The 57671-nt window shown below is 59.2% G+C and carries 51 protein-coding genes (1 of these 51 running past the window's edge); 17 read left to right on the top strand and 34 right to left on the bottom strand.

From position 1 onward, the window contains the following. The 6 genes from ABVS03_RS07430 to ABVS03_RS07405 all read right to left on the bottom strand — a co-directional run. Positions 1–644 carry the 5' portion of an exo-alpha-sialidase gene (locus ABVS03_RS07430; protein WP_368018616.1) on the bottom strand. It extends 520 nt beyond the left edge of the window, so 644 of the gene's 1164 nt are visible here — the first part of the coding sequence; the start codon lies at positions 642–644; the stop codon falls past the left edge of the window. 13 nt (positions 645–657) lie between these two features. Then, positions 658–1980, bottom strand: a complete 1323-nt coding sequence (locus tag ABVS03_RS07425; RefSeq protein ID WP_368018615.1) for an SLC13 family permease — start codon at positions 1978–1980, stop codon at positions 658–660. Between the two features lie 131 nt (positions 1981–2111). Continuing rightward, a complete protein-coding gene (gene pdxA / locus ABVS03_RS07420; RefSeq protein WP_368018614.1) occupies positions 2112–3179 on the bottom strand; it encodes a 4-hydroxythreonine-4-phosphate dehydrogenase PdxA in 1068 nt (355 codons plus the stop codon). Continuing rightward, a complete protein-coding gene (gene dapA / locus ABVS03_RS07415) occupies positions 3179–4075 on the bottom strand; it encodes a 4-hydroxy-tetrahydrodipicolinate synthase (protein ID WP_368018613.1) in 897 nt (298 codons plus the stop codon). Before dapA ends, pdxA begins: the two co-directional genes overlap by 1 nt. Before the next feature lie 26 nt (positions 4076–4101). Continuing rightward, positions 4102–5256 carry an iron-containing alcohol dehydrogenase gene (locus tag ABVS03_RS07410; RefSeq protein WP_368018612.1) on the bottom strand — a complete coding sequence of 385 codons (1155 nt, stop codon included), beginning with the start codon at positions 5254–5256 and terminating at the stop codon, positions 4102–4104. After that, positions 5253–6497 carry a four-carbon acid sugar kinase family protein gene (locus tag ABVS03_RS07405; RefSeq protein WP_368018611.1) on the bottom strand — a complete coding sequence of 415 codons (1245 nt, stop codon included), beginning with the start codon at positions 6495–6497 and terminating at the stop codon, positions 5253–5255. Before ABVS03_RS07405 ends, ABVS03_RS07410 begins: the two co-directional genes overlap by 4 nt. A 123-nt stretch (positions 6498–6620) precedes the next feature. Between ABVS03_RS07405 and ABVS03_RS07400 the strand changes: the two genes are divergently transcribed. Beyond that, positions 6621–8396 (top strand): PrpR N-terminal domain-containing protein, encoded by a 1776-nt coding sequence (locus tag ABVS03_RS07400; RefSeq protein WP_368018610.1) that lies wholly within the window; start codon positions 6621–6623, stop codon positions 8394–8396. A 72-nt stretch (positions 8397–8468) separates the two neighbouring features. Here the strand turns inward: ABVS03_RS07400 and ABVS03_RS07395 are convergent, their stop codons facing one another. Next, the gene (locus ABVS03_RS07395; protein WP_368018609.1) at positions 8469–8984 is read right to left on the bottom strand and encodes a hypothetical protein; all 516 of its coding nucleotides are present in this window, start codon (positions 8982–8984) and stop codon (positions 8469–8471) included. Positions 8985–8993: 9 nt separating this feature from the next. Further along, positions 8994–9191: a hypothetical protein gene (locus ABVS03_RS07390; RefSeq protein ID WP_368018608.1), complete on the bottom strand. Its 198-nt coding sequence runs from the start codon at positions 9189–9191 to the stop codon at positions 8994–8996. Between the two features lie 336 nt (positions 9192–9527). Between ABVS03_RS07390 and ABVS03_RS07385 the strand changes: the two genes are divergently transcribed. Both ABVS03_RS07385 and pyk read left to right on the top strand, forming a co-directional pair. After that, positions 9528–10547, top strand: a complete 1020-nt coding sequence (locus ABVS03_RS07385; RefSeq protein WP_330972215.1) for a 2-hydroxyacid dehydrogenase — start codon at positions 9528–9530, stop codon at positions 10545–10547. 350 nt (positions 10548–10897) lie between these two features. Beyond that, positions 10898–12337: a pyruvate kinase gene (gene pyk, locus ABVS03_RS07380; protein WP_330972214.1), complete on the top strand. Its 1440-nt coding sequence runs from the start codon at positions 10898–10900 to the stop codon at positions 12335–12337. A 134-nt stretch (positions 12338–12471) separates the two neighbouring features. On the opposite strand, the gene nagA is transcribed toward pyk, so the two are convergent. The 5 genes from nagA to ABVS03_RS07355 form a co-directional block, all read right to left on the bottom strand. Then, a complete protein-coding gene (gene nagA / locus ABVS03_RS07375; protein WP_368018607.1) occupies positions 12472–13635 on the bottom strand; it encodes an N-acetylglucosamine-6-phosphate deacetylase in 1164 nt (387 codons plus the stop codon). Positions 13636–13645: 10 nt separating this feature from the next. Then, a complete protein-coding gene (locus tag ABVS03_RS07370; RefSeq protein ID WP_330972212.1) occupies positions 13646–14461 on the bottom strand; it encodes a glucosamine-6-phosphate isomerase in 816 nt (271 codons plus the stop codon). Between the two features lie 98 nt (positions 14462–14559). Then, positions 14560–15642 (bottom strand): ABC transporter substrate-binding protein, encoded by a 1083-nt coding sequence (locus tag ABVS03_RS07365; RefSeq protein ID WP_368018606.1) that lies wholly within the window; start codon positions 15640–15642, stop codon positions 14560–14562. A gap of 77 nt (positions 15643–15719) precedes the next feature. Continuing rightward, positions 15720–16559, bottom strand: a complete 840-nt coding sequence (locus tag ABVS03_RS07360; protein WP_330972210.1) for an ABC transporter ATP-binding protein — start codon at positions 16557–16559, stop codon at positions 15720–15722. 45 nt (positions 16560–16604) lie between these two features. Further along, complete coding sequence (locus ABVS03_RS07355) at positions 16605–17384, bottom strand: ABC transporter permease (protein ID WP_330972209.1); 780 nt, start codon at positions 17382–17384, stop codon at positions 16605–16607. A gap of 306 nt (positions 17385–17690) precedes the next feature. On the opposite strand from ABVS03_RS07355, the gene ABVS03_RS07350 reads away from it, so the two are divergent. The 9 genes from ABVS03_RS07350 to ABVS03_RS07310 all read left to right on the top strand — a co-directional run bounded on the left by ABVS03_RS07350 (position 17691) and on the right by ABVS03_RS07310 (position 28779). Then, the gene (locus ABVS03_RS07350; RefSeq protein ID WP_368018605.1) at positions 17691–18746 is read left to right on the top strand and encodes a LacI family DNA-binding transcriptional regulator; all 1056 of its coding nucleotides are present in this window, start codon (positions 17691–17693) and stop codon (positions 18744–18746) included. A 251-nt stretch (positions 18747–18997) separates the two neighbouring features. Further along, positions 18998–20068, top strand: a complete 1071-nt coding sequence (locus tag ABVS03_RS07345) for a LacI family DNA-binding transcriptional regulator (protein WP_368018604.1) — start codon at positions 18998–19000, stop codon at positions 20066–20068. Positions 20069–20111: 43 nt separating this feature from the next. Next, entirely contained in the window at positions 20112–21269 is a 1158-nt protein-coding gene (locus ABVS03_RS07340; RefSeq protein WP_368018603.1) for a class II fructose-bisphosphate aldolase, read from the top strand. Between the two features lies 1 nt (position 21270). After that, a complete protein-coding gene (locus ABVS03_RS07335; protein WP_368018602.1) occupies positions 21271–22440 on the top strand; it encodes a diphosphate--fructose-6-phosphate 1-phosphotransferase in 1170 nt (389 codons plus the stop codon). Between the two features lie 9 nt (positions 22441–22449). Continuing rightward, the gene (locus ABVS03_RS07330) at positions 22450–23289 is read left to right on the top strand and encodes a triose-phosphate isomerase (protein ID WP_368018601.1); all 840 of its coding nucleotides are present in this window, start codon (positions 22450–22452) and stop codon (positions 23287–23289) included. Positions 23290–23320: 31 nt separating this feature from the next. Then, positions 23321–24817: a lactate racemase domain-containing protein gene (locus ABVS03_RS07325; RefSeq protein ID WP_330972203.1), complete on the top strand. Its 1497-nt coding sequence runs from the start codon at positions 23321–23323 to the stop codon at positions 24815–24817. 10 nt (positions 24818–24827) lie between these two features. Next, a complete protein-coding gene (locus ABVS03_RS07320; RefSeq protein ID WP_368018600.1) occupies positions 24828–26102 on the top strand; it encodes a hypothetical protein in 1275 nt (424 codons plus the stop codon). A 21-nt stretch (positions 26103–26123) separates the two neighbouring features. Beyond that, on the top strand, positions 26124–26912 hold the full coding sequence (locus tag ABVS03_RS07315; protein WP_330972237.1) for a TSUP family transporter: 789 nt from the start codon (positions 26124–26126) through the stop codon (positions 26910–26912). A 208-nt stretch (positions 26913–27120) separates the two neighbouring features. Next, complete coding sequence (locus tag ABVS03_RS07310) at positions 27121–28779, top strand: alpha-amylase family glycosyl hydrolase (RefSeq protein ID WP_368018599.1); 1659 nt, start codon at positions 27121–27123, stop codon at positions 28777–28779. A gap of 60 nt (positions 28780–28839) precedes the next feature. On the opposite strand, the gene ABVS03_RS07305 is transcribed toward ABVS03_RS07310, so the two are convergent. The 13 genes from ABVS03_RS07305 to ABVS03_RS07245 all read right to left on the bottom strand — a co-directional run bounded on the left by ABVS03_RS07305 (position 28840) and on the right by ABVS03_RS07245 (position 43703). Beyond that, entirely contained in the window at positions 28840–29595 is a 756-nt protein-coding gene (locus tag ABVS03_RS07305; protein WP_368018598.1) for a GntR family transcriptional regulator, read from the bottom strand. Between the two features lies 1 nt (position 29596). After that, positions 29597–30268, bottom strand: coding sequence for a hypothetical protein (locus ABVS03_RS07300; RefSeq protein ID WP_330972199.1), 672 nt, complete (start codon positions 30266–30268; stop codon positions 29597–29599). Between the two features lie 58 nt (positions 30269–30326). After that, a complete protein-coding gene (gene pheT, locus ABVS03_RS07295; protein WP_368018597.1) occupies positions 30327–32786 on the bottom strand; it encodes a phenylalanine--tRNA ligase subunit beta in 2460 nt (819 codons plus the stop codon). Positions 32787–32834: 48 nt separating this feature from the next. Further along, positions 32835–33902, bottom strand: coding sequence for a phenylalanine--tRNA ligase subunit alpha (gene pheS / locus ABVS03_RS07290; protein ID WP_330972197.1), 1068 nt, complete (start codon positions 33900–33902; stop codon positions 32835–32837). A gap of 433 nt (positions 33903–34335) precedes the next feature. Beyond that, positions 34336–35184 (bottom strand): HAD hydrolase family protein, encoded by an 849-nt coding sequence (locus ABVS03_RS07285; RefSeq protein WP_368018596.1) that lies wholly within the window; start codon positions 35182–35184, stop codon positions 34336–34338. 24 nt (positions 35185–35208) lie between these two features. After that, positions 35209–35997: an HAD family hydrolase gene (locus ABVS03_RS07280; protein WP_368018595.1), complete on the bottom strand. Its 789-nt coding sequence runs from the start codon at positions 35995–35997 to the stop codon at positions 35209–35211. 117 nt (positions 35998–36114) lie between these two features. Continuing rightward, the gene (locus ABVS03_RS07275) at positions 36115–37107 is read right to left on the bottom strand and encodes an MBL fold metallo-hydrolase (protein ID WP_368018594.1); all 993 of its coding nucleotides are present in this window, start codon (positions 37105–37107) and stop codon (positions 36115–36117) included. Then, positions 37104–37985 carry a Nif3-like dinuclear metal center hexameric protein gene (locus ABVS03_RS07270; protein WP_368018593.1) on the bottom strand — a complete coding sequence of 294 codons (882 nt, stop codon included), beginning with the start codon at positions 37983–37985 and terminating at the stop codon, positions 37104–37106. The genes ABVS03_RS07275 and ABVS03_RS07270 overlap by 4 nt, the downstream gene beginning before the upstream one ends. Before the next feature lie 12 nt (positions 37986–37997). Beyond that, positions 37998–38399, bottom strand: a complete 402-nt coding sequence (locus ABVS03_RS07265; RefSeq protein WP_368018592.1) for a PTS sugar transporter subunit IIA — start codon at positions 38397–38399, stop codon at positions 37998–38000. A gap of 151 nt (positions 38400–38550) precedes the next feature. Continuing rightward, entirely contained in the window at positions 38551–39444 is an 894-nt protein-coding gene (locus ABVS03_RS07260) for a PTS system mannose/fructose/sorbose family transporter subunit IID (protein ID WP_368018591.1), read from the bottom strand. After that, positions 39437–40222, bottom strand: coding sequence for a PTS mannose/fructose/sorbose/N-acetylgalactosamine transporter subunit IIC (locus ABVS03_RS07255; RefSeq protein WP_368018590.1), 786 nt, complete (start codon positions 40220–40222; stop codon positions 39437–39439). The genes ABVS03_RS07260 and ABVS03_RS07255 overlap by 8 nt, the downstream gene beginning before the upstream one ends. 15 nt (positions 40223–40237) lie before the next feature. Beyond that, a complete protein-coding gene (locus tag ABVS03_RS07250) occupies positions 40238–40726 on the bottom strand; it encodes a PTS system mannose/fructose/N-acetylgalactosamine-transporter subunit IIB (RefSeq protein ID WP_368018589.1) in 489 nt (162 codons plus the stop codon). A 229-nt stretch (positions 40727–40955) separates the two neighbouring features. Then, positions 40956–43703: a PRD domain-containing protein gene (locus ABVS03_RS07245; RefSeq protein WP_368018588.1), complete on the bottom strand. Its 2748-nt coding sequence runs from the start codon at positions 43701–43703 to the stop codon at positions 40956–40958. Positions 43704–44018: 315 nt separating this feature from the next. Between ABVS03_RS07245 and ABVS03_RS07240 the strand changes: the two genes are divergently transcribed. Beyond that, a complete protein-coding gene (locus tag ABVS03_RS07240; RefSeq protein WP_368018587.1) occupies positions 44019–45224 on the top strand; it encodes an arginine deiminase family protein in 1206 nt (401 codons plus the stop codon). Between the two features lie 74 nt (positions 45225–45298). Here ABVS03_RS07240 and ABVS03_RS07235 read toward each other — a convergent pair whose 3' ends face one another. Next, positions 45299–46243 (bottom strand): ROK family protein, encoded by a 945-nt coding sequence (locus ABVS03_RS07235; RefSeq protein ID WP_330972191.1) that lies wholly within the window; start codon positions 46241–46243, stop codon positions 45299–45301. A 242-nt stretch (positions 46244–46485) separates the two neighbouring features. Here ABVS03_RS07235 and ABVS03_RS07230 point away from each other — a divergent pair, with 242 nt between their 5' ends. Together ABVS03_RS07230 and dtd are read left to right on the top strand one after the other, a co-directional pair. Further along, entirely contained in the window at positions 46486–48114 is a 1629-nt protein-coding gene (locus tag ABVS03_RS07230) for a carboxypeptidase M32 (RefSeq protein ID WP_330972190.1), read from the top strand. Position 48115: 1 nt separating this feature from the next. Continuing rightward, positions 48116–48568 carry a D-aminoacyl-tRNA deacylase gene (dtd, locus tag ABVS03_RS07225; protein ID WP_330972189.1) on the top strand — a complete coding sequence of 151 codons (453 nt, stop codon included), beginning with the start codon at positions 48116–48118 and terminating at the stop codon, positions 48566–48568. 62 nt (positions 48569–48630) lie between these two features. Here the strand turns inward: dtd and ABVS03_RS07220 are convergent, their stop codons facing one another. Next, positions 48631–49365, bottom strand: coding sequence for a LytTR family DNA-binding domain-containing protein (locus tag ABVS03_RS07220; RefSeq protein ID WP_330972188.1), 735 nt, complete (start codon positions 49363–49365; stop codon positions 48631–48633). Between the two features lie 217 nt (positions 49366–49582). Then, positions 49583–50338 (bottom strand): LytTR family DNA-binding domain-containing protein, encoded by a 756-nt coding sequence (locus ABVS03_RS07215; protein ID WP_368018586.1) that lies wholly within the window; start codon positions 50336–50338, stop codon positions 49583–49585. A gap of 457 nt (positions 50339–50795) precedes the next feature. Here ABVS03_RS07215 and ABVS03_RS07210 point away from each other — a divergent pair, with 457 nt between their 5' ends. Both ABVS03_RS07210 and ABVS03_RS07205 read left to right on the top strand, forming a co-directional pair. Continuing rightward, positions 50796–51170 (top strand): hypothetical protein, encoded by a 375-nt coding sequence (locus ABVS03_RS07210; protein ID WP_368018585.1) that lies wholly within the window; start codon positions 50796–50798, stop codon positions 51168–51170. Positions 51171–51251: 81 nt separating this feature from the next. Next, positions 51252–51743 (top strand): hypothetical protein, encoded by a 492-nt coding sequence (locus ABVS03_RS07205; RefSeq protein ID WP_368018584.1) that lies wholly within the window; start codon positions 51252–51254, stop codon positions 51741–51743. A 131-nt stretch (positions 51744–51874) separates the two neighbouring features. Here the strand turns inward: ABVS03_RS07205 and ABVS03_RS07200 are convergent, their stop codons facing one another. The 5 genes from ABVS03_RS07200 to ABVS03_RS07180 all read right to left on the bottom strand — a co-directional run bounded on the left by ABVS03_RS07200 (position 51875) and on the right by ABVS03_RS07180 (position 56846). Continuing rightward, positions 51875–52582: an ABC transporter ATP-binding protein gene (locus ABVS03_RS07200; protein ID WP_368018583.1), complete on the bottom strand. Its 708-nt coding sequence runs from the start codon at positions 52580–52582 to the stop codon at positions 51875–51877. Further along, on the bottom strand, positions 52579–53472 hold the full coding sequence (locus ABVS03_RS07195) for an ABC transporter ATP-binding protein (protein WP_330972183.1): 894 nt from the start codon (positions 53470–53472) through the stop codon (positions 52579–52581). Before ABVS03_RS07195 ends, ABVS03_RS07200 begins: the two co-directional genes overlap by 4 nt. After that, positions 53462–54577: a branched-chain amino acid ABC transporter permease gene (locus ABVS03_RS07190; RefSeq protein ID WP_330972182.1), complete on the bottom strand. Its 1116-nt coding sequence runs from the start codon at positions 54575–54577 to the stop codon at positions 53462–53464. The genes ABVS03_RS07195 and ABVS03_RS07190 overlap by 11 nt, the downstream gene beginning before the upstream one ends. Positions 54578–54586: 9 nt before the next feature. Beyond that, positions 54587–55462 (bottom strand): branched-chain amino acid ABC transporter permease, encoded by an 876-nt coding sequence (locus tag ABVS03_RS07185; RefSeq protein ID WP_330972181.1) that lies wholly within the window; start codon positions 55460–55462, stop codon positions 54587–54589. Positions 55463–55661: 199 nt separating this feature from the next. Then, on the bottom strand, positions 55662–56846 hold the full coding sequence (locus ABVS03_RS07180; RefSeq protein ID WP_330972180.1) for an ABC transporter substrate-binding protein: 1185 nt from the start codon (positions 56844–56846) through the stop codon (positions 55662–55664). Between the last annotated feature and the right edge of the window lie 825 nt (positions 56847–57671).

Here is a 57671-nt window from a genome sequence, read left to right as displayed (position 1 = left end):
TCCACGACCGTCGGATGGACACGTCCAGCAGACTCAGGAACCATGACCTGGCGCCAGCTGGCACCCTCGTCGTCAGAGATCTGGAAGGCAGAGGGGTCTCCTGCAAGCGCCTCTGCGGAATCTGTGCAGAGCCAGTTGCCATAGATCCAGCGGCCATTCGAGAGCACCTGGATGGCCTGGCGTGCAAACGTCCCCTCCTCCGGGAACATGACCTCGGGCTCTCCCCAGGTCCTGCCATCGTCTGTGGAGATCTGGCGCTTCACGACAGCCGTGTACTGCATGTTGTCCTTGCCGGGCTGGCGTCCGAGCTGGGAGGTATACATGCACCAGATAGCGCCATCCGGAGCCAGGAAAAGCGATGGATTCTGGTCCGAGCGGTCATCATCGTGCGAGATGCAGACCGGCTCGGACCACCGATCGCTTCCTTTCTCCAGACGCGACACGACAATGTTTATGTCGGTATCGCCCTCATAGGTGCCTGCGAACCAGCAGCAGAGAATCGTGCCGGCAGGCGTCTCGACAAGGCCGGGACCATGGGCTGTCTTCCAGGGACCTGGATTCACGAAAGCCTCTTCGAAGCCCATTTCGGAGTCGTACCAGATTGCCCCGTCGGGCGTGAGCCTCTGGAGAGTCCTGATTGCCATCTTGCATCACCTTTCACAACAGGCCCGCCCAGGAGGGCGGGCCAAAAACCGCTATGCCGGGAAGACTACCAGAGCGCCGATGGTCAGGAAAATCAGGCGGATGAAGTACTGTGGGATCGTGTACTTCCAGAATTCTGCCATCGTGTACTTGCCCATCGAGAATGCCATGGCTGGCAGGCCGTCGATCGGCATGTAGTGTCCAGCCCAGCCCGAGAGGGTGACAGCGACAGCGGCTGCCATCGGCGAGATGCCGAGGCCCTGGCAGACGGCAATGGCAAGCGGCGCAAAGATCATGACAGTGCCGACCTGCGATCCCGTGAAGCAGGCGAACGTGGAGCAGAGCGAAGATGAAGACGACGACAAAGGCAGGCACGCCGGTGCCGAGAGCGGAAGCGACCGTGTTGCCGACAAGCGTCGAGAGTCCGGAATCAGCAAGGCAGTTGGCGACAGGAATGACGCCTGCGGTCATGAGGATGATCGGAGAGAACAGGTTGTCGCGGCACTCATTGAAGTCGATGACCTTGATAAGGACCATGATAAAGGCGCAGATGCCCGGAATCATATAGGCGAGCTGGCCGATGGAGTCGACCATCATCATGGAAATGATGGAGACGATGAAGGAAATGACGACAACGTTCTCTTTCCACTTCGGCATGCGGGAACCTTCGGATGCATCAGCAAGGGCAGCCGCATTTTCGACCGTCGGCTCCGCGACCGGGTGGGACGGGAGCACCTTGTAGCCGATGAGGGCCCAGAGAAGGAAGCCAGCAGACAGGAACAGCGAGACGATCGCGAACTGGAACATCGTGAGGTTGGAGGAGTCGAGGCCGGAAGCAGAAAGGACAGAGATCGCGACGCCGTACTGAAGAGCGACATTGATCGGGATGAGCGGGTGGTTCGAGGCGATGCCCAGCGGGAGCATGAGCTTCGATCCCGGAAGCTTCTCGTTATAAGGCAGCGTGACAACAAGCGAGAAGATGAGGACATAGAAGGCCGTAGATCCCATGCCGACGATGGAAGCGCCGAGCATGACGACAAGGAGAAGCAGGACATAGCTCTTGTAGCCGCCCTTGACGACGAGCTTTGTCATCTCGTCCTTCACTTTGAGGATGATCGACGTCTTCTGTATTGCTGCCAGAATCACCATGAAGAAGGCAAGCATCCAGACGGTCGGGTTGGTGAATCCGGCGAACGCATACTTCACGTCGCCGAGGCCGAACAGCACGATGAGAATGCACGCCGCAATCGGTGGAAGACCGAACGGCAGCACGTCGCACATGATCATGACGATCATGGCAACCAGAACGATGAGCGAAAGAATCATCGATGTGGTCATTCTGCTCTCTCCTTTCAGGACCATGCCAGACCAGTATCCAGCAGGCCTACATAGACGTTCCCTTGCGGCTGGGCCTCCTGCCCAGCCGCACATTGCCAAGTTATGAACTTGTCATTCGCTGAAACGGTCCGTCAGTTCCTGCGGACCTTTGCTCTTCCCTTTGCCATACGCAGGGCATAGTCGATGGCATTGACGAGCGAGAGCTCGTTCGAAGTGCCCTTCCCTGCAAGCGCAAAGCCAGTTCCGTGATCAACAGAGGTGCGGATGATCGGAAGGCCGAGCGTCACATTCACGCCCTCGACAGCCTTCCACTGCTGCCTCTCGCGGTCATACACGAAGCCAAGCACCTTCGTGGGAATGTGTCCCTGGTCGTGATACATGCAGACGGTCATGTCATACCAGCCGCCATGCATCTCGGAGAAGACGGAATCAGGCGGGCGGGGGCCGATAGCGTCGATGCCTTCTGCCTTTGCCGCCTCGATGGCAGGCCCGATTTCGGTCTGCTCTTCGGTGCCGAAAAGGCCATGCTCGCCGCAGTGCGGATTGAGGCCGGCAACAGCGATGCGCGGATGCTCGATGCCCAGGTCAAGGCATGCCTGATTGCCGAGCTCGATGACCTCGAGCACACGGTCCTTCTTGACCCGGTCACATGCCTCCCTGAGAGAGCAGTGCGTCGACACATGCGCGACCCTGAAATCATGGAAGGCAAGCATCATCGCATAGCGCTTCGTATGGGTGTAGGTCGCATAGATCTCTGTGTGGCCATCGAAGTGCATGCCCTGAGGAGCAAGTGCGAGGTTCATGGCCTCCTTGTTGAGAGCATTCGTGACCGTCGCGTCGACCTCGCCTGCCATGGCAAGCTCGATGACCTTCTTGACGGACTGGAAGGCAGCATTGCCGCCTTCGACAGACACCTCGCCAATCTTGAAGGCAGAGACATCCTTCACGAGATCCATGTGATAGACATCGATCGTGCCAGGCTTGAAGTAGGCCTCAGACACAGAGCTTACCGGGTGCACCTCGATCTCGGGGTGATTCACGAAGCCCTTTGCCTGCTCGATCATCTTGGCATCGCCTACGACAATCGGACGGCAGCGCTCATACAGCGCAGGATCGCTCAGTGCCTTGACCGTGATCTCGGGGCCATTGCCGGCGGGATCTCCCATCGTGATACCGACAATGGGAAGCTGGGCCTCCATCAGCACATCCCCTTTGCCTTGTCATCAGCCAGCGTCTGCTTGAGCGCCTCGATGCCCTCTTCGGGAAGATAGTTGAAGGGAGCGCGGCACTTGCCGACAGGATAGCCGAGCAGATTCACAGCCGTCTTCACGACCGTGTTGGGGTTGCCGTACTTGAAGCAGGCACGCAGCGGAGCGACGGCGTCCTGGCACTTCTGGGCAGCCTCGAGGTCGCCCTTCTTGAAGTTCTCGTAGATGCCGACCATGTTCTTCGGATAGACATTGGCGCAGCCTGCGATGGCACCCTTGGCGCCGGCCTGGAGAGCCTTGAGGATCAGGGAGTCATTGCCCGAAAGGACGGCGAAGTCCATGTCCTTCGTGAGCTCGATGTAGGCAGAGAGGTTCGTCCAGTCGCCCGAAGAGTCCTTGGCACCGACGATGTTGTCGATCTTTGCAAGCTCTGCCACCGTCTCGGGAGCAAGGGCATTGCCGGTACGGGCCGGGATGTTATAGAGAACGATCGGCGCCTCAGGCACAGCCGCAGCGACGGTCTCGTAGTGGACGATGAGTTCATGCTGGCTGGCCTTTGCAAAGGACGGCGTGATGACGGAAAGGACGTCAGTGCCACAGTCCATAGCCATCTTGCACTGCTCGATCGTCTCCTTCGTGGAGATGCAGCCAGTGCCGGCATAGACAGGAACGCGTCCTGCAACCTGGTCGATAACGGTCTGGAGCACGAGCTTCTTCTCGTCGAAGTTCAGAATGTAGCCTTCGCCGTTCGTGCCGAACGGGAAGATGCCGTGGATGCCCGCCTCGATCTGGCGGTCAACCTGACGACGGAGCTCATCAGTATTGATGGTTTCATCCTCGTTCATAGGGGTAACGATGGGGACGACGATGCCTTTCAGTTCAACCATTGCTCTTCCTTCCTCCTGGAATTCCCTTACATGATCTGACGGTAGATTGCCTTTGCATCTTCGAGCGTGACTTCGCGCTTGTTGTTCGAGAGCAGGCGCTGCTGCTGGATGCCGGCCTCGGCCAGCCAGTCGATCGGAGCATCGTGGACGCCGAGCGCATCGAGCGTCTTCGGAATATCGAGATGCTCGACGATCTCGTCCATGCGCTTGATCACGGCTGCCGACTTCTCTTCCTCGGTCTTGGCATCGCCCTTGATAGCATGGTCATAGGCGGCAGCGAGCCTGTCGCGGATAGCCGGCTCGTTGAAGTGCATGACCGGCGAGAGCAGGATGGCATTCGAGACGCCGTGCGGCACGTGATACTTGCCACCGAGAGGATACGAAAGGCCGTGGACTGCCGTGGTGCCGGATGCCGTGATTGCGATGCCGCCGTAGAGGGCTGCGATCTGCATGGCACGCTTGGCCTCGAGGTCGTCCTTGGAATCGCAGGCGTGCTCGATGTTGTTGATGATGAGGTCAAAGGCTTCGAGAGCGAACGTATCGCTGAAGGGATTTGCCTTCTTGCAGGTGAAGCACTCAATTGCGTGGCACATTGCATCGACGCCCGTAGCAGCTGCGATGGAGCGCGGAAGGTTCTGGACCATCCGGACGTCGAGAAGCACCACATCCGGCATCATTGCGTCGTTCACGATGCCGATCTTGACCTCGTCCTCGGGCACGGCGACGATCGCGTTGATCGTTGCTTCGGCACCGGTGCCTGCCGTCGTCGGCACGGCAACGCAGGGAAGCTGCTTGCGTGCGCGAGCAGGATCCTTCAGAAGATCATGCACCGTATAAGGAGCGCCAGCGCAGACGCAGGCAAGCTTTGCCGTGTCCATGACAGAGCCGCCACCGACAGCGACGACGAGCTCGGTGCCTGTGCCCGTGACCTCGTCCACGACTTCCTGGACCTGGATATAGCTCGGCTCAGCAGGGATGTTGTCGAAGATGTGGGCTTCGGCGCCAGCCTCCTTGATAGCTGCAAGCGCAGGATCGACAAGGCCGAGCTTGCGCAGGCTCGGATCGGTGAAGACGGCAACGTTCTTCGCTCCTGCCTTCTCGATCACAGAGACGAGCTGCTCTGTGGCATCCTCTCCTCCGTAGACGACCTGGGGGAGCTTGAGTGCGTAGTTCTTGATCATTGAGCCACTCCTTCTGACAAACGTACGCTCTCAGCGAGCGTGACGAACAGATCCTTGGTTCCAAAACCGCCTGATTTCGAGGCGAGGCGGAAAGGATGTCCTCCGAGATCAATCTCGAGGACGACGATTCCCTTTGCTGCCTCCCCTTTCGGATAGATGGCACTCACGTCGGCCTGGGAAAGGAAGCTCGAGAGGATGTCTCCTCCCATCACGAGGGCACGGCCGAAGATGCCCTTGCGGCAGACGGCAAGTAGAAGGCCCGCGACATTGTCTGCAACCGTCTGGCGGATATCAGCGCCTTCAGAGAAGAACGGTGTGAGGTCTTCAAGGCCAGATCCGTCAATCACCGTGAGCGGGTTCTCGTTCCAGCTCTTCGAGACCTCGAAGATGAAGTCTTTGCCCTCCGGCGTCCCAATCCAGGAAGAGCTGCATTTCTGCCGTTCTGCAATCGGGAACATCCGAGCGCCTTTATCTTCTGCAAAGCGGCACTGGGCACGAGATACCGGATTGACGCTTCCGCAGACGACAAGCATATTGCCGTCGAACTCTGTGTTGGAAGCACTCTTGCTGGAGTGGTCCAGCACGTGGAGCGCCTGGGCAAGCCCAGCACATCCTGCAACCGCCCCGAGCTCTCCAAGCTCTGCAAGCTCGGCTGCACGGCGGGACATGGCGTCATCGCTAGCTGCGTCGTAGACAACGATACCCTGAAAGTCGAGAGGCACCGGCTCATCCTCCCTGACAGACTTTACGGGCACCTGGGTCTCCTCCGCAATGATGCGTGCAATGTCTGACTCATGAACCGGCTCGAAGGGGTCCTTCCCGAAGGCGCTCTCGGCAACCGGCACGCCATTCACGCACTGGATGCCATCCTCGGTCGTGCGTCCCATAGCCGGAAAAGCCGGCAGGAAATGAAGGCGGGCGGCTCCCGAAGCATCCAAAGCAGCTGCAAGCTCTGCTCCGACATTGCCGCGCAGAACTGAATCGGTCTTCTTGAAGATGGAGCGGCAGCCGGCTTTCCTGACAAGACGGACAAGAGAGGCTACCTCGGCATAGGCGGCTTCTGCATCCATGTGGCGGGTGCCAGCATTGGCAGAGAGTACAGAAGGCTTCCTGCCAGAGAGCAGCTTCGCAGCGTGCTCGGAAGACGTTGCCACTGCGACGTCTGACGGCAGCATGCAGACGCCTGCGTCGAGCGCGCCTGTAAGATCGTCTGCAATCATTGCCATCTGCATCTGCTTCATCCTCCTCTCATTTGCTGGTGACACTATCCGTCTTTCCGGGCTCAGGGATAATGCCATTGAACGCGTATTGTTGTTACAATATGAAACGTATTTAAGAAGGAAAACGTTCAGATTTGGAACACTATGGTTACTCCCGCCAGGTACCACGTACTGTTCATTGCACCCTATCCCGAGCTCGCCGAAGTCGTCGCAAAGATTGCGCCGGGTTTTCCTGATCTCGACGTCACCATCCACGAGGGAGACCTCTCGAAGGGTCTCGCGGCTGCCCTTACAAGCATGGATGTGAGCTACGACGTCGTAATCTCCCGTGGTGGCACAGCACAGCTCCTCGAGGACGAGTTCGCGTTGCCTGTCGTCGAAGTCGGTCTCTCTCCTTCTGACCTCTTCCGCTGCCTCGTGCAGTACAACCCCGGCGCAAAGCGCTGTGCGCTCGTCGGCTTTTCGAACGTGCTCGAACCCCTGCGCGACATTGCAGCATTCAGCGATTTCGACCTCGATCTCTTCGAGGTCTCCTTTGCAGATGAACTTCCGCTCGTTCTCCAGACGGTGCAGGAAGGCTCCTACAGTCTCGTGCTCTGCGATACGTTCTCGCTGCCGCAGGTACGAGAGCTCGGACTCAACGCGCAGCTTCTGGCGTCAGGTCCAGACTCAGTCTCAAAGGCTCTTATGGAAGCCCAGCTCTTCTGCGAACGCTCGAGCGACCTGCTCTCGAAGAACCGCACGCTCTGGAACCTCGTAAGGACCCAAGATGCCCGCTTCGTCTTATTCTCGAATGATGGGAAGATCACCTATACCAATGTGAAGGAAGGTCACGACGAGCTCATCTCGTTCATGCGCGAGCACCTTGGAGAGCGCACCGATGAGCGTCTCGTCTTCCAGCTAGGCCGCTCGCTCTTCCATATACATAAGATGCCCGTAGAGTCAGGTGGCGAGAATTTCCTCGCCTTCTCCGTCATGCACTCCCAAGCGCCGACGAATGCAGCTCATGTCGGCATCGTCCGCGGGAACCGTTCCGACATCGAGGACGAATATGAGAGGAGCATCTTTCATATCACGCAGGCAAGCCAAGAGCTTGCCCAGGTACTCGCGCCTGCCCGTGGCACCACGAGACCCATATTGCTTGCAGGAGAGCCAAGCTGCGGCAAGGAGCAGGCCGCACAGCTCCTCTATCTCACTGGCTCTTGGAGGACCCGTCCGTACGTACGTATCGACTGCTCGCTTCTGACGGACAGGAGCTGGGATTATCTTCTGAACTCGCCTTCCTCCCCTCTCTACGGGCAGGAGGTGACGATCTTCCTCAACTCGTTTCAGGATCTTCCTGATGCAAGAACGCGTCTTCTCCTCGATGCAATGAGGAGAAGCGGGCTCCCCGCGCGTGACCGTCTCATGGTCTCCGTGAATGCGTCCAAGGCGCTTTCTGCTGAGATGCTTGAGCTCCTCTCCGAGAATCTCCGGCCCATCATGGTCGAGCTGCCACCGCTCAGAGAAAGAGGAGACCTCACGCAGGCCATATCGCTCTGCCTCGATTCCCTCTGCGCCGAGGCAGGAACCCCGCGCCCTATCGTGACAGAGGAGGCATTTAAAATTCTGTGCGAGCATCCATGGCCGGGAAACTATGCAGAGTTCAGGACGGTCATGGAATACTGCCTCGAGCATGCCTCAGGCGGAGGCATCGACGCTTCCTGTGCACGCCAGGCCCTCCAGAGCTCTGCCCCCTATTCTTTCGGCGGCAGGACCGATTCGGCAGATGCCGGCAGCATCTCCCTCATGCGCCCGCTTCACGATATCGAGCGCGACATCGTGAAGGCGACAATCGAGCGCTGTCACGGCAACCAGACCGAGGCCGCCCGCATCCTCCAGGTCTCAAGGACGACGATCTGGCGCCTTCTCAAAGACTGATAGCAAGAAGGGCGCAAGACATCCCGAAGCTGTTCCTGCGCCCTTCATTCATATCTATACGCATCGGCGGGCCTACTTCTCCCAGACTGCCTTGCCATCCGTCGGATGCATGAGGATGATCGGCGTCTGCTCATGGTCCTGGCCAGCAGGATTGTCCTGCACGAACTCGACGAGGCTCTCCTCTATCGGGTCGAGGTCGCGCGACCATCCCAGGATCTCCTGGCCGAGGTCGTTTGCATCGATGATCATGGCGCGGATGCCAAGCTTGTCTGTGAGCTCGTTGCAGACGCCCGAGGGATTCTCGGGAAGCTCGATGCCGATATCGCGGTACTCGCTCCATACATGGTCATAGAAGCCATCGAGTCCTGCCACCTCAGGCCCTACGATCTCGTAGAACACCCCATGCTTTCCTGCAAGCTTCGTCACGCCGGCAGCGACCGATGCCCAGAGCACCTTCGGCAGGCCCACCTTCTGGATGGCATACTGCATCTTGATTGTCTCGCCGACACCGACGCCCGTATCGGGATGGGAGGCAAACCGGGACAGGAACCTTGCCCAGAAGCCAATGGGAAGGTCCTTGCGCTCCACGACACGGTTCTAGCAGAGAGCGACAATCTTCTCGGAGATAGCAATCATGTCTCCTTCCTGATAGATCGGAAGGACATAGGTGCGCATGATATCGATATAGGACTCGCCACGCTTCACGAAATGGGTCTTAACGGCACGGCGCTCGAAGGTACGTCCGTCCACAGTGATGACGGGAGCTTTGCCTTCGTTCATGAATGTTTCGGGCATGCAGGGCCTTCTGTGACGCAGCTCGGGAAATTCTGCTGATTTTTGTGCCTCTAGAATACGTGCCTAAGTGTTGCAAGAATGTTGTCAGATACGAGAATCTTAAAGCTTCGAGTTACCTGTATCTCCCCTGCATATCAGCTGAAAAGCGTGCCTTCGGACGTTCACGGACAAGCGGATGCATTCCGCCGAAAAGGAGGTCCGCCGAAAGGCCATTCATGGTGATTGCAGCATTTGAAGCTTAAGATTGGCAACGGATAGGAGTTTAAGGATAGAATTTGCTTATGCTTGTACGGTAGGTTGCCGCACCTGCGGCATCAACGTAATGGAGGAAGAAGCATGAAGGTTCTGTTCTATGAGACGAAGAGCTATGACAGGGATTCGTTCTCCGAGGCTCTGCCGAAGTTCCCGGACGTGAAGGTCGACTTCATTGACGCCAACCTTTCGCCGATGACGGCAGGCCTGGCACGCGGCTATGACGCAGTCTGCGCCTTCGTCAATGCCGATGTCTCTGCCATGACGCTCGAGGTTCTCGCCGGCTTCGGCGTGAAGATGGTCCTCATGCGCTGCGCAGGCTTCGACGCCGTCAACGTGCCGATGGCCAAGGAACTCGGCATGACGGTCACGCGCGTTCCTGCCTACTCTCCTGAGGCAATCGCTGAGCACGCAATGGGCCTCGCCCTCTGCGCCAACCGCCGCATCCACAAGGGCTACATCCGCGTCCGCGAGAACAACTTCTCCCTCGAGGGCCTCGTCGGTGTCACGCTTCACGGCAAGACCGCAGGCATCATCGGCACCGGCCGCATCGGCGCAGCACTTGCCCGCATCTGCAAGGGCTTCGGCATGACCGTCCTCGGCACCGACCTCTATCCGAACCAGAACCTCATCGAAGAGGGCTGCATCGACGAGTATGTCGACTACGACGAGCTCTATCGCCGTGCTGACCTCATCTCGCTCCACGCCTTCCTCAACAAGGACTCCTACCACCTGATCAACGACGACACGATCGCCAAGATGAAGGACGGCGTCATCTTCGTCAACACCGGCCGTGGCGGCCTTGTCGACTCCAACGCCCTCATCCGTGGCATCCGCTCCGGCAAGATCGGCGCTGCTGGCCTCGACGTCTACGAAGAGGAGAACGCGAACGTCTACCAGGACCGCGAGTCCGAGATTCTCGGTTCCTCCATCGTCGCCCGCCTCTGCTCCTTCCCGAATGTCGTCATGACGAGCCATCAGGCATTCTTCACGAAGGAAGCCCTCGGCCAGATCGCAGAGTGCACGCTCGAGAATGCCCAGGCCTTCGGCCGCGGCACCGACTTCGTGCCGAAGAGCGTCGTCACCGCTCCGGGTGTCGAGTAGCCAACTCGACAGAAACTCGACCTGTAGAGTTCAGCCGCCCCAGACATTTCGTCTGGGGCGGTTTTTCCTTACGACCTGCGCATATGTGCCTCGCTTTGCGGGGTATAATGCGAACAAAAAGGGCAATTCTTCGAACGAGTACTGTGTTGGCTTTGTGGTGAGAACGTTGCCACATCTTGTTTAGCTGCGGATTCTGCTGCTCTTTACTCTCTTCTTTCAAACGTGACAAGCACGAATCGGTATAATGGCGCCTAGCTTCGGTGAAAGAAGACAAAGGTAGTAGAAACGCACCAGACAGTGCAAAACGTGTCCGCACGGTGCGGACACCAGGAATGCAAGGAGAGTCTGACATGCAGAAGAGAACCAAGATTGTCTGCACAATGGGTCCTGCGACCGACGACGATGATGTCCTGCGCGAGATCATCAAGAGCGGCATGAACGTGGCCCGCTTCAATTTCAGCCATGGTTCGCATGAGTATCACCGCAAGAACATCGAGCGCGTCCGCGCCATTTCCCAGGAGCTTGGCATTCCTGTTGCCATCATGCTCGATACCAAGGGCCCGGAGATCCGTACCGGCCTTCTGAAGGATCACAAGCCTGTCACGTTCGAGGTCGGCGACCACACGACCGTCACGACCGACAACACCATCGAGGGCACGCATGACCTCATCTCCCTCGACTACCAGAACCTCGCCAACGAGGTCGAGAAGGGCACCCTTCTCCTTATCGACGACGGCCTCATCGGCCTTCAGGTCGAGTCCGTCGAGGGCAACGAGATTCACTGCGTCGTCGAGTCCGGCGGCGTCCTGGGCGAGAAGAAGGGCGTCAACATCCCGAACGCCTTCATCAACCTCCCGTCCGTCACCGACCAGGACCGCGCCGACATCGAGTTCGGCTGCGAGCTTGGCATCGATGCAATCGCTGCTTCCTTCATCCGCGACGCTAACGCCGTCAACGAGATTCGCCAGATCTGCTACGAGAATGGCCGCCGTCACGTCGACATCTTCCCGAAGATCGAGTCCGCTCTCGGCGTGAAGAACTTCGACGAGATTCTCGCTGCTTCCGATGGCTGCATGGTTGCCCGTGGCGACCTCGGCGTCGAGGTGCCGACCGAGCAGGTTCCGCACATCCAGAAGACGATCATCCACAAGTGCAACATGGCCTACAAGCCGGTCATCACCGCTACGCAGATGCTCGACTCCATGATCCGCAACCCGCGCCCGACCCGCGCTGAGGCAAACGACGTCGCTAACGCTGTCTACGACGGCACTGACTGCGTCATGCTCTCCGGCGAGACGGCTGCTGGCCGCTACCCAGTCGAGGCTGTCAAGACGATGGCCAAGATCTGCGTCGAGACCGAGAAGTACCTCGAGACCCGCACGACCTACCATGAGCGCGAGGGTGTCCGTAACGTCAACTCCTCCATCGGCTTCGCTTCCGTCACGACCGCTGAGCGCGTCAATGCCAAGTGCATCCTGTGCCCGACGCACTCTGGCCGTACCGCTCGCCTGATCTCCAACTTCCGTCCGAAGCTGCCGGTCATCGCTCTCTCCCCGAGCGAGCACACGATCCGCAAGTGCTGCTTCTCCTGGGGCGTCGAGGCCATCAAGACCGTCGAGCAGGGCACGCTCTCCTCGACCCTCTATGAGTCCCTCAATGTCGCTAAGGAGCATGGCCTCGTCGAGCCTGGCGACATCGTCGTCGTTACCGCCGGCGATCCGCAGACGTCTCCTTCCCAGGGCGACTACATCACCTCTACGAACATGCTCATGGTCGCACAGGTCCAGTAGTTCGGTCTGCATCAGGACTTCAAGAGCCAGCTTCCATCCGAAGCTGGCTCTTTCTTTTTCTCTGGATTCGCAAGGGAGGCCAGCACCCCATACAGGTGCTGGCCTCCCTTCTTTCCACAGCATTGATGGCCATATCAGGTCCTGCTGTAGACATTCCTTCCTCCGACATAGGTGCGCACGACCTCGAGCTTCTGGTCGAGCAGCACGAGGTCTCCCCGCATGCCGGCAGCGATATGGCCCCTGTCATGCATCTCGAAGAGATCTGCGGGGTTCTTTGTCATGGCCTTGGAGGCGTCCTCGATTGGAGCCCCGGTGAACTTCATGAAGTTGCGCAGTGCCTGCACCTGCGTCAGCGTGGAGCCTGCACGCACACCCGTCGTCGCGAGCTTTGCATCCCCATCAACGACCACGACATCGTTCACGCCGAGCTTGTACTTTCCATCCGGAAGCCCTGCCGCCATAATCGAATCGGTGATGCCGAGGATGCGGTCCCATCCCTTTGCCTTGAGATAGAGCCTGACGGTCCCTGGCACAAGATGGCGGCCATCGCAGATGGTCTCTGCATAGATATCGGTCTCGAGCGCTACGCCGAAGATGGCAGGCTCATGCTGGTGGAAGAGCCTCATGGCATTCCCGACATGCGTGGCTGCCTTGGCGCCGGCCTTCACGCATGCCATCGAGAGCTCATATCCGGCACCGGAGTGCCCGATTGCGGCCGTGATGCCCATGCCGGCAAGCTGCGGGATGAGCTCAGGCACGCCAGGCACCTCAGGCGCAAGCGTTGTATAGAGGATATGGCCGCCGGCAGCATCCTGATATTTCCGGAAAAGGGCAGGATCTGCCTCGTGCATGAGCAGATGCTCCGGCATGGCACCTTTGTACTCGGACGACAGGCACGGCCCTTCGAGATGGATGCCGACCAATGCCGCCCCATCATAGGGTCCGCCTTCGATGACCTCTTTCGCGGCAGCGATGCATCTGAGCGTCTGCTCAGGCGTATCGGTCAGGATCGAGCAGAGCCAGGCAGTCACGCCCTGCGAGGCGAAGAAGCGACCGATCTTGCGGAGTCCTGCTGCACTCCCCTCGTTCACATCGACCCCTGCGGCGCCATGCGTATGGACATCCATGAAGCCGGGCAGCGCATAGAGCCCCGAGGCATCGATGACAGGAAGCTCGCCTGGATTGTCGAATCCGGAACCGACGCGCGTGATGAGTCCCCGCTCGATAGTGATGTCGGCACGGAAGACCGAGCCGTCGCTCACGACGCGGGCACCCTGTATGTAGACGGAATCCTCCATGGCTCCCCTCCTAGTAGGCGCGCTCGCGTGCCACGTCATTCACATAGATGAGGGCATCGGGATGCTTCTGCAGAAGCGTCGCCGGGAACGAAGCCGAAATCTCTCCATAGGCAGCATGGCGGACAGCACCACGATGCCAGGTCCTGAATACGCCGAGGCGGACCTGGCGTGCCGACAGGATCTCTTTCATGCCGATGGTCACGGCACGATGCGGCATGTCTTCGAGGGCTCCGCAGAGATCGGCAGCGCTGTTCGTCGCCCTGGTCTCAGGACGGATAGAGAGCGCCCTGGTCTCGAGCTGCGCGAATTCATCTGCAGAAAGTTCAGGCTGGGGCTCATTGAAGGCAAGATGCCCCGTGATGCCGATACCGCCGAACGCGATATCGACACCGCCCAGGCTCTCTATCGCATCTCCGATGGCTTCGGGATGCGCAGGGTCCGGGAAGAGACGCTGAGAGGCCGGCATGGCAAGCTCGGGATCGAGCTTGGTGTAGACCATGCGGTTCATGAAGCCGCGAAACGACAGCCCATCGTCTTCTGAGATCCACTCATCCTCGTCTGTCAGATACTCGTCCATATTGCAGAACCAGACATTCTTGAGGGAGAGCCGCTCCTCGTTCACGAGCTTCACGAAGTAGGGGTACTGGCCCACCGGTCCCACCGGGCAGATGAAGACCGTACGTTCCTGCTCCCTATTATGCTCGCGGATGGTGTGGACCATATCCTGTGCCATCTGGAAGAAGACAGCCGCAGAGTCGCCCGGAAATGCAAGCGGGATCTTGGCGTCCTTCCCCAGATCCTCAGCTGAGATGTGATAGTAATCCATAGCTCCTCCAGCCGTTGAAAAGAGCCTCTCCCGCAGGACCGGGGAGCAGTCCACCAGAAGAGGCTCTCAGGGACAGCGTGCAATCAAGCTGCTGTGCGCTACTTGTTCTCCTTGTAGAGCTTGTCGCCCTCGGTAATCACCTCGGACAGGACATAGTTCTCCACCGGCACTGCCTCGGTGATGCGGCCGTTGTCGAGGAAGACCTGCTGCTGTGCCTTGTAGTAGCCAAGGATCTTGTCGGTATCGCCGATAGCGTCGACAGCGCCCTGCCAGTCGCCTTCGCCGGTAGACTGCAGGAGCGTCTCCTCCGGAAGACCAAGCTTGTCAGCCAGGAGCTTTGCGACTTCGTCGATATGCTCGGCACGATATACCTTGCCCATATCGAGGGCAGCCTCGAAGCGCTCGAGCACCTCCTTGTTCGAATCTGCGTAGTCGGGCAGGCATACATAGGAGGACGGGAAGGCGACCTTGTCGGTGTAGTCGGTATTCGTGCCCAGGACCAGATAGTCATCGCCGAGCTGCTCCTCAAGCGTGATCGTATTCGGCGACCAGGTGGCACAGGCATCGATCTGGCCAGCAATCATTGCTGTCGTCATTCCGTCGACCTTCATCTCGGTCAGCGTGACATCGTCCTTCGTGAGGCCCGCATCGGCCAGGACATAGTTCAGGATGACTTCGGACGAGGTGCCGGAAGCTACGGCAATCGTCTTGCCCTTGAGGTCCTTGGCCGTGCTGATTCCATGGCTCTTGTTCGCCACGACGCAGTCTGCCTGGGAATTGCCCTCGAACGAGAAGATCTTTGCCTGGCCTTCGATGCACAGGGCATGTGCACCATGGCCGATCTGCGCGAAGTCGATGTCGCCGGACTGCATTGCTGCAATCTCTGCCGGACCGGCATCGAACTGCTTCGTCTCGACCGTGATATTGAACTTGTCGAAGTACCCCTGGTCGAGGGCAGCGAAGAGCGTGCCTGCAGAGCCAAGGTTCGGCATGAAGGCAACATTCACGCTGACCGGTTCGTACTTCGAGGAGGACCCGCTGTCCTTTGAATCGCTGGAGCCTGTGCTCTGCGCGTTCGAGCCGCAGGCGCCGAGCATAAGGCCTGCTCCGCAGGCACCGACTGCACCAGCAGCCTTGAGGAACGACCGGCGGGTAAGTCCAAGCGCATCGCTCTTGTTCATGGATGGTTCCTTTCCCCTGTTGCGTACCGCATTCCGATCCATTGTTCGGGGGCGCACCCCCGCAGACACCATGACCGCTATTTCCTGACGGAGAGATACTCCTGATAGACCTGGCTCCAGATATAGTTCTTGAGCTCGAGGAAGCGCGGAGACATCTTCGTCTCCTGCGTGCGCGGATACGGGATATCGATGTTGACGATATCCTTCACGCGCCCAGGGCGCGCATACATGATCACGACACGCTGGGCAAGGATGATTGCCTCCTCGACATCGTGCGTGATGAAGAAGCAAGTCTTCTTCTCCTTCTCCCAGGTCTTCAGGAGCTCGGACTGCAGCTGCGTCCTCGTCTGGGCATCGAGCGCGCCGAACGGCTCGTCCATGAGCAGCACTTCAGGATTCACGGCATAGGCGCGCGCGATTGCGACACGCTGCTTCATGCCGCCCGAAAGCTCCTTCGGATAGCTCTTCGCAAAATCCTCGAGCTGCACGAGCTTGATGTACTTCTGCGCAATCTCGTTGCATTCTTCCGGACTCTTGCCCTGGAGCTTGAGGCCGAACTTGACATTGTCTTCGACCGTGAGCCACGGAAAGAGGGCATATTGCTGGAACACGACGCCACGGTCGGGACCAGGCCCCTCCACCGGCTTGCCGTCGACCGTCACCGTTCCAGATGTCGGCTTCTCGAGACCGCCGATGATGTTCAGAAGTGTCGACTTGCCGCAGCCGGAAGGGCCGACCACGCAGACGAACTCGTTCTGGTGAATATCGAAGCTGACACCGTTCAGGGCGGTCATCTCGCCCTTGCGGGTCTGGAACTTCTTGACGACATTGTCGATATGGACCCTCACCGGACGCGTATCCGAGAGGTCGTGGCTGATAGGTGCTTCATCGATCTCGAAAACAGTTTTCTCGCTCATCTTTAGCTCGCTTACTGACGAAGGCCTGCCGGAATGTAGAGTCGTCTACTGCTGGACCGTTTCCTGCCACCCCGTGAAGCGCTTCTCGAGATAGCGGACAATCTTCTCGAAGATGATGCCGATGATGCCGAGCATGATGATGCCGAGAAGCACGACATCCATCTGGTAGTAGCCGCTTGCCTGCTGGATCATCATGCCAAGGCCGCGGTCGCCGCCGACAATCTCGGATGCCATGAGCGTCGTGAGCGACGTGGAAAGGCCCAGGCGGGCAGCGACGAGGATGAAGGGCGTGGAAGCAGGGATGATCACCTTGAAGAAGATGTCCTTCTGCTTGGCGCCAAGCACCTTCGCAGCCTTGATGAGCGTCGTATCGACACCTTTGACGCCCTGGTAGATCGTGACGACCATGACAAGGAAGGCTGCAATGAAGATGACGGTGACCTTCGAGGTCTGGCCGATGCCGAGAGCTGCAATGATCAGGAAGACGTAGGCAAGAGGCGGGATGTTCCTGATGAACTGGATCCAGGGCTCGACGATATGGCGGAACGGGTCATACCATGCCATAAGAAACGCCACCGGGATGGAGACGACGAAGGCGATGCCGAAACCGGCAAGGACACGGGAGACCGATGCCCAGGCATTCTTCCAGAGCGTGCCGTTGCCAGACAGCTTCATGAACGCTTCCCAGACCTTTGCCGGAGACGCGAAGACCGCAGGCCACTTGCTTGATGCAAGCACCCATACGAGGATAGCGAGCGCCAGCGAGATCAGTTTCCATGCCCAGCTGGGCACCTTGTTCCAGATTGATGGCTTCTTCTCTTCCAACGTCTGCCTCCTTAGGCTGCCCTACCCAACAAGCTGTTCGCGAGGAAGTACTTACTCGTTTAAGTTGTCTGTTTTTTATCACAAGAAAGATAACGATTGAAGGAAGAATTTATTACGAGCCTGTCAAAAGACCGCTCAGCTTCGCTTCTGCTACCGTCCACCGCAATAATTACCGTTTGACCTCGGTAAACGGTTGGTCTTGATGCTGTCAGGAAAGTGCTTGCCTTCAGCTTCTCATGATATACTGAATGCAAGGTGAACGCGTTCTTTCACTTAATCGAAAAAGCTTTGAAACGAGGAGACGCTATGGGAAGGCACACAACCCTCAAGGATGTTGCCCAAGCAGCGGGCGTGACGACAGCCACCGTCTCCTATGTCATCAACAACACGCCAGGGCAGACCATAAGCCCCAAGACCCGCGAGCGCGTGCTCGAAGCCGTGGCGGAGCTCGGATACATGCCCAATGCCCACGCCCGCACCCTGAGGAGCCGCCGCATCTCCTGCGTCGGCGTTGTCATCCACAAGAACCTGGCAGTCCCCCGCTACAGCCAGATGGTCTATGGCATACAGGAAAGGCTCGAACAGCGTGGCTACAGCGTGCTGCTTCTCGGCAATACCGTGGGACTCCAGGGCTACACCGATTATGTCAGCGCCTATCTCGAGGGACAGATCGGCGGCATTATCTTCATAGGGACCGAAGACCAGACGCCCGATCCAGACAGCATCCGCATCCTCCAGAACGAGCATGCACCGCTTGTTGTCTTCAACTGCAAGCAGGATGCCGACACCTACAGCACAGTCGATTATGACTATGCAGGAGGTGCCCGCCTGATCGCAGAGCGCGTCATGGCCACGGGTCCGAAACGGCTCCTGTATTTCGAGCCACAGATCGATACGGAGCAGGAACGCCAGCGCGAGCAGGGCATACGCGAGGTTGTCTCGGCACATCCCGACGTCGAGCTCAAGATTCGCCAGGCACCGATCACCAAGGACAGAATAGAGATCTGGGATGCCCATCACTTTGTGGGAGACACCGAGGAAGGCATACGCCTGACCGAACGCTTCATCGAGGCCTGCCGCCAAGCTCTCGACGAGCTCGAAGACGGCGATGCCGTAATCGCATCCTGGGCTACCTGGACCCACTATTTCCGGAAGGCTGATCCAGACAAGAAGATCGTATACGCGGAGCTTGCCAACAACGGAGAGTCCTGGATGGCAGCGAACTTCTATACCCGCATGCCCAACTATGGAGCCGGCATCACCTGTGCCGACGAGGTGCTTTCCCTCATCGGCGGCTCGACGCCGCAGTCACGCCTGATCAAGCTCACGAACATCGTGACCGTCACAAGCCTCGATCTCTGAGCTTGCCCATCTGGCACAGTCTGCTTTTGATGCAGATTTACTGAATCGTATCAGCTCTATTGCACTTCTTTCCAAGCAGTGCGCCACCTATGGCAATCAAGAGCGAGCGGCATCATATGGCACGTAAGCGGCCATATTTTGGCCTTTTCTCCACGTCAGCAATCTCTTTTCTTGCATTTGCAGGTAAATCATTCCATAGTGTTGTTAGCTTAATCGCATAAGTTCCTACTGAGCGAGATGAGGCGATACCTTTGGATACAGCTTCCAGGAAGCGCGTGACGCTTCGCGATGTGGCCAAAGCCGCAGGCGTCGCCCCCGCCACCGTCTCCTACGTGATCAACAACGTGCAGAACCAGAAGCTGCGTCCCGAAACGCGCGAGCGCGTGCTCCAGGCAGTGAACGATCTGGGCTACATCCCCGATGCCAATGCCCGCACCATGCGCGGCGGCAAATCGTTCTGCGCCGGTGTTGTCATCAACAAGGACCTGGCGGTCCCCCGCTTTGCCCAGACGCTCCAGGGCATCCAGAAGGGACTCGATCAAGCAGGGTATTCCCTTCTTCTCTGCACGGCACGGCGCCAGGCAGATGGTCCTGCGGACTATATCCGTGCCTACATGGAGCGCAGGATCGACGGCGTGATCTTTCTCGGCAAGGACAACGAAGGTCCGGACCGTGCAGGCCTTGCCGCCATCCGCTCAAAGCACATCCCCCTTGTGGTCTATGACTGCCAGATGAAGCCAGGAACGTATTCGAGCGTCGATCTCGACTATGAAGGAGGAGCGCGCTTTCTGGTGGAACGCATCCTCGAAAAGCATCCCGGCAAGCTCCTTTACCTGAGACCCGACATCGCGAAGGCGCAGGAAGAGGAACGGGAGCGCGGCGTGCGCGAAGCCATGGCGCAACATCCAGACTGCCAGCTTTCCATCTGCACCGTGCCGGTCACCCTCGAAAACCTCGAGTCCTGGGATATCCGCTACTCTGTCGGCATGACCGACCAGGGCAGGGAGCTCACCGACCGCTTCGTCCAGACCGTCCGCTCGGCAGCCGCCGGGCTCTGCCCGGGGGATGCCGTGGTCTCGAGCTGGTCCACCTGGACCGACCTCTTCCGCAGCTTCTGCCCATCAGCGGGCCTCATCTTCGGCGAGCTTGCCAACAACGGCGAAACCCGCTTCTCCCCCGGCCTCTATCTGCGCCTTCCCAATGTGGAGGTAGGCCGCACCTGCGCCGATGCGCTTCTGCGCCTGATCGAGGGAAAGCCTGCCGAGGCCCGCACCTTGAAGCTCACCGACATCATCGATGCCTATCCAGCACCGCAGACGTGAAAGCGTCTGGAATCAGAAGACCCCCCAAGAGAAAGGTGATGCCATGCCCCTCGTTCCACTCAAGCCCGTGCTCGATGCCGCCAGAGCCGGCGGCTATGCCCAGGGCGCCTTCAATGTGAATGCCGTCTGTCAGGCCAAGGCCGTCATCGAAGCCCACGAGATCCTGAGAAGCGCCGCCATACTGCAGGGAGCAGATCTTGCCAATGCATTCATGGGAGGGCGTGCCGACTTCCAGAACGGAACTGTCGAGGACAAGATCCGCGGCGCCAAAAACATCGGCGACGCCGTCAGGAAATTCGGCGAGAACAGCCCCATCCCCATCGTCTTGCACCTCGACCACGGGCGTGACATGGCATCTGTCAAGGCAGCCATCGCCGGCGGCTACACCTCTGTGATGATCGATGGATCGGCGCTGCCTTTCGAGGACAATATCGAGCTCACGCGCGAGGTCGTGAAGTACGCACATCCGAAAGGCGTCTCCGTGGAAGGCGAGCTCGGCGTCCTGGCGGGCGTCGAAGACCATGTATTCGCTGCCACGAGCACCTATACGAACCCGCTCAAGGCAGTGGAATTCGTCCGCGCGACCGGCGTCGATGCCCTTGCCATCTCCTATGGCACGATGCATGGACCATCGAAGGGCAAGAACGTGAAGCTGCGCCGCGAAATCCCGATTGCCGTACGCGAATGCCTTGCGCATGAGGGGCTCGACTGCGCGCTCGTTAGCCACGGCTCATCGACCGTCCCCGCCTATATCGTCGAGGAGATCAACGAGCTTGGCGGCAGCATCCATAATGCCCATGGCATCTCGCTCGATGAGCTCAAGGCAGCCATTCCGGCAGGCATCAGCAAGATCAATGTCGACACGGACATCCGCCTGGCTGTCACGCGCAACATGCGCGAGCTCTTCCACCTGCGCCCAGAGCTCCAGAAGAGCGCATCTGTCGGCGGCGTATACGAGCTTCTGCTGGCACATCCCGAAAACCCCGATCCGCGCGTCTTCCTGCCACCTGTCTATGACACGGTCATGTACGGCACCGTGGAAGATCCTGACCGCCAGGCGCTCGTCGATGCAATCGAGCGCGGCGTCAAGGAAGCGGTCTCCACCCTCATCGTCGAGTTCGGCAGCTACGGAAAGGCGCCAAAGGTAGAGATGGCATCGCTCGACGAGATGGCAGAGCGCTACGAGAAGGCAGGCATCTAGCATGGGCACCCAGGATACGCTGCTTGTCATGCATGGAGGAGGCCCGACTGCCGTCATCAATGCCTCGCTGTTCGGGGCGGTCGACGAGGCGCTCAGGACACCGGAAGCAGGCCGCGTGCTCGGTGCGCTCGGCGGCGTCGGCGGCATTCTGGATGGACGCTTCGTCGACTTCGGCACGGTTTCCAGAGAGACGCTCGCGCTTCTGCCGCACTCCCCCTCCTCTGCCATCGGCACATCGAGAAAGCCCCTTGAGGAGAAGGACTACCGCGCGCTTGCCCATGCCCTCAAAAGGGAGCATGTCCGCTGGCTTCTGCCGACCGGCGGAAATGGCACGATGAACACCTGCGGCGAGATATGGCGGGCATGCAGGGCCGAAGGCGTGAATATCGATGTCGTGGGCATCCCCAAGACCATGGACAACGATATCGCTGTCACCGACCATGCGCCCGGCTATGCAAGCGCCGCCCTCTATATGGCAGCGAGCGTCTCGGAGGTCTGCTGCGATGTACGCGGCCTGCCGATCCACATCGTGATCGTGGAGGCCATGGGCAGAAATGCCGGCTGGGTCACGGCAGCAAGCGCCCTTGCCGATGAGTCCGGCACCGGAGGCCCCGACCTGATCTATCTGCCTGAGCGCGATTTCGACGAGGACCAGTTCCTGGAGAGCTGCCAGGAGCTCATCGACGAGAAGGGCTCAGGCATCGTGGTCGTCTCGGAGGGGCTCCACAAGAAAGGCGGCGTGCCCGTGGCACCGCTTCTGATGGAAACCGGCCGCTCCCGGTATTTCGGCGATGTGAGCGCGCATCTTGCCCGCCTCGTCGTCCAGAAGCTCGGCTACAAGGCCCGCTCGGAGAAGCCTGGCCTTCTGGGAAGGGCATCCATGCCTTGGCAGAGCGCTGTCGACCGCGAAGAGGCCGTTCAGTGCGGCCGCGAGGCCGTGCGTGCGGCGCTCGAGGGCGACTCCGGCAAGATGGTCGGCATCGAACGCGTCTCGAGCGCGCCTTATGCCGTGCGCTACGTGCGCATCCCGATCGAGCAGGTCATGCTCGATGAACGGACACTTCCCGACCGCTACATCAATGCCGCAGGAAACGGCGTGACCGAAGAGTTCAGAAGCTGGCTCCGCCCGCTTCTTGGACAGGACCTTCCCCGCTTTGCAAGCTTTGTCTAGGAGGCATACATGAAGCATATCTTCCTCAATCTCAAGCGCTTCGATATCGTGTGCGAGCGCGGCGGCGTGAACCGCCTGTCAGCACCCGCCACATGGGGCACGGCCATCGCACGCGCGGTCGCCCCTGTCGCCACACGCTATGAAGGCACGGCCGAATTCGCTGCCTTCCTGCCTGAAGCGCATATCATCCCTGCCGTGCAGGAGAAAGGCACGGCGCCTTTCGGCATCGGCTGTCAGGGCGTGCACACAGAAGACAGCGCTCCAGGCGGCAACTTCGGCGCCTTCACGACGCTCAGGACCGCAAACTCGATGGCCGAGCTCGGCTGCAGCTGGGCGCTCATCGGACACTGCGAAGAGCGCATGCACCTACGCTCCGTCATGGCCGAGGCAGGGGCAGATCCTGCCGCCATCGAACCTGCCGTCGACCGCATCCTTGCCCGCGAAGTCAGGGCAGCCCAGGCAGCTGGGCTCAAGGTCCTCTTCTGCATGGGCGAGCGCAGCGAAGAGCAGGATGCGTGGGACCAGGTGCTCACCCGCCAGCTCGAAGGCGGCCTTGCGGGCGCCGCAAAAGACGGCCTCAGGATTGCCTATGAACCGGTCTGGAGCATCGGTCCCGGAAAGACCCCGGCAGATGCCCCCTATATCGCAAAGGTCGCCCGTCTCGTGAAGGCTGCCCTGCCCGGTGTGGACGTGGTCTATGGAGGAGGGCTCAAGGCAGACAACGCCCAGATGCTTGCCGGCATTGACGAGATCGACGGCGGGCTCATCGCGCTCACGCGTTTCACAGGCGAGATCGGCTTCTATCCGGATGAGTATGCCGAAATCGTCGACCTGTATCTTGGCAAGTAGCACAGACATTCGCTTGAAAGGAAGAGGGACCATGCATCTCGAATTCGAATATGGCACCGGCAAGATGGGAGCGGAGCTCCCCGATTCGACCGATGTCTTCATCACCGGCAAGACCGTGAAGGACCCCCAGTGCCTGCCTCAGGACTGGGATTCGCTCTATGCCGCGACGCTCGACTCCATCCGCCATCCCATCGGCTCAGAGCCGCTCGCAGACCTTGCCCACCCTGGTGCCAAGGTCGTCATCGTCATCCCTGACATCATCAAGGGCGGCACCCAGCCGACCTCGCACCGCCGCGTCGCGATCCGTGCCTGCCTGGACGAGCTGTTCGCGAACGGCGTGAAGCACGACGACGTGCTGCTCCTGTTCTCGAACGGCCTCCATCCCCGCACGAGCACGGCCGAGGCCAAGCAGATCCTGGGCGAGGATCTCTACAACGAATTCGCGGCCACGAACCAGATCGACTCCCATGACTCGGAAAACTACGACGACCTGGTCGATCTCGGCTATACGCCCCAGGGCGACCATGTGATCATGAACAAGCGTGTCTATGAATCGGACATCGCGATTCTCATCGGACACACCCAGGGCAACCCCTATGGCGGGTACTCGGGGGGCTACAAGCACTGTGCGACCGGCATCACCCACTGGCGCTCCATCGCTGCCCACCATGTCCCCCGCGTCATGAGCCGGCCTGACTTCGTGCCTGTCTCCACCCATTCGATGATGCGCGACAAGTTCAACCAGCAGGGCATGTTCATGGAAGAGAAGATGGGCAAGAAATTCTTCTGCTGCGATGCCGTGCTCGATACCTGGAGTCGCCAGATCGAGATCAATTCCGGCTGGGCCAAGGAGATGCAGCCCATTGCCTGGAAGTGCGCCGACAAGCGCACCTACGTGCACTGGGCGGAGAAGAAATACGATATCGTCGTTATGGGCATGCCCACGAAGTTCCACTACGGCGATGGCATGGGCACGAACCCGATCATGATGATGCAGGCTGTGTCGGCCCAGGTAATCCGCCACAAGCGTATCCTTTCCGACCACTGCGTCTTCGTGATTGCCTCTTACTGTGATGGCTGGTTCCACGACGAGCGCTGGCCCTACCTGCGCGAGGAGTGGGAGGTATGGAACTCCGACGAGATGAACACCCTGAACGACATGATCAAGTACGGGGAGTATTTCGCGACGAACGAGGAATATATCCGCAAGTACCGCTTTGCCGGCGCCTTCCATCCCTTCCATGGCTTCTCGATGATGAGCTGCGGGAACCTGGCCGAGAAATACCTGTCCGCAACCTACATCGTCGGCGCGAAGAAGCCGGGCATGGCCCGCTCGATGGGACTCAAGACGCGTGCGACCTTCGAAGAGGCCATCAAGGACGCAACCGACAAGTATACCGATGGGCATCCCAACATCCTGGCGCTGCCGGGCGCCTATGTGAGCGCCGTGCCGCATCTGTGCATGAAGGATCCCTCGCAGAATTCGCACTACCGCGACGATGCGCCGGCCCATCCTTGCGGATGCTAGGAGGGCTTCCGTGATACGCCTGAACGAAGAGGGGCTGGGCTGCAAGGTCAGCACGCAGGACATCGAGCGCTCCCTGGCCCAGCATCCTTCCCTCATGGAAAGCTGCTGGGCAGGCACGCCGCATGGCACGGACTGGCTCGGCTGGCTCTCTGTCGACCAGTGGGCAGGACCCCAGGAGCTAGCCCGCATCCATGCGCTTGCCGACCGGCTGCGCAAGAAGACAGACACCCTGGTCCTCATAGGTGTCGGAGGGTCGAACAATGCGGCACGCGCGGTCCTCTCGGCACTTGGTCCAGCCGATCCTTGCCACCGTGTCGTCTATGCCGGCAACACCCTTTCCGCCTGGACCCTGAGAAAGCTGCTCGAGAGCCTTGAGGGCCACGAGGTGGCACTGTTCTGCGTCGCGAAGAACTTCAGGACGCTCGAACCCGGAAGCTCCTTCAGGCTCCTGCGGCAGCATCTGGTCTCCCAGATCGGCAAGCGGGCAGCAGCAGAGCGCATCGTCTGCAACGGCACCCCAGGATCCGATCTCGAGCGGCTCTGCTCGGATGAAGGCTACACGTTCACGACCTTCCCGCCGAATGTCGGCGGGCGCTATACGGCGCTCACTGCCACTCATCTCCTGCCGCTCGCCTATGCCGGCATCGATATCGATGCGCTGGTGAAAGGAGCGCGTGCTGAGGAATCGGAGCTGCGCCGTCTGCCCGACCACACAAATCCGGCACTGCGCTATGCGCATCTGCGCTCTCTCGCCGGACGATCGGGGCTCACCATCGAGCTTCTTGCCTCCTTCGAGCCACGTCTTGCCGATTTCGGCCTCTGGTGGCAGCAGCTGTTCGGGGAGTCCGAAGGAAAGCAGGGCCGGGGCCTCTTCCCGGCCTGCGCCCGCTACTCCGAGGAGCTCCATAGCCTTGGCCAGTATGTCCAGGATGGCACGCACCAGCTCATGGAGACCTTCCTCGATATAGCAGAGCCCGGACCGGACGATCATCTCGTCCTCGGCACCAGCGATGTCGCGGACGGCTTCGGCTATCTCGATGGAGCGGATTTCTGGGATATCAACAAGACGAGCTTTCGTGCCGTGCTGAAGGCACACGCATCGGTCCTTCCCTGTGCGACCATAGAGATTGGGCGCCTCGATGAGCAGCACATGGGAGCGCTCTTCTACTTCTTCATGCTGAGCTGCTACTGCTCCGCCGAGCTTCTGGGGGTCGATCCGTTCGACCAGCCAGGCGTCGAAGCCTACAAGCAGCTCATGCACCATGCATTGGGACGCGTCGAGTAAGGAGCCTCATCCGTGTCAGAGATGTACCTTGTCTTCGTCGTTGCCTTCCTGGCATCGCTTCTGGGTCCGCTCTGCGGCATCGGCGGCGGTGTCATCATCAAGCCTGTCGTCGATGCGATGGGGATCCTTCCGGTCGCGGTCGTCTCCTTCCTGTCTTCGGTCTCGGTCCTCACGATGTCTCTGGCAACGCTTCTGCAGAATGCCGTCTCGAAGACATCGACCATCAAGGTGCGCTCCATGCTGCCGGTTGCCCTCGGATCGGCAGCAGGAGGCGCCGCCGGCAAGATCTTGTTCAACCTGCTCAGCCAGAATCTCCACGACAGGGAGCTTGTCGGCGCCTATCAGGCAGCTATCCTCATCATCCTGACCATTATCGTCTTCATCTACACGCTCAAGCGCTCCTCGCTCAGAAGCTTCCGCATCGGCCGCCCGCTTGCCAGCGCTCTCATCGGCGCTGCCGCCGGCGCTCTATGGTCCTTCCTCGGCATCGGCGGCGGTCCCTTCAATCTTGCAATCCTCATGTTCTTCTTCTCGATGGATTCCAAGCCTGCCGCCCAGGCATCGCTTTTCATCATCGCCTTCTCCCAGACAGCAAGCCTGCTCTATTCGGTCTTCCTCGGAGGCCTGCCAGCGTTCGAGCCGTTCATGCTTGCCGGCATGTGCCTGGCTGCCCTGCTGGGCTCTGTCATCGGCCGCCAGATTGCCCGGCGCATCGATTCCCATGCGGTCGATGTGCTCTACCGCTGCGCCCTGGTCCTGATCATCCTGATCTGCTGCTACAACTTCGCAAGGTTCTGCGGCATCCTATGAGCCTCAAAGACATCCGGCTTTCCCAAGGCCCGTGCAGCATCCATGCTGCACGGGCCTTCTCCTGCCGCGCACACGCTGTTTTCTGCCATTCACGGGCTCTCGTCTTTCTCTATTTACGTCAGATATTTCCGATGTATACTTCATTTGTGTCTGATATATCCGATGTTATAAGGAATCAACTATGAAGCATGAGGAATGCCAAGAGAGCATGCAGCATATCGGCGAGAGCCTGAAGCGCTGGCGCACGATAGCGGGCATCACGGCCGATGGGCTTGCGCAGGAGCTCGGCATATCGCGCGATACCCTCTCGCGTGCCGAGCGCGGAGACCTCGCGGTCTCGGTCGGCACCGTGCTCGATATGGCAGCAGATTTCGGCCTCCTCTCGAAGGTGGAAGCGGCCTTCGATCCCGCACAGGACGAGATAGGACGCATCGGCATTGCCAAAGGCCTTCCGAAGCGCGTGCGCAGGACGAAGGAAGCCGTATCACAGGATTGGAGAAACAGCATGAACTGGTATGAAGGAAGCTTTGTCTATCAGATCTATCCTCTGGGGCTGACCGGCGCTCCCTGGAGAAACGATGGCTCCCAGGAAGGCGCCACGAACACGGACGCGCACCGTCTCCTCAAGATCGTGAACGATGGCTGGGTCGACCATATGAAGAAGCTCGGCGTCAGCTGCCTGATGCTGAACCCGGTCTTCGAGAGCGACTCCCATGGCTATGACACGAGGGACTATACGAAGGTCGACAGCCGCCTCGGCACGAAGGAGGACTTGAAGGCTGTCGTGGATGCCTGCCATGAAGCAGGGATACGCGTGCTCTTCGATGCCGTGCTGAACCATGTGGGCCGTGGCTTCTGGGCCTTCCAGGACGTCCTCGAGAAGCATCAGCAGTCTCCCTACGCCGGATGGTTCAATATCGACTGGAACGGCAACTCTGCCTATAATGACGGATTCTCCTACGAGACCTGGGCAGGCGTCCCCGAGCTCGTGAAGCTCAATCATGGCTGCTTCGAGCTCAATGACTATCTCGCCGATGTGATCCGCGGCTGGGAAGCCGACTACGATATCGATGGCCTCCGCCTCGATGTTGCCTACTGCCTCGACGATGGCTATCTCGGCTACCTCCGCCAGATTGCTGATGGCCTCACCGCAAAGCGCGGAGAGAAGTTCCTTCTCCTCGGCGAGACGATGTTCGGCGACTACAACCGCTGGATGAACGACCATGCCTGCGATTCCGTCTACAACTACGAAGCCTACAAGGGCCTCTGGTCTTCCATGAACGCAGCGAACATGCATGAGATTGCCTATGCCTTGGAGCGCCAGAGCGGCGATAAGCCCTGGGACCTCTACACAGGAAAGCATCTGCTCGATTTCGTGGACAACCACGATGTCCCGAGAATCGCAACGCAGCTCACCGACAAGAAGCAGCTGAAGCCGCTCTATGGCCTCCTCTTCGGCATGTGCGGCGTGCCATGCGTCTACTACGGCTCCGAGTGGGGCATCGAAGGCGTCCAGGACTACGGTGACCACAAGCTGAGGCCGGCTCTCGACAAGCCTGAATGGAACGATCTCACCGACTGGATTTGTGCCCTCTCCGAGGCGCGCTTCACGACGGAAGGCGCAGAGGCTCTCTGCGAGGGCGACTACCATGAGCTCCTCTGCCAGCCGCAGCAGCTTGTCTTCCAGCGTGCTGCCCAGGGGCGCCGTGTGATTGTCGCTGTCAATGCCTCGAAGGATCCGGTCGTCCTCCACTTCGATGCGGGATGCGGGAGAGCACAGGACCTCATCACGGGCGAAGACCATGACTTCGGTGCAGGCTCCGAAGTTGGCCCCTATTCCTGCCACTACTGGCTCTGCGAACGCTAAGGCAGAGACATACCCCGGAGATGCTGATGGCCGCCCTGCCTGGCAGGACGGCCATCTTTCCTACTCCCCTATGACGCCACGGGCACGCTCTGTCGTCGTCGATATGACGCAGCGGTTTGCTGGCAGCCACACGGTGCCCCATTCGAAGGGGACTCCATTGTCGAGCGTCACAAGCTGCTCGAGATTGAGCACGGGCGCCTTGTCGTCGCACTTGAGCCAGCGTGCCCGCTCAGAGCCAGCAACGCAGGCACAGTAGCGCTGTTCCGAATGGCCGATAGCATGGCCCGAGCAGCGCTCGACTGCCGCAAAGAGCGACTCATGCTCGAAGTCCACCTGGTCGAGACCGGGCGCTGCCTTGAGGTTGAGGTGGCTCTCGATGAACATGACCGGCACATCCTCGACCGTGCGGATGCGTGCAAGATAGAGATAGGGTTCCCCTGGCTTGATGCCCAGAGACGTCGCACAGAGGCCCTCTGCCTTCTCAATCCGCATCTCGCAGACGATCGTGCGGAAGCGTATGCCTTGCACGCTCATGGATTCGCCGAACGAGAGCAGCCTGTTTCCTGATGGCCTTGCCATGACCGGCTGCGTGACGAAGGTGCCACGTCCGCGCTGCTGCGTCAGGAGTCCCTCGTCCACAAGGGCGCGTATGCCCTTCTGGACCGTGCCACGAGAGAGCCCGAGCATGTCCATGAGCTCATGCTCAGAAGGGATGGGAACGTCTTGGCCCCACTCCCTGGAATAGATCTTCTCGCGCACATAGTCTGCGACCTGCACATGGAGCGGTACAGCGCCCTGCCTGACAAACCTCTCCATCCTAGCAGGCTGCCTTCCCGAAGCGCAGGAGACCCTGGCGCAAGATCTCGTCGACCCTGTCCCCTGTCGTCCTGAAGAACTCAGGCGTCAGGAGCGAATAGGTCGGTGCGTCAGCAAGATGGCGCTCGTTGTTTCCGTCGAGGAGCACGTCTGCTGCCTTCACGCCACGCTCTACATCCTCTGCGAGGATAGGATACTGCGGGAAGGCTGCACACTCATCTATGAGGGACGGGGTGAGCGGGACACGGCGCTCGAGGAAGAACGTCCTTCCATAGAGCTCGAAGTCCTTCTGTTTCCTGATGCGGGTCCGATCTCCGGGCTTCACGCCGATCTCAGCGATATAGCGCCTCGTCGCACCGTTGTAGCCAGCATCGCAGACCAGATGCGCCCAGGCACCGAGCACGATATCGGTGACCTCTGAAGGGTTCTTGCCCTCGATATAGAGGTCCCAGAATTTCTGGTACTGGGGCACAGGGATGGTTGCCGTCTCGGCCATATGCGTCATCCCATACGGCAGCTTGTGGGAGACATCGGGCACCATCCAGCCGACATAGAGGTCGGGCAGGAAGTTCCCGAAGAGAAAATTCCCGATATCGCGGATGCCAAGAGCATCCGTTTTCTCCTCCCTGAGGAGACGTTCCACGTGTGCTGCATGTATGTTCCAGCTGGGCATATGCCTTCCTGTACCGATCTGGCCCGGGGCGTGCGCCCCGGGCCCACGAGACTCGTTCCTAGCTTCTGACTTCGCCGTTCACGGCACGCATGACCTTCTTCACGAGACGGTCATGCGCCTTCTCCACCTCATCAGAGGTGAGCGTGTGGTCGGCTGCACGATACGTGAGCGAGAATGCAAGCGACTTCTTGCCTTCGCCGACACGCTGCTTATCGCGGAAGACGTCGAAGAGGCGCACATCTGCAAGGAGCTTGCCGCCGGCAGACTGGATGCGCTGCTCGACGGTCTCTGCCGTGACATCCTCGTCGACGACGATTGCAAGGTCGACAGAGACACCCGGGAGCGTCGGCACCTCCTGATAGGGCAGCTCGCGCTTGGCAAGACGGAGCAGCGCCTCGACAGAGAGCTCGAATGCCACGACATCCTGCTCGACCTCGAAGTTCTGAAGGACCTCAGGATGGATGTTGCCGACCCAGCCGATGAGCTCTCCGCCGTGGGCGTAGATCTCGGCAGCGCAGCCCGGCTGGAGCCACCCATACTCTTCCTGGTCAGCCACCTTGTAGCGGACCTTCGTGATGCGCAGCGCCTTCAGGAGCTCCTGGACGACACCCTTCGCATCGAAGAAGTTGAGCTTCGGGTACTTGCGGTTCCACTGGTCATCGTCCCAGGCGCCGGACATGACGCCGCAGACGAAGCGGGGCTCATCCGGCTGGGACTTGTGCTCATGGCCGAAGAATACACGGCCGATTTCATAGAGCGCGATGTTCTTCTCGCCGTGGCTGATGTTGTACTCGACCGAGCGCAGAAGGCCCGGCAGCATGGAGCGGCGCATCTGGCTCTGGTCTGCGACGAGCGGATTGATGATCTGGACCGGGATGCCGCGGCCCTTCTCGCTCATATGCAGGCGCTCGAGATCGCGGGCATCGGCGAAGTTGTAGGTCTGGGTCTCGGAGAGGCCAAGAGCCCTGAGCGTGGCGCCGATCTTGCGGATGCGCTGCTGGTCGACCGTAAGGCCGCCTGCATGGTTCCTGGCAGCAGGAAGCGTCGCTTCGACCTCATCCTCGCCCCAGAGGCGCAGGATCTCCTCGATGAGGTCGACCTCGCGGGTGAGATCGGGACGGTTCGTCGGCGCGACGACGTCGAAGCCATCTTCTGCCGGCGTAACCGCGCAGCCAAGGCGGCGCAGGCGCTGTGCCATGAAATCAGGCTCGATATCGGCACCGGAGAGGGCGCAGACACGCTGGGTCCTGAGATGGATATGCGCAGGCTCCACAGGTGCTGGATAATTGTCGACCTTGCCTGTGCAGACCTCGGCCCCGCAGCACTCCTCGAAGAGGGCCGCTGCGATGTCTGCGATGCGCGAGCAGGCGGCAGCATCGACCTGACGCTCGAAGCGGATCGAGGCCTCGCTCATAAGGTCGAGATTGCGGCTCGTGCGGGAGATGTGGCCCTTGTCGAAGCAGGCGCTCTCGAGCAGGACATCCGTCGTGTTCTCGTCGATCTCTGAGTTGAGGCCGCCCATCACGCCAGCGAGTGCGACCGGCGTCTTTCCATCGTCGGTGATCACGATCATGTCGGACGTGAGGTCGCGGTCGGTGTGGTCGAGCGTCGTGACCTTCTCGCCGTCCTTTGCAGCACGGATCACGATGTGGCGCTTGCCGTCACGGACGCCAAGCTTGTTGAGATCGAAGGCATGGAGCGGCTGGCCGGTGAGATACATCACATAGTTCGTGACATCGACGACATTGTTGATCGTACGGGAGCCTGCCGCCTCGACACGGCGGGCAAGCCACTCAGGCGAGGGGCCGATCTTCACGTTCTTCACGACACGGGCAACATAGCGCTGGCAGAGTGCAGAATCTGCAATCGTGACATCGACGAGGTCCTCGGCGCGCGTCGCAATCTCAGACTTGATCTGGGGCTCCGTGATATGGGTGTCCTCATCTAAGATGGCAGACGTCTCGACTGCCATGCCCTCCATGGAGAGGCAGTCCGGACGGTTCGGCGTGATCTCGCAGTCGACGACCGTATCCGAGATGCCATAGTAGTCTGTGAAGTCCACGCCAACCGGCGCATCCTCAGGCAGGATCATGATGCCCGAGTGGTCGGAGCCAAGGCCAAGCTCGCGCTCGGAGCAGTTCATGCCATACGACTCGACGCCGCGGAGCTTCGACTTCTTGATCTTCACATCGCCCGGCAGGTGTGCTCCGATCATTGCGACGACGATATGGTCGCCTGCATTGAAGTTCTGGGCGCCGCAGACGATCTGCAGCGGCTCGGGCTTGCCGTCCTTATCCACGTTCTTCATGCCCACATCGACCGTCGTGAGCCACATATGGTCGGAATCGGGATGCGGGACCTTCGTCAGGACCTTGCCGGTCACGACGTGCTCGAGGTCTGCACCTACCTTCTCCACAGCCTCCACCTCGGTGCCGGTGTGGATATATTCCTTCACGAGGTCCTTCGGATCCTCGGGGACATCGACCATGTCCTTCAGCCACTCATAGGAAACGCGCATCGTATCTGCCTTTCTGTTGCGCGGAAACTGTCCAAAGAAGAGGATCCCTTAGAACTGGGACAGGAACCTCTTGTCGCCGGTCATCAGCATGCGGAGATCGGGGAGGTCGTAGCGCAGCGCTGCCACGCGCTCGACGCCGATGCCGAAGGCAAAGCCGGTGTACTTCTCCGGGTCGATGCCGCAGTAGCGGAAGACGTTCGGGTCCACCATGCCGCAGCCCAGAATCTCGAGCCAGCCCGTGCCCTTGCAGAAGCGGCAGCCCTTGCCGCCGCAGACGCCGCAGGACACATCGACTTCGCAGCTCGGCTCCGTGAACGGGAAGAAATGCGGACGATAGCGGGTAGCGCGGTCCTTTCCGAAGATCTCGCGCGTGAAGTAGTCGAGCGTGCCCTTGAGGTCGCCGAACGTGATGCCCTCATCGACGACGAGACCCTCGACCTGCGTGAACTGGGGCAGATGGTTTGCATCGGCCGTATCGGGACGGAAGACCGTGCCTGGGCAGATCATATAGATCGGGGGCTTCCTGTTCTCCATCACATGGACCTGAACGCCCGAGGTCTGGGTGCGAAGGAGCACGTCGGACTCGCCGAGCACATGCTGCTCCTTGCCTTCAGGAGCGTTGTCGACGACGTAGAACGTGTCCTTGGAAGAACGTGAAGGATGGTCTTCAGGCGCATTGAGTGCCGTGAAGTTGTAGTAGGTCGTCTCGACGAACGGGCCGTCCTCGACGGTATAGCCCATGCCGCAGAAGATGTCCTCGATCTCCTCGCGGATCTGCGAGATCAGATGCTCGGTGCCAAGCGGCTTCACGCGGCCTGGCAGCGTGACATCGGTCGACTCGGCTGCAAAGCGGGACTGCAGGACTTCCTTCGTGATCTCGACCTTGCGCTTCTCGATGGCAGCCACGACCTGCGCACGCACGTCGTTTGCCATCTTGCCCATGATCGGGCGCTCCTCAGGATCGAGCTTGCCCATCTGGTGCATGACCTGGGTCAGGCTGCCCTTCCTGCCGAGAATCTGGACGCGCAGCTCCTCCAGCGCTTCAGGCGTGAGCGCCTTGGCAACGCCTTCGCGCACCTGATCCTGAATCGATGTGAGGTCATCGTTCATTGACATACCGATTTGCCCCTTCCATAGAAAAAGCCGTCCTCGAGCATACTTGCTCAAGGACGGCCTCATGACCGCGGTACCACCTTGATTGACACTGCACGCTTTGTGCGTCGCGAGCGCCCACTCGTTGAGCTCCGTTCCGTGGAGCAGACGGCTTCCCTACTGGCAGATGCGTTCAGGTTGCAGCTGGTGGAGTGAACTTCGTCCGCCAGCCTTCGCGAGGACCTCTCAGCCTAGGGTCCCTTCTCTGTCCTCCAGCTACGCGGCAGACGAACCTCTCCGTCATTGCCTGTGGGCAAGCTTAGCACAGGCATCCCGACTTGTATCCGGATATATGAACATTTCCCTTCTGTTCACATCCGAGATGCGCCCGCCTGCCCCAATTGGGCCGGAATGCTGCATTCCAAAGAGCTGCATGATGCTTGCGGAAAGCGGCCTCTCAGGCCATGAATGGCCATCTGCCTTCTGCCAGGCACTCTATCGCCTGCGCGACCGCATCGTCTCTGCAGGCCCCGATATGCCAGCGGGCCGCTGCAGCAGCTTCTGCCGTCGCATTCGAGACGGCAACAGAGTTCGGCACGGCTTCGAACATCGCAAGATCGTTGTTTGCGTCGCCGAAGACAACGACCTCGTCGGTCGAGCAGCCTATCGCTTCGCAGAGCACCTTGATGCCGCGCCCCTTGTTCCAGCCGGCGGGCATCGCATTGAGGTATCCCGGGAATGCCAGGTCGAAGTCGAATCCCTCCGCCTCGGCATTCAGCACGTCGACAAGCTCCTGCGTCTCGGCCCGCGTGATTCCGCACTGGAATACATTCACCTTCGTGATCGCTCCTTCAGGAAGTGTACTCCGCACGTCTGCCGTCTCGGCATATGCCGGGAAGGACTGGGCAAGCTCTTCCTTCGTGCCCCGCACGATATAGGGTCTGCTATCCTGGAAGCAGAGAAGCCCGCATCCCGGATGCTTGCCGAGCACATCCAGAAGGCCCAAGAGCGCCTCATGGCTGAAGTACTCGTGATGGATGCATCTGCCCTCGAGATAGACCTCGAGGCCGTTCGTGGCGACCGCTGTGGCGCAGCACGCCTCGTCTTCAGAAAACATCGGCGGCACCCAGCTTCTGGCCCTGCCCGAAGAGGGACCGATCGGAAGCCCTGCGGAAAGCGCCTTCAGGAACGCCTCATGCGTCCGTGCGCTTACCGTCTTTTCGCCTTTCGGCAGGATTGTATTGTCCATATCGGACAGGATGAGGCGGCACTCACGCACGCTGCCATCCGCTGCAATCTCCCTCACGGCATCCCCTTTCTGCACCTATCGCTACCTATAGCCAAGGCGTGCCAGCGCATGGGCAACACCGTCGTGGTGCACATCGTCTGTCACGAACGTCGCAGCCTTCTTTGCTTCCTCAGAGGCGTTGCCCATCGCGACCGCGACATCGGCAGTGCGCAGAAGCGGAATGTCGTTTTCCGAATCGCCGAAGGCAAGCGTGCGCCCGACAGGCTTGCCTGCATCTTCCAGGGCCTGGACAAGAGCGCGTGCCGCTACGTCCTTGCCGACACCAGGGCATACGAGCTCGAAATAGTCGGGTGCAGACTGGTAGCAGGCAAAGTGCGTCTGGAAGAAGCTGCTCTTCTGGTACTGCGGGAAGTCATAGTAGCGAAATGCCAGCTTTCCCACCTCGAGCGAAGGCATGACCTGCTGAAGCTCGTCCATGCTCTCGACCTGCTCGGCATGCCACTCGAAGCCATGCCGTTCGCCTGCAAACGCCCTGCCTTCCGGCCCGCTGAAAAGGATTCCCATATCAAGGCGCGGCACCTCCAAGAGAGCCCTTTCAAGATCTTCCTGCGGGATGAAATGCGCTAAGATGCGCCTGCCATCCAGGATTGCCAGCGCACCGTCGAAGCAGAGCATGCCAGAAAATGGCAGGTCCTTGAGACAGGCAGGCACGCCCTGGGGAGCCCTTCCCGTCGAAAGCAGAGCAACATTGCCAAGCTCGCAGAAGCGGTCAATTGCGTGCTTCGAGGCCGGACTGGCCTCATTTCCCCAGCCCGTCTTCGGATCCCGCCATGTCAGCGTGTTGTCGATATCGAAGAACGCCACATCCATCCGGTTCCTCCTGGTTCGCTCTCCCTGTGCAGTATAGCGACATGGATGCGCCTGCCGGAAGGAGGAATTTCCGGCAGGACGGGAAAGCCGCACGCATCGGATGCAGCCGTCAAGCGCTCATCCCACGGTATCCATAGTGTATTTGAGGTCGCTCCCAAACTGATAGATATTGCGGGTGAAGAGCTTGCGGCCAAACCAGTCGATCTCGCGGTCATGCCAATCGGGATGATCGAGTATGCTCTGTGCCGTTTCGGCAAGATAGCTAAGCGTCACAGGATGAAGGTCGAATGTTCCATGGCCAGGAAACACTCCAGATATCTTATCTCCATGAGCTTCGATGATCTTCACGATGCAGTCATGAAGCGAGCGGATAGTACAGAGCTCTGGATGGCTCTCCCCTTCGTCGAGCAGTGCGCTCGTCGCATCGCCCATGAAGAAGCAGCCAGTCACACGATCGTAAATGCCAGATTCGCCTGCTGTATGGCCTGAGATAAGATTAACCTCTACCCGATAGGGCTCTCCCGTATCCATCACGCCGAGATCGAAGATAAATCCAGAAGGCACTCCCTTCACTTCATAAGGCCGAAAGGGCACCAGATTCTTGGGGTCGAAATCGGATGATTTCGGTTTTCCCTGTTCATCGAGAAGAAAGCCTGCCATATAGCCAGGCGCCATCTGACGCTTCAGAAGCTCAGCATCGTATTCATTGATATAGACAGCATCAAAACAGAAGTTGCCCCCAATATGATCGACGTGCCGGTGCGTATTGAAGCAGAGAATCTCCCTGTCAGGCGCAAGATGCTCCGCCAGCTTCCTGATGTTTCCCAATCCGAAAGCCGTATCGATAAGAAGCGCTCGCTCGGGACCGATTACGAGATAGCTCCAGACATCGCCGCACCCCGGCATGATGGAAGGGCTGAAGAGCGCATAGGTATTGGGCCGCACCTTATAGCACTCGACGAAAGGGTTGACGTCTGGATAGTATTCCTTGAGATCGGAATGCTCTCGCAGCACTTTCATGAAGGACCATCGGGAGGGCTTTTCATGCTCAGGCTGGAAATTATGCACAGAAACGCTGCCTGCAATAGGCCGGGGATCGAGATCCATCATGAAGCCACCCCATGCACGACATAGCTATAGGTATCCCGCATCGGCACAAACGCCAGAGGAATCTCGTTGGTACCCAGGGCACGGGGAAGCCATCTGACCATATACTCCATGCCAGGCTCTTCCAGATTGAAATGTCCTACCGTGATAGCGCATTTTCCTTGGCCAAGCTGTGCTGCGTCACGGATATACTCGCACGTCGTGAAGTCGATGAATTCCATAGTCACCAGAGCATCGACATCTTCGCTGTCCGCATACATGATTTCATGAGTATCTGACGCGGCATTGCCGAGCACATGCATCGGAATGTGCACGCGGCGCACCCGGGCATGCAGATCTCCGATCAGACGCGTGCCATTGAGGCCCAAAGACGCCACCAGATGTTCGGCGAGCTCCTTGCCGCTCATCTCGGGTATCTCGAAATCCAGGCTCTGTGCCGTATCGCCAATCCGATAGTCGAGCCAGCCTGTCTTCCACGCAAAACCATAGAAGATTCCATCGACCATCCCGCCATCTGCCTCAAGCGGCACCTTCGAATGGATGTAGTCATGGCAGCGCCAGACGGTGCCTCCCCATCTGTCGAGAAGCTCCTTCTTGGCAGCAAAGGTCCTGTTGCCAAGAAGGATGTCTTCATGATCTCCATGGTTCCAGAAGAGCGCTTCGTGCGTGATGATTAGGTTCGCTCCTTTGCGCTGCGCTTCGCGGATGATGTCTGCCGTCGGCCAGATGCAGGTGACGATGCCCGTGCATTCTTCTTCGACCCATTGCTTCCCATAGGTTATCTGGTCGCGCGTCGTCTTGTCGTCGATAGGCTTTCCAGTATCGAAGGCGATTCCTCCACAGAATGCCTTGATCCGTGCGATAACATCCGACTTCTTCATGTGCCCTCCTGCCTATTCATCCTCTTCGTCCATCGCCACAGCGAATGTATTGACCAGCTGCATGGACTGTCTGCCCATCTCAAGGACATTCTCTATGCCTTGAATGCTGAGCTCGTCTGCCGACAGACAGAGCTCCAGAGCGGTCGGCACATTGATGCCTGCCACCAGGAACACATGCGGTCCCATATAGGGCGCAAAGGCCTGATTGACACTCCCCTGCAGAATATCGGTCAGGACAAGTACCTCGTCATCCGGCGCAATGGTGCTGAAGATCTCCCTGACTCGCTCTTCAAGCGGTGCGGAGTCCACATAGGCGCAGACGACTTCGAGAGGCTGCTTGTTGCCGAGGAAATCGAGGGTGTCCTTCAGGCCTTCGGCGAAGCGGTGATGGGAGGCCAATATGACATGTCTCATGGGTGCTCACTTCCTATTGCATCCCTGATGCAGCAGGATCACATTGTGCAGAGCAGGGTAATGATGTTTCCCCTGCCAAGAAGATACGCCTTGCAGGTATCTCCTTGGCAGAGGCTCTTCGCCCGGCAAGGGCGGGCGAAGAGCAGAATGGCTAGGCAGCGGGGGCAACGCCGAGGATGCCAGTGGCGGCGCAGATCCAGCTGATAACGATGATGCCCAGAATGATCCAGTTGAGCTTCACGCCCTTCTTGATGAGACGGTAGGTCACCGCAGCTGCAATCACACCGAGCAAGTTGGGGAAGATCTGGTCCAGCACACCGGTCTGGAGCGACAGGGAAATCTCCCCGAAAGTGAAGGTGAGCGGAGTGTAGATCGAGATGGCAGAATAGATGAGGGAACCCACGACGGTAAGGCCGAGGATCGAAGCGGCGTCCGTCAGAATCGAGATTCTGTCTGCCATGCTCGTGATGACCTTGGCACCGGCATCATAGCCCTGAACATAATTCTGAAGACGCCAGACAAGGATGGCTGCCCAGACAGCAACCCAGAGCAGGATGCCCACCGGATTGCCCTGCATGGCCATATATCCTGCAATGGAGCCCAGAATCGTCATCGGCAGTATCCAGATCAAGACATCGCCGACGCCAGAGAGCGGACCCATGAGGCCGACCTTGAGGTCATTTTCTGCAGCCATGCCGCCGAGGTGTCCACGGTCCTCGATAGCCAGGCCAGCGCCGAGAAGGAGGCCTGATACTGGAGGTGTTGCATTGAAGACGCAGTCGAGCTGATTGAGGATTGCCGTATTGAAGGCTTCCCGGTCGTTGCCGTAGATCTTGCGGAGCGCATAGTAGGCAGCAAATGTGCAGCAGGGTGCATTCTGCGTGGCATATGAATAGGAAGCGGTATCCATCAGCAGCATGCGGCGGCTGCAGATCTTGAGGTCCTCTTTGGTAAGCACCGGCTCATATGAGCCATCCGGAAGCTGCACGGGTGCCGGAGCCTCATCGAAATCCTTGAAATCCTTCGGTTTCAGAAAATTACTCATCTTCGAGCTCGCCTCCATCTGCATTCTGTGCTGCCATGACCTGCGATGAGCTCTTCAGCCTGAAGTACTCGATAGCGATTGCTGCGCCCAGGAGGGCAATCGGAAGGACCGAGAGCTTGAGATAGGCAGCCAGCACATACCCTACGATCAGGAATGCATAGAACTTGTTGACCGGCATGAAGGTCAGAAGCATCGCGAAGCCGGTGACCGGAAGAATTCCAGCAGCGATGGTAAGGCCGGTCGTGAACCAATCCGGCATGACTGCAAGCACGGCATCGACCGCCTGCTGGCCAAATGCCAGCACAAGCGCCATCGGAAGCGCGCCCTGCAGGAAAAGCCACAGATGCGACAGGAAGAAGGAGCGCAGCATCTTGCCGTACTCTTCCTTGACAGCATGCCCGCGGATGACCTTGAAGACCCAGGAGTTATAGATCTTGAACATGACATCGAGCTGGACATAGAGCATAGCAACAGCTACGCCCACAGCAAGGCCGACAGATATGTCGCCCGAACCGGTGATGCAGGCAAGCACGGTCGCTACCATGCCAGCCATGCCATAGTCAGGAGCAGACGAGCCGCCGAGGCCAGCTGCACCCATGCTCATGAGCTGGATGGTGCCACCGATGACAAGACCGGTATAGGGGTCGCCCAGGATGATGCCCGTGAGCCAGCACATAAGTGCATGCTGGAACGTAAATAGCTGCGTGGAATACGAATCCATCGCCCTGAATCCCGAGAGCAGGACGATAAGAATGAACTGAAGCGCATTGACTGCCATCTGGATCCTCCCCTTCTAGACGTCTATGTACTCGGAAATGGGAACCGGCTTGTCCGTCGTCATATACCGGACTTCGACTCTGGTCCCCGCCTGCACGATCTTGCGATAGACAGGTATATCCTCTTCCTTGATGAAGGCGCGCCGTCCTGCCTGAACGCCAGGAGTGCCTTCTGGCGGCAGCTCGGTCAGGCCCAGCGTAAGCACAGGTATCTTCTGTCCGAGCTCAATCAGGTCAAGGAACGTCTGAGGATCGCGGGCTATGACAAAGACGGTATGGTTGTCATATTTGCCTGCCTTGAAATTCGTGAAAGCCTTCTCGTGTGTGATGATTGAAAGAGCCTGCCCCGAAGGCTTCGACATCCTCATGGCAGCTTTGCGTACTTCGTCTTCCGCCGTTGCATCGTCGATGATCATCGTACGCTGCGTAGCATAGGTGGGGCACCAGAAGCCCTGCACGATGCCATGGAGGAGGCGATAGTCGATTCTGCCTGCCGTGATACTCATCTGCACTCCTTTCTCGCGACCGAAGGACATGCCTTCGAGGACCGTCTTTGCCTCGGGCATTCCATCTGCTGACAGAAAGAACTGTAGATATATTCGCAGCTGCCAAAAGGCAGATGGGAACCTCTCGCCAGTACCCGGCCACTTTCGACAGCACGAACGGATTGATGTGGCAGGCAAGCGGATTAGCCGACACTCAGCTTCGACACTTGCACCAGACTAGGCATCTGAATCATTCGTCTTCAAGTACCAGACTGGCGATGCTGTTCTTATATCCAGCTTTTTCCTGCGGCATCATGAGCATGTGGTGTACATAGGCAATCTCGGTCACAGGAATCTCGACACGATAGCGCCGACACATCTCGTCAAATGCCTGACGGAACCAGTCTATGAAGTCGTGGTGGTCGCGCTCGAATGCCTCGGCATCTGGATAGGTATCCACGAAGTTCTTGGTCACGAGACGCTCGATGAGCCCGCACAGATGCACGTACAGGGCAATCTGGCGGCGGGCATCGATCGTGCGTCCGCTCAGGGCAGAAAGCTTCTGCATGGCGCGGTCCGCTTCGAGATAGAGCATCTCGGGATTCAGGATAGTGATGGATTCGACAACATTTCTGAGTGTCAGATTCCGAAGCAGCTTCTGATGGAAGAGCGCAATCCCATCGGGGCCAAGCGCCTGCCGCAGCGCAGCATCGAGCGCATCCGAAGAGCCGGCATAGAGGATATCCTCGAGAGCTATGAAGGGCACTTCAGCCACGCCGGGATCCATTGTGCCGACGATGGCACGCACGCAGTAGCTGCTGAAGGCAGGCGCCTGGCTGCCCATTCGCTCCAGCTCATGGTAATCGCAGGTCACAAGGCGGACAGGCAGCTGTTCTGGCAGCGAATCGGACATGAGCTTCCTCAGCTTGTCTGCAGCCGGTGCCCCCGCCTCGGAGCAGAACAGTATCGCTTCCTCTCCGCGTGCTGCCTCGATGGTCCTGATTGCTGGCGTGCATGTCCCGACAATCCGTTCCAGTGCCTCCCTCATGTCTTCATGGGACATGAGGGAGGCGCCGATCTCCAGCGCAAGGCCTGTCGACACGTTGCTGACGATATGGATGGCTGTTCCCGCCATCGGCGGCAGCGCATCTGCCACCTGCGAAAGCGAGCCCATGTCGACCAGAATCACGACTTCGCGTGCAAAGGAATACCGGCCAAGGATTCGAGTCAGCGGCGAGACGACATCTGCCATCTGCTGGTCATAGGTCATATCGACCGCCTCGAATACCCGTGCGTGCAGGATGCGGTTCACGGCGTCGGCAATCGAGGTCGCCGTCGCGTAGCCATGGCAGAGGATGACGCCGCAGAAATCGCGCGCGTCTGTGCTGGCTTCGATGACTTCCTTCACATCGACAAGGAGCACTACGGCCGTAAGCTCGTCGATCTCGACCCCGAGCGTGCTCCTGACCTTTGCCGCCATCTGCTCGACGATGGTGGTAGCCATGCGGGAGCTGTGGGAGAGCGCTGCAGACATCCGCACCAGCAGCTCGCGCTTGTCCCTGCGCCATTGCGAGAAGCGAATCCCTCCCCAGAGCTGCAAAGTCAGCGCCTGTGCCAAGGCACGCGCAGTCTTGCGTGTCAGCTCTATCCCATAGGCAGAGTCGATCTCTTCGATAATGGGATTCAGCACCTGCTCATAGGTCTCCATGCGCGGGTTCGTGACCTTCCCGTCGAAGTTGAGGAAATCCTCATAGTCATGAATGGTCTCGAGAGCGGCATGGCAGAACTCATCGAACGTTATGTCCCCTGATTCATAGGCACCGAAATGGTCGGCAAGGCGTTGGAAGAAGGCAAGGATGCGAGCATTGGGTGTGACCGGAGCACGCCTTGTACTTGAGACAAGCTGGTCGTCATCCGAGCGCGATGATGTTGCACTCAGAAGATGGAGGGGAAGATGATACTGGCGGATTACCAGCTTGCCCTCGCTGCAGCCGATATAGGCATTCGCGCAGCAGGTTGCAACGCACGACTTCAGACCATCGATATTCTCGGCAAAATCGCCCTGAACCAGAGCTCTCAGCGCACCACGGGATATCGATACATCAGCTGCGACACGTCTGCCTTCCGTTCTGAGGAAATGCATGACCAGGACCATGCGCTCATTTTCGTCTCGTTCAGCATAGCGTGGAAGCTGGACCGTGATTGGCAGGACGCGTGAGAGTCCAAGAACGCGCGGCGAGGAAGCCGGACGCGCCGTGCCAAGGATAAAGCGTACCGATGATGCCGCATCGGATATCCCATCGGATGACGAGACACCCTCCAATATGCGGGCGACGATACGGTTGCCTGCCGTCTGCGACAAATGGTCGAAGCGATGAATATAGACCACACCGCCATGAGCTTTCTGTACCGCTCCGTTCCGGCTACCATTCCCGAAGATGTCGGCTTCCGCTCCCGAATCGCTTTCCTCGTAGCGCGAAGCATCCACTTCGACAAAGCAGGCCCCTTTCGGCAGGGCGCCCGAATTGACGCCGTACTCGAATGTCAAATTGGCAAGCAGCTCCTTGCCCGTGCCATGGTCTCCGACCAGCAGCACAGGAAGGCCCTGCGGCGGATAGGCAACAGCGCTCTTCAGCTGTTCGACGCACACGCTCAAGCTCAGGTCATGCCCTATCGCCTTCTCGAAATCCTGCTGTTCAAGAGCGCCGCCCCGCGCAAGAAGCTCTTCCATGGAGGCATACTCCATGCCTGCAATCCTGCACTGGAGGAACCGTTCCATGGCAGCGTGATGGAAGAAGAGCTTGGGACGTCCTTCTACCTTGATCACGTGTCCTTCTCGCACCAGCTCATTGAGATACTGGCTTGCGAGGTTGCGGCTGACATGGCATTCCGAAGCTATGCGCATCGTAGTGAAAGGCGCGAGCGAACCCGGAGAAAGCTCGCGTGTCACGCGGTCGAGATAACGAAGCAGATCTGCCTTCGTGTCAGATAATGCCATTCTCAATCCTTCCCCTTCCGGGTTCTATTCTGGCACAGATATCGCCCTCGCCCCCCTGGCGTCCATTCATGCAGACGCACAGGCCTCGATTCGGGCACATGAGGACAGGCATTTTTTTCTGTCAGACTGCCAATCCTGCTTGATCAGGAATCTGCGGCAGCGCCGCCTGCACCAGCCTTACGCCGGAAATATTCCTACGGAGCTCAAGGCAACACGATGGTAACCGACTGAAGTGCTGTATGGTCATATTTCAGATCTAAGGTTTAGCAGTTCCGCAGGGAACTGCCACACCGATCGCATCAAATGGAGGCCCACATGACGCAGGTGTATTCGGAGATAGGACGTCTCAGAAAGGTGATGCTCCACCGGCCCGGACGCGAGCTCTGCCAGGTGCTTCCCTCTCAGCTTTCGGGCATGCTCTTCGAAGATACGCCGTATCTGGCAGAGGCCCAGAAAGAGCACGATGCCTTTGCCAAGATCCTGACAGATGCCGGTGTCGAGGTCCTCTATCTCACCGACCTCATGAAGTCTGCCTTCGAGTCCCCGAAGGTCCGCTATGAGTTCGTCTCCGAGTTCCTCGACGCCTCCCATATCACGAGCCCTGCCCTCGTGGAGAAGCTCGAGGACCTCTATCTGCGCATGACGGCAGAAGAGCTCGTCGAGACCGTGCTCTGCGGCATAAGGAGCGACGATGCGCGCCTCCAGGATGTGACGTCGTTCGGAAACCTCGGTGCCCGCGAGGCCGTCTTTGCCGTCTGCCCGCTCCCTAACATCTACTTCATGCGTGACAACTCGATCTCGCTCGGCCATGATGTCATCTACTCCCACATGGAGAAGCGTGCCCGCAAGCGCGAGGCGATCGTGCTGCGCTATGTGCGCCAGCATGCGAAGGAGTTTCAGGATACAAAGGAAGAGGACCTCTACGACCTCTCCTTCCCGCAGCGCATCGAAGGCGGCGACGTGCTCGTCCTTTCCGACCATTCTGTCATCATCGGCTGCTCGGAGCGCACGAGCCCTGTCTCGATCGAATACATCGCTCACAGCCTCTTCGAGCGCGGCTACACGGAAGTCTATGCCTTCGATATCGGCATGCATCGCGCGTCCATGCACCTCGATATCTCGCTCTCGATGGTCGATGTGGATACGTTCCTCTACAACCCCCTGATCGACGGCACGACCGACATCTACCGCCTCTTCCCGGCACCCACAGGCGTCGGCTATGACTATGTCGGCAAGGACTGGCACAGAGCGCTTGCCCAGGCGACCGGGAACCCCGATGTGCGCCTCATCCCCTGCGGCGGAGACGATCCGGTCGATACGGAATGGGAGCTCTGGAACCTCGGCGCCAATGTCCTCGCTATAGCTCCTGGCGAGGTCGTGGGCTATGAGCGGACACCGATCACGCTCGATCTCCTCGACAAGGCAGGCATCGCAGTCCACACATTCCCCTCAGGCGAGCTCTCGCGCGGACGTGGCGGCACGCACTGCATGAGCATGCCGCTCGTACGCGACCTCCTCTAGCTCACATTCCGTCAAAGAAGAAGGCGGCTGCAGCCCTGAGACTGCAGCCGCCTTCCGCATATCCCGGGCGTGCCTCACTCTTCTTCTGCAGAGAGGGCGCAGAGCGCAGCTCCATACATGCCGGCCTGGTTGCCGAGGTCTGCCGGCACGATCTTCGTGTTCCTGCAGATCGGCAGGCAGTGGGCCTGGAAGCGCTCGGTGAGCTCGTCCTTGAAGACATCGAACGAGCCGACGACGCCACCGCCGATAACGAAAGCCTCAGGATCGACCGCGCACGACAGCTGTGCCATGGCGCGAGCAAGATACTCGAGCATCTGGGAGATGGCAGTGCGTGCGCACTCGTCCCCTGCTGCCATGGCCTTGAAGACAGAGTAGGAATCGGAGCGGCCCGAGAGCGCGCAGGGCTCCTTGCCTGCCTTCTCGCAGGCCTCCTTGTAGAGCGTCACGATGCCGGAGGCGCTTGCATACTGCTCGAGGCAGCCATGGCGGCCGCAGCCGCAGGTGCGCGTCTCCTCGTAGTTCATCGTCAGGTGTCCAAGCTCGCCGCCAGCGCCATTCGCTCCTGCCACGAGCTGGCCATTGAGGACGACGCCTCCGCCGACGCCCGTGCCGAGCGTGATCATGATGAAGTTCTTGACGCCCTTGGCGCCGCCCATCCACATCTCGCCGAGCGCTGCGGCATTCGCATCGTTCACGAAGGCAAGGCGTGCCTGGAAGAACGTCTCCTTCAAGGCATTCTTGAGTCCGTCAGGATCGAGCTTGATGTTCGGAAGGAAGCCGACATTGCCATTCGCATCGACAGGACCAGGGATATCGAGACCGACCGCCTCCACGTCGGTGATCGCACCATCGACCGAAGATACGAGGTTCGTGAGGCCATCTGTCACCTCGGCGAAGGCCTGAGGTGTCGTGAGGTCCGAGGTCGGAATCGTGCGGACTGCCTTGAGCTGGCCTTCAAGCGTAAAGATGCCTGCCTTGATTGATGTGCCGCCAACATCAATGCCCAATACATACTTCATCGGATCTTCCTTCCGTAAACGTTTCCGGGACTCCAAGTATGGCGCAAGGAAGAGTCCCTTGAAACGAGATATCCAGCAATGGTGCATCCTGCGACACGATCGGCACCAAGCGCGCATGTATGGCCATCTATCTGCCATTGCTGAGCGTATCCCGTTCTGTCCCTTAAGCTGAGGCACGTCTCAGGCTACACTGGAAGCTATTCATAGGAACATGCGCGCAGACGCGCGAGAGGAGCTCGAATATGGCTGATACGAACGAAAGCGGCAAGACCGAGGCCCAGGTGAGCGAGCCTGCGCAGAAAGCTGACACGCAGGCAGCACCCGCTCCAGCAGGTGTCCCTGCTGCTTCCCCTGCCGCCGTCATGAACCCGAAGGCAGATCTCGCTGCCCTGAACTCGCTCGAGATGCATCTCTATGCCCACAGGTATGCCGAGACGATGATGGGCTGCTTCGGCCCCTCGATCGACCCCAAGAAGGCCGTGCATGACCGCGGCGAGGCACAGGCCATCCTCGACGAGGAGGACCAGGAGCTTCTGTGCGCAAAGAACACCGGCGAGCTTCTCGACCGTCTCCAGAGGAGCTCGGCGCTCCTCGACCGCACGCAGCGCGCACAGGTGCGCGTGCTCAGACGCGAGCGTGCCCGTCTCGAAAATGTCCCGGCAGCAGACCAGGCAGCATTCACGCGCTTGCTCGCCGAGTCCGGCGCCGTCTGGCATGCCGCAAAGGCTGCAAACGATTGGGCAAGCTTCGAGCCCTATCTTGACCGTGTCGTCAATGCCATGCGCCATCTTGCCAGCTGCCAGGACCCGCACAGGAACCCGTACGATGTGTGGCTCGACTACTTCGAGCAGGGCACGAGCCGCGCATTCTATGACCACTTCTTCCGCGAGGTGAAGAAGTGCGTCGTGCCGCTCCTCCAGGAGATCTCCCAGCGTCCGCAGCTCTCCCGCAGGGTCGTCGAGGGCCGCTTCGAGGCAGAGCGCCAGTGGGCCCTGGCACGCGACCTCATGGACCTCGAAGGACTCGATCCGGACGTGATGGTGCTCACGAAGACCGAGCATCCCTACTCTGATGGCATCACGACGAACTATGCGATGATCGCAGCGCACGTCTATGAGGACGATGTGCTCTCGAACCTTTACACGATGCTCCATGAGGGAGGACACGCCCTCTACGAGACCGGCGTCGACCCCGCCCTCAACTACACGTCGCTCAAGGGCGGCACGTCCATGGGCATGCATGAGGGGCAGTCGCGCTTCTTCGAGAACTATGTCGGTCGTGCCGAAGCCTTCGCGCCGTCTCTCCTTGCGCTTCTGCGCAAGCACTTCCCGGGCCAGTTCTCCCGTGTGAGCGCCCGCCAGTTCTACATGGCCGCAAACCGCGTCGAGCCGGGCCTCATCCGTACCGAGGCAGACGAGCTCACCTACCCCCTTCACATCATCATCCGCTACGAGATCGAGCAGCTCCTGATGGAGGGCGACATCACGGCGCAGCAGGTGCCGATGCTCTGGGCCGACCGCTACAAGAAGTATCTCGGCGTCCGCGTTTCTGACTACACGCACGGTGCGCTCCAGGATACGCACTGGGCAGACGGCCTCATCGGCTACTTCCCGACCTATGCGCTGGGTGGCGCCTATGGCGCACAGTTCCGCCACCAGATGATGGCAGAAGGCATGGACTTCGACGGCGTCCTTGCGACCGGCGATCTCGAGCCGATCCGTGCCTGGCTCAAGAAGCATGTCTGGCAGTGGGGCCGCACGTTCGACCCGGCAGAGATTGTCGTCAATGCCTGCGGCGAGCCCTTCAATGTGGCCTACTACACGGACTACCTCGTGCAGAAGTTCACGCGCCTCTACGGGATCGAGATGTAGCGTGCGCGCGCTCATCCAGCTCATAGACACGGCAGAGGTCACGGTCGAAGGAAAGCTTGTCGGTTCCTCCGGCCCCGGCCTCTGCATATTCCTGGGTGTCGTGCCCGAAGACACGGAAGTTGCCGCCGCGCGCCTCTGGAAGAAGATCCTGCGCCTGCGCATCTTTCCCGATGCTGCCGGAAAGACGAATCTCTCCCTTCAGGACACGGGCGGCTCTGTCCTCATCGTGAGCCAGTTCACGCTCTGTGCCGACTGCTCACACGGCAACAGGCCCTCCTTCACGGGAGCTGCCAAGCCAGAGCCGGCCAAGAGGCTCTATGAGGCGTTCCTCGAAGATGCAAGGGCAGACCTCGGAGAAAGCCGCGTGGGACACGGCGAGTTCGGCGCGATGATGGATGTCTCGCTTGTGAACAAGGGTCCCTTCACAATCTGGCTCGATACCGAAACGCTCTGATGAAATCGGCCTCCCCGCCCACAGGGCAGGGAGGCCGCTTCTTTCTCGTCTGAAATCAGCTCTTACGAGCCTATGGCACGGCGGAGATCGTCTGCAACCTCGCGGGTGCGCCTCGAAGGCACGGGCAGGCTCGTTCCCTCGTCGAGCATCACATAGCCCGGACGCATGCCTTCCACATGGTCCACGTTCACGGCAAAGCCACGGTGGATACGTACGAACTTGCCATCGAGACGCGTGAGCAGATGCGTGATGCCCTCGCTCATGCGGAAGGTGCCTGTCACTGCATGGACAAGCGTCGACTGGCGGGAAGCCTCGATATAGACGATATCGGAGAGGCTCAGGAAGTGCGAGATGCCGTCTGCATCACGCAGCACGATCGATTCCCTGAGCGCGTGGGCCACTGCCCCTCCATGCTCCTCCGTCACGGCGACCGAGAAATGGGCATGGCAGATCTTGAGCTCGCCCTTGAGCTCCTGCCAGATGAGCGTAAGGCGGCAGGGAATCATGCCTTCGCGGGTGATGGCAGCAAAGCGGCTTACGGTCACACAGGCATCTTCATCGAGCGCACAGGCATGCACATCGCGCTTGCCGACGCCCCTGAGCTCATACGCTTCTGCAAGCTCTTCGAGCTCCTGGAGGAAATCATGCCGGTCGAGCAGCCAATCCCCTTCCAAGGGGCCTACAGCCTGGAGCGTTTCAGCAAAGAGCGGCTCGAGCTTCTGCGCCGCGTGGTCAGGGAGCCGGTCCACAAGGCTCTCCGCCATGCGGAGTGCATCTTCCTGAAGCTGCTTCCTCATGCAGGAGATCGCCTCCATCCTGACCCGATCAGGCATGGAACCCGCAAGCTCCAGACATGAATCGTTTCGTTTCTTACGTATGTGCGTAATGAGTTTAACGTGCCTAGCAGCGAAAAAGTCGAAGAGGTCACGAAAGACCGGCAACGCTGAACAGAAAGCTCAGCGTTGCCGGTCTTTGCTGCTGCATCCCCGTGCAAACGCAAAAGACAGAAAGCTGCTATGCCCTTCCAAGCGCGCGGATTGCCTCTTCCACCTCTCTGCGCACCTGCACAGAGCGACGCTCCGGCATGGGAATGGCCGTCCCTTCATCGAGGATAATCTGGCGCGTATGGATCTCCCGCACATGGGCGACATTGATCACGAAGCCGCGGTGGACACGCAGGAAGTTCGGCGGCAGCTCGGCCGCGACCTTGCCCAGGACCTTTGCCAGGCGGAAGATGCCCTCCGCCGCATGCACCATCGTGTACTGCCGCTCTGCCTCGAGATAGATGACAGCATCTGCATCGAGGAAGTGGGCGACACCCGAGGAATCGCGCATGACAAGAGGATGGGAATCAGGATGGAGACGGACGGAGACCGTGCTGGTACCACCCACCTGCCCCTCTCCATGCATCGTCTTCTGCCCATGGCTCTGCCACGTCGGCGTCGAGATATGGAGATGCACAAGCTGGAGCCTTTCGTCCTCGACGGTCCAGAACAGCGTGACACGGAAGCGGTGGAAGGCCACCTCATGTGGCCCTGTCGGATACGACGCAAGCACGTGTCCTGTCACAAGCATCCCGTGCGGGCTCTGCACGCGCACCTGGAAATACTCCTCGGAGACCTTCTTGGCCTCGATGCCGTCCTTCGGCATATGGTCCATATAGGCATCAAGCGACTGGGGGACAAGGCAGTACTCGTCCGCGCTCGGTCCGATATAGGTGAAGCCCTCATGCAGATAGGGACGACAGGACTCTGGATCCTGTCTCCACAAGGCGCGGACAATCTCTTCGGATGTTCGCAGTGCTTTCTCCGAGAGCGTACCCTTCATGGCAACCACCTTTTTTGGCGTGTCCTGCAAGAAGCGCCGCATCGTTATCTGTCTGTACAGATATACCAATTATTGAACCTTGTATTGCAGATTCTTAACGAACGATGGGTTATTGCGAACAAATACATGTCTAACCAGATGAAAGCGATATCGAGGCATAATAATATGCCGCCTGCGGCGGAAAACCTGCCATCCACACAGTCCGGGCCTCCAGCACCTGAGTACCGGAAAGTGCGCACTTCGGCTTTGCCCTGCCATCCAGCAGGAGCACTTCCCGAAAGCAATATTCCCTTGGCCGAAACCCAGCACGCCAGGTACCGCACTTTTCCGCCATCGGGTATGCTTCCCTGCAAAGAGGCTACGAACATCCTTTTTCTGCCACCAGCAAGAGGAGCCGGAGATGAAGAAGCGGAAGATAAAGTTCGCAGAGACAGCTGATGTCTATCTCCTGGCAGGCCATCTTGCGCTCATCGCATTGGCAGCGGACGCATCTGTCTGGGCAGACCCCGCCCTCATCATCTTCGTCCTTCTCTTCTCCTGCTGCATGCTCATCTCCTGGCACAAGGCTTCCTGCCGCATCTTTGACAGGACATATACCCGTGCCAAAGCCCTGCGCCTCGCCTGTCTTGCGCCAGCAGCAGCGCTTCTGGCGGTATGCGCGCATCTTCTTCTCGGCTTCTGGCCACTAGCGGCCTTTGCCCTCGCTTGCGCTTCAGCCTGCCTCGCCTATCTCTGCACCCTCAATCTCGTACCTGCGAAGAAAGCTGTCCGATGAGAAGCTTCTCCCTTGGTCGGATTCTCATGCGCAGACCGATTCTCCTCATGTTTTGCTTGCGTCCAAAGACCGGAGGCTCCCATGCGAAAGGCATTCATGGTGGCAGCTGCCACATTGGCTGCCTTGGCTATCGCCGAAATCGCTCTCATAGCGGGCTTTTCCCGCGCTGCAGGCGTATCGAACTATGTCACGCCTCTCGCGACTGTTGCCGGAACCGTCGAAGATATCAGAACCGTCTCCGATGCGTCCGACGACGATGGCAGCATCGCCTATATCGAAATCAGAGTCGCAGATGCGGACGCAGCCGGTGCAGCGGCAGTCCAGGCAGAAAAGGACGGCTCCTCCCTGCCAGAGGCGGGCGATACCCTGATGCTCATCCGGAACGACCACACCGAGAGGACATATGGCCCAGAGCCCAAGATTGGCGATGAGGTGGAAGCCAAGATCTGGTACGACAAGGAAGATGCCGTGATAGATGGCGAGCACCGTGCAGCCTACGACATCTGTTCCATCGAGACCTATAGCTGGCTTATCGAATCTGGCCAGAGGTCCCGCTATCCTGAAGTCAGATGAACGAATCCCAGAAGCATGGAGCCTCATGACCCGGCTGCCAGCTCACACGCTCATTTCGGCGGCAAGAAGAAAGGAGAGCATCCCGTGGATGCTCTCCTTCCTGTAGCGCTCGATCTGTCTGCTGTATGGTCTCAGCCGCCAAGGTAGGCGCTCTTGACGGCAGGATCGTTCAGGAGCTGCTTGCCGGTGCCCGTGAGGACGATATTGCCGACCTCGAGGACATAGCCCCTGTCTGCAATCGAGAGGGCCATCTGGGCATTCTGCTCGACGAGCAGAATCGTCGTGCCCGCCTTGTTGAGCGTCTCGATGATGTCGAAGATCTCGTCGACGAGGATAGGTGCCAGACCCATCGAAGGCTCGTCGAGCATGAGGAGCTGCGGGTGGCTCATGAGAGCACGGCCCATGGCAAGCATCTGCTGCTCGCCGCCGGAGAGCGTGCCGGCCGTCTGGGCTTTGCGCTCCTTCAGGCGCGGGAAGTACGTATAGACCTTCTCCATCGTGTCCGCGTTCTCCGCGGCTGTCCTCAAGTAGCCGCCCATCTCGAGGTTTTCCTGAACCGTCAGATGCGAGAAGACGCGCCTGCCCTCGGGGCAGAGAGCCATGCCCTTCGCGACGATCTTGTGGGCAGGAAGGCCTGTAATGTCCTCGTCCTTGTAGACGATCTTGCCTTCCTTCGGCTTGATGAGGCCTGCAATCGTGTTCATGGTCGTCGACTTGCCGGCGCCGTTGGCACCGATCAAGGAGACGATCTCGCCTTCGTTGACCTCGAAGGAGATTCCTTTCACGGCGTGGATTGCGCCGTAGTAGACCTGGAGGTCATCAACCTTCAGCATGGTCATTTCTCCACCGCCTCCTTGGCAGCCTTGGCACCCTGCTTGCCGAGGTATGCCTCGATGACGCGCGGATCGGACTGTACCTCTTCCGGCGTGCCCTTGCAGATGATCTTGCCGTAGTCGAGGACGCCGACAATCTCGCAGATGCCCATGACGAGAGCCATATCGTGCTCGATCAGAAGGATGGCGATCTGGAAGTCATCGCGAATCTTCTGGATGTTCTCCATGAGCTCTTCGGTCTCGTTCGGGTTCATGCCGGCGGCAGGCTCGTCGAGAAGCAGGAGCTTCGGATTCGTGCCCAGGGCACGCAGAATCTCGAGGCGGCGCTGTGCACCATAGGGCAGGTTTCCTGCAAGCTCATTGGCATACTTCTGCATGTTGAAGATGCCCAAGAGATCCATTGCCTTGTCGTGGAACTCCTTCTCTTCCTTCCAGTGCGCCGGGAAGCGCAGCATGTCTTGGAGAAGCGAGGTGTTCATCGAGTTGTTCATGCCGACAAGGATGTTCTGCTCCACCGTCATCTGGCTGAAGAGGCGGATGTTCTGGAACGTACGGGCGATGCCGAGGCGGTTGACCTGGATCGTGTTCATGCCGGCGGTATCGACGCCGTTCAGAAGGATCGTGCCGCGGGTCGGCTGGTAGACCTTCGTGAGGAGGTTGAAGATCGTCGTCTTGCCGGCGCCGTTCGGGCCGATGATGCCGGCAATCTCGGTCGGGCCCATTGCGATGTTGAAGTCATCGACTGCCGTGAGGCCGCCGAAGTCGATGCCGAGGTGCTCGACCTCGAGGACGAGCGGCTTTCCGAAGTCGCGCTCGGTGACCAGGTTGGGCGTCGGTACCGGAAGCAGCACCTCGCGCTGACGCTTGCGCTTGATCTCATTCGGGCTATCGGCCATCTTTCGCCACCTCCTTCGTCTCTTCTGCTACTGCTTCTTCCTTCTTCTGCTTCTTCCAGGGGAACTGGCCGTTCATGATCTTCTCGATCGTATTGCCCATCGAGAAGTCGTAGGTGCCCATGAGGCCCTGCGGACGGAAGATCATGACGACGATGAGGACGACTGCGTAGACGACCATGCGGTAGTCGGAGAAGGCACGCAGCGCCTCAGGCAGGATCGTGAGGACGGTCGCGGAGAGGACAGAGCCGAGCATGGAGCCCATACCGCCGAGGACGACCATGACGAGGATCTCGATCGACTTCATGAAGCCGAACTTGGCAGGCATCATGACGCCGACGCAGCCTGCATAGAGGCCGCCGCCGATGCCGGCGAAGAAGGCAGAGACGACGAAGGCGAGCGTCTTGTAGTACGTCGTGTTGACGCCCACAGACTCTGCGGCGATCTCGTTGTCGCGGATCGACAGGATCGAGCGTCCGTGCCTGCTCTTCATCATCGTGTGGATCAGGAAGAGCGATATGGCGACGACTATGAACGTGTTTAGGAAGTTCGTGTAGGACGGGATGCCCGTGAGGCCCTTGGCGCCGCCCGTGAGCTGGAAGCCGAGGACGTCGTCGATGTTGAGCATGACAACACGGATGATCTCAGCGAAGCCGAGCGTGACGATGGCGAGGTAGTCGCCCTTGAGGCGCAGGGCCGGGATGCCGATGATGAGGCCGGCAAGGGCAGCGCAGAGGCCGCCGAAGATGAGGCCGCAGACGAAGAGCAGCATTGCCTGGGGCGTGCCCGTCGAGAAGTCGCGGGTGCCGACACCGAAGACGTCAGCCATGCGCATGATGAAGATGGCGCAGGAGTAGCCGCCGACCGACATGAAGCCGGCATGGCCCAGAGGAAGCTGTCCCAGGTAGCCGGTGGCGATGTTCAGCGATACTGCCATGATGATGTAGATGCCGACCTGCTCCAGGACCGTCGTCTGATAGCGGGAGATGACGCCTCCCGAAATCATGAGCTCGCCGATTGCGAGGAAAGCAACGACCAGGATCGAATTGATGAGGTATCGCTGCTTGGTAGAGAGCGTGCGGTACGCCCTGTTGATTGCTTCAGCCATTGTTATCCCCTACACCTTCTCGGACATCGGACGGCCGAGGATGCCCGTCGGCTTCACGATGAGGACGATGATGAGCAGGAGGAAGACGACAGCATCCTTCCAGACGGAGAGGCCCACAGCAGAGACAGCCACCTCGGCAAAGCCGACGAGGAGTCCGCCGATGACGGCGCCTGGAATCGAGCCGATGCCACCGAGGACTGCTGCGACGAAGGCCTTCGTGCCGAGCATGATGCCCATGGTCGGCGTCGCCTGGCTGTATGCCATCGAGTAGAGGACAGCACCGATGCCAGCAAGCGCAGAGCCCACAGCGAACGTGAAGGAGATCGTGTTGTTCACATTGATGCCCATGAGGCGTGCAGCACCCATATCCTCAGAGACGGCACGCATGGCCTTCCCGAGCTTCGTCCTGTCCACCAGCTGTGTGAGGATGATTGTCGAGATGGCCGTCACGATGACCGTGAGAAGGGCGACCGACGAGATCTGCATGCCACCGATCTCGACTGTCGTGGAATCGATGAAGGAAGGCACAACCTTTGCGTCAGCGCCGAAGACGAGCTGTGCGCCGTTCTCCAGGAAGTAGGAGACGCCGATGGCCGTGATCAGGATCGACAGACGCGGCGCATTGCGAAGCGGCGCATAGGCGACCTTGTCGATGAGTACGCCGAGCAGCGTGCAGCCTGCGATAGAGAGTACGACAGCAACAAATGGAGGCATGCCCAGCTGGGACATGACAATCCATGAGATGTAGGCGCCGACCATGATGATGTCGCCGTGTGCGAAGTTGAGCAGCAGGATGATGCCGTACACCATCGTGTAGCCCAGGGCCACAAGCGCATAGACGCTGCCCAGCTGCAGACCGTTCATGATCTGCGTGACGAGTGTCATGCCTGACCACCCCTTTCATAGCAATGGTTAAATACTCGATATTTAGAATAGCTTCGCCCAAGAAGAAAAGAAGAAATTGCTATAGCTAGTATCTCAATGGTAACAGGCCGTTTACCTGCGTATCCTCGAGCCCAAGAAGAGCGGGCGCCCGGCATTTGGCCGGATGCCCGCTCCTTTGGCTGAGCTATGAGCTTGCGTCTTAGGACTCTGCCTCGACGGTCTGGAAGACCTCCTGCGCGCCACCCTTGAACGTGATGACCAGGGTCGGCTTGACCGGGTCGCCCGTGCCTTCGTACTTGATCGTGCCGGTCACGCCGTCAACGGAGCCAGAGGCGATAGCGTCGATGATGGCCTGGGAGTAGTCGGCAGTGCCAGCCTTGGCCTTGCCGTCCTTCTCCACGGTCTCGATGGCGTTGGCCATGACCATGGCAGCGTCGTAGCCGAGGGCGCAGAAGTTCGACGGCTCGTCGTTGAACTTTGCCTTGTAGTCGGAGATGAACTTCTGGACCTTCTCGTCCGGGTTCTCGGAGACGAAGGAGCAGTCATAGTAGCAGCCCTCGAGGTCCTCAGCGGATGCGTACTCCTCGGAGCCGCCCACGATGTTGGACCAGCCATCGGCGCCCATGAAGACGCCCTTGTAGCCCTGCTGGCGAGCCTGGGTGACGATCTTGCCGTCGTCCTGGTAGTAGTTCGGGCAGAAGATGGCATCAGGGCTCGTAGCGATGATGGCGGTCAGCTGGCCGTTGAAGTCGACGTCGCCGTCAGCATAGCCCTGCTGCGTCGTGATCGTGATGCCCTTCTTGCCGGCTTCCTCGACGAATGCGTCGTTGACGCCCTTCTCGTAGTCGCCGCCGGAGTTGTAGATCGTGCCGACCGTCTTGTAGCCCTGCTTTGCAGCGAAGTCTGCCATGAGCTTGCCCTGATACGGGTCGGTGATGCAGGCACGGAAGGCGTTGGAGCCATACTGGACAAAGCCAGCAGCCGTTGCAGATGCAGAGATGAGCGGCATGTTGTCGTTCACGGACTGCTGGGCCACAGCGATGGAAGGCGTCGAGGTGACGTCGCCGATGATTGCGACATCGCCATTCTCGACCATCTTCTGGTAGGCGTTGACAGCCTCGGTGGCATCGCCCTTCTCATCCATCTCGTCGAGCTCGACGTCCTTGCCATTGATCTTTGGGTTCAGCGAGAAGTAGAGCTCCACGCCATTGCGGACGGCCAGGCCGTACTGTGCGACGGAGCCCGAATAGGGGCCGAGAACACCCAGCTTGATCGAGCTGGAGTCAGAGGAGCCGGAGCCCGAGTTGCCGCAGGCTGCCAGGCCAAGAGCAGCGGCAGAAGCGCCGGTTGCCTTCAGGAACGAACGACGTGAGATGCTTGCCATAACAGATTCTCCCTTTCTGTTGTGCCTTAAAGCTCTGATAGAGAACTTAGGACCAATTGGAAAGCAGCTTTGCAAGAACCGACAGGTTTTGATGTATCAGTAACTTTGAGATTCTTTTCTGAAACAATCTGTCCTCGCTGCTGCAACAGAAGCGCTGCGGCTACCATTCCCGCAGCTCAGAAGGCCTCCCCCGCCGGCTATAGCCAGATGCGAGGTACGGCCATGGTAATTCGTAGGCCGAGGACAGCCGCTGCACCGACAGAGGAGAGAGCTGCTTCAGCGTGCTTGGAAGAAGCGCATTCCATCTCGATTCCCTTTCCGGCTGGCTGAAAGAAAGCCTGTTGCTTTCTTGATATGCGTACCCTAGCGCACGCACACACAGATGGGCATCTACGTTACCTATGAGTTTTCCTGCCTGAAACAGAATGTCCTGATATCAGCCAGCGATATGGCACATATTCGAGCCAGCCCTGTCCGAACATGCATGAGAGCTTTTTCTCATCATGCATAGGCACGCCTGTCAGCCCGCGGAAACGCTGCACAATTCAGTGCGCAATTCCTCCATGCAACAAAGTTTTCTTTGGTTTACTATTGACACCATCAGGCCAAAGGTGTTTAATCCTAGCCAACAGATGGGAATTAGCTCTTCCTTCCCCCTCGTTTCGGAGCCCATTCCCAGGGACACAGACGTGTCCGAGATCCAGCAGACCCTCTCCCTGCTGGATCTTTTTTATGCCAAGAGAGCATCGAGACATGGAAAAGCACTGGTTTCCGGAGCTTCGGCATGCTCTGGATTCCAGCGCTCTCCTGCAGATGGACTTTTCC

This window comes from Olsenella sp. AGMB03486 (assembly GCF_040884255.1).
Taxonomy (GTDB): Bacteria; Actinomycetota; Coriobacteriia; order Coriobacteriales; family Atopobiaceae; genus Olsenella_L; species Olsenella_L kribbiana.
Note: the sequence above shows the minus strand (reverse complement) of the source record. Positions and strands in the feature narration are given on the sequence as shown.

Coding starts and splice junctions, on each gene's coding strand:
- ABVS03_RS07425 (WP_368018615.1), bottom strand. CDS start 1,980: ATGACCACATCGATGATTCTTTCGCTCATCGTTCTGGTTGCCATGATC.
- pdxA (WP_368018614.1), bottom strand. CDS start 3,179: ATGGAGGCCCAGCTTCCCATTGTCGGTATCACGATGGGAGATCCCGCC.
- dapA (WP_368018613.1), bottom strand. CDS start 4,075: ATGGTTGAACTGAAAGGCATCGTCGTCCCCATCGTTACCCCTATGAAC.
- ABVS03_RS07410 (WP_368018612.1), bottom strand. CDS start 5,256: ATGATCAAGAACTACGCACTCAAGCTCCCCCAGGTCGTCTACGGAGGA.
- ABVS03_RS07405 (WP_368018611.1), bottom strand. CDS start 6,497: ATGAAGCAGATGCAGATGGCAATGATTGCAGACGATCTTACAGGCGCG.
- ABVS03_RS07400 (WP_368018610.1), top strand. CDS start 6,621: ATGGTTACTCCCGCCAGGTACCACGTACTGTTCATTGCACCCTATCCC.
- ABVS03_RS07390 (WP_368018608.1), bottom strand. CDS start 9,191: ATGCCCGAAACATTCATGAACGAAGGCAAAGCTCCCGTCATCACTGTG.
- ABVS03_RS07385 (WP_330972215.1), top strand. CDS start 9,528: ATGAAGGTTCTGTTCTATGAGACGAAGAGCTATGACAGGGATTCGTTC.
- pyk (WP_330972214.1), top strand. CDS start 10,898: ATGCAGAAGAGAACCAAGATTGTCTGCACAATGGGTCCTGCGACCGAC.
- nagA (WP_368018607.1), bottom strand. CDS start 13,635: ATGGAGGATTCCGTCTACATACAGGGTGCCCGCGTCGTGAGCGACGGC.
- ABVS03_RS07370 (WP_330972212.1), bottom strand. CDS start 14,461: ATGGATTACTATCACATCTCAGCTGAGGATCTGGGGAAGGACGCCAAG.
- ABVS03_RS07365 (WP_368018606.1), bottom strand. CDS start 15,642: ATGAACAAGAGCGATGCGCTTGGACTTACCCGCCGGTCGTTCCTCAAG.
- ABVS03_RS07360 (WP_330972210.1), bottom strand. CDS start 16,559: ATGAGCGAGAAAACTGTTTTCGAGATCGATGAAGCACCTATCAGCCAC.
- ABVS03_RS07350 (WP_368018605.1), top strand. CDS start 17,691: ATGGGAAGGCACACAACCCTCAAGGATGTTGCCCAAGCAGCGGGCGTG.
- ABVS03_RS07340 (WP_368018603.1), top strand. CDS start 20,112: ATGCCCCTCGTTCCACTCAAGCCCGTGCTCGATGCCGCCAGAGCCGGC.
- ABVS03_RS07335 (WP_368018602.1), top strand. CDS start 21,271: ATGGGCACCCAGGATACGCTGCTTGTCATGCATGGAGGAGGCCCGACT.
- ABVS03_RS07330 (WP_368018601.1), top strand. CDS start 22,450: ATGAAGCATATCTTCCTCAATCTCAAGCGCTTCGATATCGTGTGCGAG.
- ABVS03_RS07325 (WP_330972203.1), top strand. CDS start 23,321: ATGCATCTCGAATTCGAATATGGCACCGGCAAGATGGGAGCGGAGCTC.
- ABVS03_RS07315 (WP_330972237.1), top strand. CDS start 26,124: ATGTACCTTGTCTTCGTCGTTGCCTTCCTGGCATCGCTTCTGGGTCCG.
- ABVS03_RS07310 (WP_368018599.1), top strand. CDS start 27,121: ATGCAGCATATCGGCGAGAGCCTGAAGCGCTGGCGCACGATAGCGGGC.
- ABVS03_RS07305 (WP_368018598.1), bottom strand. CDS start 29,595: ATGGAGAGGTTTGTCAGGCAGGGCGCTGTACCGCTCCATGTGCAGGTC.
- ABVS03_RS07300 (WP_330972199.1), bottom strand. CDS start 30,268: ATGCCCAGCTGGAACATACATGCAGCACACGTGGAACGTCTCCTCAGG.
- pheT (WP_368018597.1), bottom strand. CDS start 32,786: ATGCGCGTTTCCTATGAGTGGCTGAAGGACATGGTCGATGTCCCCGAG.
- pheS (WP_330972197.1), bottom strand. CDS start 33,902: ATGTCAATGAACGATGACCTCACATCGATTCAGGATCAGGTGCGCGAA.
- ABVS03_RS07280 (WP_368018595.1), bottom strand. CDS start 35,997: ATGGATGTGGCGTTCTTCGATATCGACAACACGCTGACATGGCGGGAT.
- ABVS03_RS07275 (WP_368018594.1), bottom strand. CDS start 37,107: ATGATGGATCTCGATCCCCGGCCTATTGCAGGCAGCGTTTCTGTGCAT.
- ABVS03_RS07270 (WP_368018593.1), bottom strand. CDS start 37,985: ATGAAGAAGTCGGATGTTATCGCACGGATCAAGGCATTCTGTGGAGGA.
- ABVS03_RS07265 (WP_368018592.1), bottom strand. CDS start 38,399: ATGAGACATGTCATATTGGCCTCCCATCACCGCTTCGCCGAAGGCCTG.
- ABVS03_RS07260 (WP_368018591.1), bottom strand. CDS start 39,444: ATGAGTAATTTTCTGAAACCGAAGGATTTCAAGGATTTCGATGAGGCT.
- ABVS03_RS07255 (WP_368018590.1), bottom strand. CDS start 40,222: ATGGCAGTCAATGCGCTTCAGTTCATTCTTATCGTCCTGCTCTCGGGA.
- ABVS03_RS07250 (WP_368018589.1), bottom strand. CDS start 40,726: ATGAGTATCACGGCAGGCAGAATCGACTATCGCCTCCTCCATGGCATC.
- ABVS03_RS07245 (WP_368018588.1), bottom strand. CDS start 43,703: ATGGCATTATCTGACACGAAGGCAGATCTGCTTCGTTATCTCGACCGC.
- ABVS03_RS07240 (WP_368018587.1), top strand. CDS start 44,019: ATGACGCAGGTGTATTCGGAGATAGGACGTCTCAGAAAGGTGATGCTC.
- ABVS03_RS07235 (WP_330972191.1), bottom strand. CDS start 46,243: ATGAAGTATGTATTGGGCATTGATGTTGGCGGCACATCAATCAAGGCA.
- ABVS03_RS07230 (WP_330972190.1), top strand. CDS start 46,486: ATGGCTGATACGAACGAAAGCGGCAAGACCGAGGCCCAGGTGAGCGAG.
- ABVS03_RS07220 (WP_330972188.1), bottom strand. CDS start 49,365: ATGAGGAAGCAGCTTCAGGAAGATGCACTCCGCATGGCGGAGAGCCTT.
- ABVS03_RS07210 (WP_368018585.1), top strand. CDS start 50,796: ATGAAGAAGCGGAAGATAAAGTTCGCAGAGACAGCTGATGTCTATCTC.
- ABVS03_RS07205 (WP_368018584.1), top strand. CDS start 51,252: ATGCGAAAGGCATTCATGGTGGCAGCTGCCACATTGGCTGCCTTGGCT.
- ABVS03_RS07200 (WP_368018583.1), bottom strand. CDS start 52,582: ATGACCATGCTGAAGGTTGATGACCTCCAGGTCTACTACGGCGCAATC.
- ABVS03_RS07195 (WP_330972183.1), bottom strand. CDS start 53,472: ATGGCCGATAGCCCGAATGAGATCAAGCGCAAGCGTCAGCGCGAGGTG.
- ABVS03_RS07190 (WP_330972182.1), bottom strand. CDS start 54,577: ATGGCTGAAGCAATCAACAGGGCGTACCGCACGCTCTCTACCAAGCAG.
- ABVS03_RS07185 (WP_330972181.1), bottom strand. CDS start 55,462: ATGACACTCGTCACGCAGATCATGAACGGTCTGCAGCTGGGCAGCGTC.
- ABVS03_RS07180 (WP_330972180.1), bottom strand. CDS start 56,846: ATGGCAAGCATCTCACGTCGTTCGTTCCTGAAGGCAACCGGCGCTTCT.